61 protein-coding genes and 3 pseudogenes (1 of these 64 running past the window's edge) are annotated in these 56987 nt (G+C 36.6%); 35 read left to right on the forward strand and 29 right to left on the reverse strand.

The annotated features are described in order from the left end of the window. Positions 1-121 precede the first annotated feature (121 nt). Both AsFPU1_RS08615 and AsFPU1_RS08620 read left to right on the forward strand, forming a co-directional pair. Positions 122-589, forward strand: coding sequence for a DUF6174 domain-containing protein (locus AsFPU1_RS08615; protein WP_124971891.1), 468 nt, complete (start codon positions 122-124; stop codon positions 587-589). Positions 590-605: 16 nt separating this feature from the next. After that, complete coding sequence (locus tag AsFPU1_RS08620) at positions 606-2327, forward strand: diflavin flavoprotein (protein ID WP_124971745.1); 1722 nt, start codon at positions 606-608, stop codon at positions 2325-2327. A gap of 29 nt (positions 2328-2356) precedes the next feature. On the opposite strand, the gene AsFPU1_RS08625 is transcribed toward AsFPU1_RS08620, so the two are convergent. From AsFPU1_RS08625 to AsFPU1_RS08640, 5 genes are all read right to left on the reverse strand, one after another. Next, positions 2357-3931, reverse strand: coding sequence for a WD40 repeat domain-containing protein (locus tag AsFPU1_RS08625; protein WP_124971747.1), 1575 nt, complete (start codon positions 3929-3931; stop codon positions 2357-2359). 4 nt (positions 3932-3935) lie between these two features. Beyond that, positions 3936-5324, reverse strand: a complete 1389-nt coding sequence (mgtE, locus tag AsFPU1_RS08630; RefSeq protein WP_124971749.1) for a magnesium transporter — start codon at positions 5322-5324, stop codon at positions 3936-3938. A gap of 101 nt (positions 5325-5425) precedes the next feature. Further along, positions 5426-5584, reverse strand: a complete 159-nt coding sequence (locus AsFPU1_RS23640) for a hypothetical protein (RefSeq protein WP_497462948.1) — start codon at positions 5582-5584, stop codon at positions 5426-5428. Between the two features lie 128 nt (positions 5585-5712). Then, on the reverse strand, positions 5713-6639 hold the full coding sequence (rbsK, locus tag AsFPU1_RS08635; protein WP_124971751.1) for a ribokinase: 927 nt from the start codon (positions 6637-6639) through the stop codon (positions 5713-5715). Positions 6640-6911: 272 nt separating this feature from the next. Beyond that, positions 6912-8612, reverse strand: coding sequence for a mechanosensitive ion channel family protein (locus tag AsFPU1_RS08640; RefSeq protein ID WP_438357499.1), 1701 nt, complete (start codon positions 8610-8612; stop codon positions 6912-6914). Between the two features lie 421 nt (positions 8613-9033). Between AsFPU1_RS08640 and cbiM the strand changes: the two genes are divergently transcribed. The 3 genes from cbiM (at position 9034) to cbiQ (ending at position 11043) form a co-directional block, all read left to right on the forward strand. After that, a complete protein-coding gene (cbiM, locus tag AsFPU1_RS08645) occupies positions 9034-9756 on the forward strand; it encodes a cobalt transporter CbiM (protein ID WP_124971753.1) in 723 nt (240 codons plus the stop codon). Next, positions 9753-10109 (forward strand): PDGLE domain-containing protein, encoded by a 357-nt coding sequence (locus AsFPU1_RS08650; RefSeq protein WP_124971755.1) that lies wholly within the window; start codon positions 9753-9755, stop codon positions 10107-10109. The genes cbiM and AsFPU1_RS08650 overlap by 4 nt, the downstream gene beginning before the upstream one ends. 193 nt (positions 10110-10302) lie before the next feature. After that, the gene (cbiQ, locus tag AsFPU1_RS08655) at positions 10303-11043 is read left to right on the forward strand and encodes a cobalt ECF transporter T component CbiQ (protein ID WP_227873369.1); all 741 of its coding nucleotides are present in this window, start codon (positions 10303-10305) and stop codon (positions 11041-11043) included. A 124-nt stretch (positions 11044-11167) separates the two neighbouring features. Here cbiQ and AsFPU1_RS08660 read toward each other — a convergent pair whose 3' ends face one another. The 3 genes from AsFPU1_RS08660 to hisD all read right to left on the reverse strand — a co-directional run bounded on the left by AsFPU1_RS08660 (position 11168) and on the right by hisD (position 13149). Beyond that, positions 11168-11449 carry a type II toxin-antitoxin system RelE/ParE family toxin gene (locus AsFPU1_RS08660; protein WP_124971757.1) on the reverse strand — a complete coding sequence of 94 codons (282 nt, stop codon included), beginning with the start codon at positions 11447-11449 and terminating at the stop codon, positions 11168-11170. After that, positions 11430-11669 carry a hypothetical protein gene (locus AsFPU1_RS08665; RefSeq protein WP_124971759.1) on the reverse strand — a complete coding sequence of 80 codons (240 nt, stop codon included), beginning with the start codon at positions 11667-11669 and terminating at the stop codon, positions 11430-11432. Before AsFPU1_RS08665 ends, AsFPU1_RS08660 begins: the two co-directional genes overlap by 20 nt. A gap of 184 nt (positions 11670-11853) precedes the next feature. Further along, positions 11854-13149 (reverse strand): histidinol dehydrogenase, encoded by a 1296-nt coding sequence (gene hisD, locus AsFPU1_RS08670; protein WP_124971761.1) that lies wholly within the window; start codon positions 13147-13149, stop codon positions 11854-11856. Between the two features lie 166 nt (positions 13150-13315). Here hisD and AsFPU1_RS08675 point away from each other — a divergent pair, with 166 nt between their 5' ends. From AsFPU1_RS08675 to AsFPU1_RS08680, 3 genes and pseudogenes are all read left to right on the forward strand, one after another. Continuing rightward, positions 13316-14383, forward strand: coding sequence for a hypothetical protein (locus AsFPU1_RS08675; protein WP_124971763.1), 1068 nt, complete (start codon positions 13316-13318; stop codon positions 14381-14383). Positions 14384-14645: 262 nt separating this feature from the next. Beyond that, positions 14646-14891 (forward strand): hypothetical protein, encoded by a 246-nt coding sequence (locus AsFPU1_RS23520; protein ID WP_438357500.1) that lies wholly within the window; start codon positions 14646-14648, stop codon positions 14889-14891. Next, positions 14824-15186 (forward strand): annotated as a pseudogene (locus AsFPU1_RS08680) (zinc ribbon domain-containing protein); the annotation flags it as partial. The gene AsFPU1_RS23520 and the pseudogene AsFPU1_RS08680, both read left to right, overlap by 68 nt. Positions 15187-15307: 121 nt before the next feature. Here AsFPU1_RS08680 and AsFPU1_RS08685 read toward each other — a convergent pair. Further along, positions 15308-16225, reverse strand: a complete 918-nt coding sequence (locus AsFPU1_RS08685; protein ID WP_124971765.1) for an NAD(+) kinase — start codon at positions 16223-16225, stop codon at positions 15308-15310. 27 nt (positions 16226-16252) lie between these two features. Beyond that, complete coding sequence (locus AsFPU1_RS08690) at positions 16253-17224, reverse strand: SDR family oxidoreductase (protein ID WP_124971767.1); 972 nt, start codon at positions 17222-17224, stop codon at positions 16253-16255. 338 nt (positions 17225-17562) lie between these two features. Here AsFPU1_RS08690 and AsFPU1_RS08695 point away from each other — a divergent pair, with 338 nt between their 5' ends. Further along, the gene (locus AsFPU1_RS08695; RefSeq protein ID WP_124971769.1) at positions 17563-18189 is read left to right on the forward strand and encodes a hypothetical protein; all 627 of its coding nucleotides are present in this window, start codon (positions 17563-17565) and stop codon (positions 18187-18189) included. 62 nt (positions 18190-18251) lie between these two features. Here AsFPU1_RS08695 and AsFPU1_RS08700 read toward each other — a convergent pair whose 3' ends face one another. The 7 genes from AsFPU1_RS08700 to AsFPU1_RS08725 all read right to left on the reverse strand — a co-directional run bounded on the left by AsFPU1_RS08700 (position 18252) and on the right by AsFPU1_RS08725 (position 22741). Continuing rightward, positions 18252-18470, reverse strand: coding sequence for a DUF2283 domain-containing protein (locus AsFPU1_RS08700; protein ID WP_124971771.1), 219 nt, complete (start codon positions 18468-18470; stop codon positions 18252-18254). A 42-nt stretch (positions 18471-18512) separates the two neighbouring features. Continuing rightward, positions 18513-18677 carry a hypothetical protein gene (locus tag AsFPU1_RS22570; protein ID WP_172957437.1) on the reverse strand — a complete coding sequence of 55 codons (165 nt, stop codon included), beginning with the start codon at positions 18675-18677 and terminating at the stop codon, positions 18513-18515. A gap of 41 nt (positions 18678-18718) precedes the next feature. Beyond that, complete coding sequence (locus tag AsFPU1_RS08705; RefSeq protein WP_124971773.1) at positions 18719-19144, reverse strand: shikimate dehydrogenase; 426 nt, start codon at positions 19142-19144, stop codon at positions 18719-18721. 405 nt (positions 19145-19549) lie between these two features. Then, the gene (cax, locus tag AsFPU1_RS08710; RefSeq protein ID WP_124971775.1) at positions 19550-20656 is read right to left on the reverse strand and encodes a calcium/proton exchanger; all 1107 of its coding nucleotides are present in this window, start codon (positions 20654-20656) and stop codon (positions 19550-19552) included. A 159-nt stretch (positions 20657-20815) separates the two neighbouring features. Next, positions 20816-21274, reverse strand: a complete 459-nt coding sequence (locus tag AsFPU1_RS08715; protein ID WP_124971777.1) for a phosphate-starvation-inducible PsiE family protein — start codon at positions 21272-21274, stop codon at positions 20816-20818. A gap of 72 nt (positions 21275-21346) precedes the next feature. Continuing rightward, positions 21347-22192: a class I SAM-dependent methyltransferase gene (locus AsFPU1_RS08720; RefSeq protein ID WP_124971779.1), complete on the reverse strand. Its 846-nt coding sequence runs from the start codon at positions 22190-22192 to the stop codon at positions 21347-21349. A 174-nt stretch (positions 22193-22366) separates the two neighbouring features. Further along, the gene (locus tag AsFPU1_RS08725) at positions 22367-22741 is read right to left on the reverse strand and encodes a hypothetical protein (RefSeq protein ID WP_124971781.1); all 375 of its coding nucleotides are present in this window, start codon (positions 22739-22741) and stop codon (positions 22367-22369) included. A 483-nt stretch (positions 22742-23224) separates the two neighbouring features. Between AsFPU1_RS08725 and AsFPU1_RS08730 the strand changes: the two genes are divergently transcribed. Both AsFPU1_RS08730 and cobA read left to right on the forward strand, forming a co-directional pair. After that, positions 23225-23851 carry a M23 family metallopeptidase gene (locus AsFPU1_RS08730; RefSeq protein WP_124971783.1) on the forward strand — a complete coding sequence of 209 codons (627 nt, stop codon included), beginning with the start codon at positions 23225-23227 and terminating at the stop codon, positions 23849-23851. Positions 23852-23922: 71 nt separating this feature from the next. After that, on the forward strand, positions 23923-25443 hold the full coding sequence (gene cobA, locus AsFPU1_RS08735; protein WP_124971785.1) for a uroporphyrinogen-III C-methyltransferase: 1521 nt from the start codon (positions 23923-23925) through the stop codon (positions 25441-25443). A gap of 490 nt (positions 25444-25933) precedes the next feature. Here the strand turns inward: cobA and AsFPU1_RS08740 are convergent, their stop codons facing one another. The 3 genes from AsFPU1_RS08740 to AsFPU1_RS08750 all read right to left on the reverse strand — a co-directional run bounded on the left by AsFPU1_RS08740 (position 25934) and on the right by AsFPU1_RS08750 (position 30271). Continuing rightward, entirely contained in the window at positions 25934-26920 is a 987-nt protein-coding gene (locus tag AsFPU1_RS08740; RefSeq protein WP_124971787.1) for a permease, read from the reverse strand. A gap of 55 nt (positions 26921-26975) precedes the next feature. Next, the gene (locus AsFPU1_RS08745) at positions 26976-28376 is read right to left on the reverse strand and encodes a collagen-like protein (protein WP_125061083.1); all 1401 of its coding nucleotides are present in this window, start codon (positions 28374-28376) and stop codon (positions 26976-26978) included. 290 nt (positions 28377-28666) lie between these two features. Continuing rightward, positions 28667-30271 (reverse strand): pseudouridine synthase, encoded by a 1605-nt coding sequence (locus tag AsFPU1_RS08750; RefSeq protein WP_227873370.1) that lies wholly within the window; start codon positions 30269-30271, stop codon positions 28667-28669. 161 nt (positions 30272-30432) lie between these two features. Between AsFPU1_RS08750 and AsFPU1_RS08755 the strand changes: the two genes are divergently transcribed. Together AsFPU1_RS08755 and thmT are read left to right on the forward strand one after the other, a co-directional pair. Continuing rightward, positions 30433-30852 (forward strand): phosphomannose isomerase type II C-terminal cupin domain, encoded by a 420-nt coding sequence (locus AsFPU1_RS08755; protein ID WP_124971791.1) that lies wholly within the window; start codon positions 30433-30435, stop codon positions 30850-30852. Positions 30853-30936: 84 nt separating this feature from the next. Next, entirely contained in the window at positions 30937-31143 is a 207-nt protein-coding gene (thmT, locus tag AsFPU1_RS08760; RefSeq protein ID WP_124971793.1) for a 2-hydroxymuconate tautomerase, read from the forward strand. A gap of 111 nt (positions 31144-31254) precedes the next feature. On the opposite strand, the gene AsFPU1_RS08765 is transcribed toward thmT, so the two are convergent. Both AsFPU1_RS08765 and AsFPU1_RS08770 read right to left on the reverse strand, forming a co-directional pair. Beyond that, the gene (locus AsFPU1_RS08765; RefSeq protein ID WP_124971795.1) at positions 31255-31677 is read right to left on the reverse strand and encodes a type II toxin-antitoxin system VapC family toxin; all 423 of its coding nucleotides are present in this window, start codon (positions 31675-31677) and stop codon (positions 31255-31257) included. Positions 31678-31688: 11 nt separating this feature from the next. Further along, a complete protein-coding gene (locus AsFPU1_RS08770) occupies positions 31689-31997 on the reverse strand; it encodes a hypothetical protein (RefSeq protein ID WP_227873371.1) in 309 nt (102 codons plus the stop codon). 404 nt (positions 31998-32401) lie between these two features. Here AsFPU1_RS08770 and AsFPU1_RS08775 point away from each other — a divergent pair, with 404 nt between their 5' ends. The 10 genes from AsFPU1_RS08775 to rpsJ all read left to right on the forward strand — a co-directional run bounded on the left by AsFPU1_RS08775 (position 32402) and on the right by rpsJ (position 41447). After that, the gene (locus AsFPU1_RS08775; protein WP_124971799.1) at positions 32402-32710 is read left to right on the forward strand and encodes a GAF domain-containing protein; all 309 of its coding nucleotides are present in this window, start codon (positions 32402-32404) and stop codon (positions 32708-32710) included. A gap of 27 nt (positions 32711-32737) precedes the next feature. Further along, positions 32738-34165, forward strand: coding sequence for a hypothetical protein (locus AsFPU1_RS08780; RefSeq protein WP_124971801.1), 1428 nt, complete (start codon positions 32738-32740; stop codon positions 34163-34165). A gap of 70 nt (positions 34166-34235) precedes the next feature. Continuing rightward, a complete protein-coding gene (locus tag AsFPU1_RS08785; protein ID WP_124971803.1) occupies positions 34236-34937 on the forward strand; it encodes a hypothetical protein in 702 nt (233 codons plus the stop codon). Next, entirely contained in the window at positions 34930-35844 is a 915-nt protein-coding gene (locus tag AsFPU1_RS08790; RefSeq protein ID WP_124971805.1) for a pentapeptide repeat-containing protein, read from the forward strand. The genes AsFPU1_RS08785 and AsFPU1_RS08790 overlap by 8 nt, the downstream gene beginning before the upstream one ends. A 27-nt stretch (positions 35845-35871) precedes the next feature. Next, positions 35872-36201: a HesB/IscA family protein gene (locus AsFPU1_RS08795; protein ID WP_124971807.1), complete on the forward strand. Its 330-nt coding sequence runs from the start codon at positions 35872-35874 to the stop codon at positions 36199-36201. Between the two features lie 120 nt (positions 36202-36321). Continuing rightward, on the forward strand, positions 36322-36702 hold the full coding sequence (gene rpsL / locus AsFPU1_RS08800) for a 30S ribosomal protein S12 (protein ID WP_124971809.1): 381 nt from the start codon (positions 36322-36324) through the stop codon (positions 36700-36702). Positions 36703-36917: 215 nt separating this feature from the next. After that, positions 36918-37388 carry a 30S ribosomal protein S7 gene (gene rpsG, locus AsFPU1_RS08805; protein ID WP_124971811.1) on the forward strand — a complete coding sequence of 157 codons (471 nt, stop codon included), beginning with the start codon at positions 36918-36920 and terminating at the stop codon, positions 37386-37388. Between the two features lie 216 nt (positions 37389-37604). Beyond that, the gene (fusA, locus tag AsFPU1_RS08810) at positions 37605-39680 is read left to right on the forward strand and encodes an elongation factor G (protein WP_124971813.1); all 2076 of its coding nucleotides are present in this window, start codon (positions 37605-37607) and stop codon (positions 39678-39680) included. Positions 39681-39808: 128 nt separating this feature from the next. Next, a complete protein-coding gene (tuf, locus tag AsFPU1_RS08815) occupies positions 39809-41038 on the forward strand; it encodes an elongation factor Tu (RefSeq protein WP_124971815.1) in 1230 nt (409 codons plus the stop codon). A 91-nt stretch (positions 41039-41129) separates the two neighbouring features. Further along, a complete protein-coding gene (rpsJ, locus tag AsFPU1_RS08820; protein ID WP_124971817.1) occupies positions 41130-41447 on the forward strand; it encodes a 30S ribosomal protein S10 in 318 nt (105 codons plus the stop codon). Between the two features lie 157 nt (positions 41448-41604). Here rpsJ and AsFPU1_RS08825 read toward each other — a convergent pair. The 5 genes and pseudogenes from AsFPU1_RS08825 to AsFPU1_RS08845 form a co-directional block, all read right to left on the reverse strand. Then, a pseudogene (locus AsFPU1_RS08825) lies at positions 41605-41682 on the reverse strand (IS200/IS605 family transposase); the annotation flags it as partial. Between the two features lie 56 nt (positions 41683-41738). Continuing rightward, the gene (locus tag AsFPU1_RS08830; protein ID WP_124971819.1) at positions 41739-43016 is read right to left on the reverse strand and encodes a sulfotransferase family protein; all 1278 of its coding nucleotides are present in this window, start codon (positions 43014-43016) and stop codon (positions 41739-41741) included. Positions 43017-43269: 253 nt separating this feature from the next. Continuing rightward, complete coding sequence (locus tag AsFPU1_RS08835; RefSeq protein ID WP_124971821.1) at positions 43270-44220, reverse strand: TauD/TfdA dioxygenase family protein; 951 nt, start codon at positions 44218-44220, stop codon at positions 43270-43272. Between the two features lie 29 nt (positions 44221-44249). Continuing rightward, positions 44250-44876: a hypothetical protein gene (locus tag AsFPU1_RS08840; RefSeq protein WP_124971823.1), complete on the reverse strand. Its 627-nt coding sequence runs from the start codon at positions 44874-44876 to the stop codon at positions 44250-44252. A gap of 13 nt (positions 44877-44889) precedes the next feature. Then, complete coding sequence (locus tag AsFPU1_RS08845) at positions 44890-45651, reverse strand: TylF/MycF/NovP-related O-methyltransferase (protein ID WP_124971825.1); 762 nt, start codon at positions 45649-45651, stop codon at positions 44890-44892. Between the two features lie 401 nt (positions 45652-46052). On the opposite strand from AsFPU1_RS08845, the gene lptC reads away from it, so the two are divergent. From lptC to AsFPU1_RS08900, 12 genes and pseudogenes are all read left to right on the forward strand, one after another. Then, positions 46053-47207, forward strand: a complete 1155-nt coding sequence (gene lptC, locus AsFPU1_RS08850; RefSeq protein WP_124971827.1) for an LPS export ABC transporter periplasmic protein LptC — start codon at positions 46053-46055, stop codon at positions 47205-47207. Positions 47208-47222: 15 nt separating this feature from the next. Further along, positions 47223-47903, forward strand: a complete 681-nt coding sequence (nblR, locus tag AsFPU1_RS08855) for a response regulator transcription factor NblR (protein ID WP_124971829.1) — start codon at positions 47223-47225, stop codon at positions 47901-47903. Between the two features lie 249 nt (positions 47904-48152). Further along, entirely contained in the window at positions 48153-48662 is a 510-nt protein-coding gene (locus AsFPU1_RS08860) for a DUF192 domain-containing protein (protein ID WP_124971831.1), read from the forward strand. Between the two features lie 39 nt (positions 48663-48701). Beyond that, positions 48702-50246 carry an FAD-binding oxidoreductase gene (locus AsFPU1_RS08865; protein WP_124971833.1) on the forward strand — a complete coding sequence of 515 codons (1545 nt, stop codon included), beginning with the start codon at positions 48702-48704 and terminating at the stop codon, positions 50244-50246. 46 nt (positions 50247-50292) lie between these two features. Then, positions 50293-51090, forward strand: coding sequence for a SirB1 family protein (locus tag AsFPU1_RS08870; RefSeq protein WP_124971835.1), 798 nt, complete (start codon positions 50293-50295; stop codon positions 51088-51090). A gap of 44 nt (positions 51091-51134) precedes the next feature. Continuing rightward, positions 51135-52082, forward strand: a complete 948-nt coding sequence (locus AsFPU1_RS08875; RefSeq protein WP_124971837.1) for a glycosyltransferase family 2 protein — start codon at positions 51135-51137, stop codon at positions 52080-52082. 261 nt (positions 52083-52343) lie between these two features. Further along, complete coding sequence (locus AsFPU1_RS08880; protein ID WP_124971839.1) at positions 52344-52763, forward strand: BlaI/MecI/CopY family transcriptional regulator; 420 nt, start codon at positions 52344-52346, stop codon at positions 52761-52763. A 50-nt stretch (positions 52764-52813) separates the two neighbouring features. Further along, on the forward strand, positions 52814-53668 hold the full coding sequence (locus tag AsFPU1_RS08885; RefSeq protein ID WP_124971841.1) for a M56 family metallopeptidase: 855 nt from the start codon (positions 52814-52816) through the stop codon (positions 53666-53668). A gap of 2 nt (positions 53669-53670) precedes the next feature. Next, on the forward strand, positions 53671-54156 hold the full coding sequence (bcp, locus tag AsFPU1_RS08890) for a thioredoxin-dependent thiol peroxidase (protein ID WP_124971843.1): 486 nt from the start codon (positions 53671-53673) through the stop codon (positions 54154-54156). Between the two features lie 38 nt (positions 54157-54194). Further along, complete coding sequence (locus AsFPU1_RS08895) at positions 54195-54842, forward strand: Uma2 family endonuclease (protein ID WP_124971845.1); 648 nt, start codon at positions 54195-54197, stop codon at positions 54840-54842. Positions 54843-55281: 439 nt separating this feature from the next. Next, positions 55282-55416 carry a hypothetical protein gene (locus tag AsFPU1_RS23320; RefSeq protein WP_265415803.1) on the forward strand — a complete coding sequence of 45 codons (135 nt, stop codon included), beginning with the start codon at positions 55282-55284 and terminating at the stop codon, positions 55414-55416. A 12-nt stretch (positions 55417-55428) separates the two neighbouring features. Continuing rightward, positions 55429-56016: pseudogene (locus tag AsFPU1_RS08900) on the forward strand (class I SAM-dependent methyltransferase); the annotation flags it as partial. 215 nt (positions 56017-56231) lie between these two features. Here the strand turns inward: AsFPU1_RS08900 and AsFPU1_RS08905 are convergent. Then, positions 56232-56783: a Uma2 family endonuclease gene (locus AsFPU1_RS08905; protein WP_124971849.1), complete on the reverse strand. Its 552-nt coding sequence runs from the start codon at positions 56781-56783 to the stop codon at positions 56232-56234. A gap of 114 nt (positions 56784-56897) precedes the next feature. Beyond that, positions 56898-56987 carry the 3' portion of a C-phycocyanin alpha-cysteine-84 phycocyanobilin lyase subunit CpcF gene (gene cpcF, locus AsFPU1_RS08910; protein ID WP_124971851.1) on the reverse strand. It continues 552 nt past the right edge of the window, so 90 of the gene's 642 nt are visible here — the last part of the coding sequence; the start codon falls outside the window, past its right edge; the stop codon is at positions 56898-56900.

Below are 56987 nucleotides of genomic sequence, written 5' to 3' on the forward strand. Positions count from 1 at the left end.
CTAAAATAGGCTTAAGAACCATCAGTCCAATTATGGGCCAAAAAAACCAAGATTAGGGCGGGTTAAGCTAAAATAGGCTTAAGAACCATCAATTATGGCAAAAAACCCGCCCCTACTACTTATGAAACTAATTTCGGTGGTACTGACTCTGATAATATTAGGATGGTCGGTGAATGCCATCGCTATTCCGGTCAATTCTCCTGAATATTGGCAATTGTTAAAAGAATTAGCAAAAAATCGTCAATTATGGCGATTACAAAACATCAATAATTATCAGTTTACCTATCAGCAACAATGTTTTTGTGTGGCCCCAGGAAATATTCCGCTTAAAGTGGCAGTCAAGAATGATAAAATTACTCAAGTTGTCGATTTAAAAACTAATCAAACGATCCCTAATTTAGGATTTCCTAAAACCATTGATCAATTATTCCAAATTTTGGAAAAAGCCATCCAAAGTAAGGCCGATGAAATCTCAGTTACTTATGATTCAACATTAGGCTATCCTACTAAAATTGCCATTGATTATCAAAAAATATTAGCTGATGAAGAAACGAATTATCTAGCAAAAGATCTGATAAAAATCAAGTAACTTTACAAAAAAAACTATGCTAAAATCTAGAGATGTTCAAGTTTTTCTCTTAAATACTGATACTTTAGTCTTGCGATCGCGGACTTGGGATAGACTAAAATTTGAGATAGAATATGGATTAAAGCGAGGAACGACCTCTAATTCTTATCTAATTCAAGCTGATAAAATTGCCTTATTTGATCCCCCCGGAGAATCCTTTACAGACATTTTTTTAGAAGCATTAAAACAAAGAATTGATCCAAAAAAAATAGATTATGTAATTGTGGGTCATGTTAACCCCAATCGTAGCGAAACCCTCAAAAAAATATTAGAAATTGCTCCCCAAATAACCATTATTTGTTCCAATCTAGGGGCAATGTTATTACCTAATCTTTTATTCCCTCAATTTCCTCCTTACTTAAAAGTAGTGAAAGGAGAAGACACTTTAGACTTAGGAAAAGGACATCAATTAGAATTTATTCCCACTCCTAACCCTCGTTATCCTGATCAATTATGTACCTACGATCCCAAAACAGAAATTATCTATACAGATAAATTATTTGGTTCTCATGTTTGTGGGGATCAAGTATTTGATGAAGGTTGGAAAGTTTACGCCGAAGATCGTCGTTATTATTTTGATTGTCTTATTGCACCTTATGCCAAACAAGTCACAACTGCCTTAGAAAAATTAAGCCGCAAATCCGCTAAAATTTATGCCCCAAGTCATGGCCCTTTAGTGCGTTATGGCTTAAAAGAATTAACTTCCGCTTATCAAGAATTGCTCAAAAATCAGAAGTCTCAAGAGTTGAGTGTCGCCTTAATTTATGCCTCCGCTTATGGCAATACTGCAGTACTTGGACAAGCGATCGCCAGAGGAATTACAAAAGCTGGAGTAGGAGTAGAATCAATTAATGTAGAAGTAGCAGAACCCGACGAAATTAAAGAAGCGATCGCTAAATGTTCGGGGTTTATTTTTGGTTCCCCAACTTTAGGAGGACACGCCCCAACCCAGGTACAAACTGCATTAGGTATTACTTTAGCCAATGCGGATAAAACAAAATTAACGGGGGTTTTTGGTTCTTATGGTTGGAGTGGAGAAGCGATAGACCTATTAGAAAATAAGCTGAAAGATGGGGGGTATACTTTCGGTTTTGAGCCAATACGGGTGAAATTTACCCCCACAGAGGCTACTCTCAAAACCTGTGAGGAAGCAGGAATAGATTTTGCTCAGGCGGTGAAAAAAGCCCAAAAAGCCCGTAAACCGAAAGCCTCCGTCAATGAGTCCCAAACTGCCCGCACGGAACAAGCTTTAGGGCGTATTGTGGGGTCATTATGTGTGGTAACTTGTCGAGAAGGGGAGATCACCGGGGCCATGTTAGCTTCTTGGGTATCTCAAGCGACGTTTAATCCCCCCGGTTTTACGGTTGCAGTAGCTAAAGATCGGGCGATCGAGTCTTTGTTATATCAAGGTAGCTTTTTCGTACTGAATATTCTACCAGACGGGAAACATACGGGGTTAATGAAGCATTTTCTTAAGCCTTTTGCTCCTGGAGAAGATAGGTTTATGGGTGTGGATATAGAAACTGCCGAAAATGGTTCCCCTATTCTTAAGGATGCTTTGGCTTATTTAGAGTGTCAAGTAGGCGATCGCATGGAATGTGGGGATCATTGGGTTATTTATGGAATAGTGAAAAAAGGCAAGGTTTTACACGAAGGAGTGAGTGCCATTCATCATCGTAAATCAGGTAGTTATTATTAGAAGCTAAGCGATCGCCGATATGATAAACCTCAAAGTCTGCGCCAAATTTTAATCATCCCATCAGCACTCCCTGCTATCAATAACTGATGATCTTCACAAAAGGCTAAAGATAAAATACCAGGCTGACGAGGTTGATCCGTATTACCCATAATTAAACAAGCGATCGCCTCTCGACGACTGGGATGCCAAATTTTAAGATAACCATCGGCCCCACCACTAAACAAAATTTGCTCCTCTTGACTAAATAATAAGGCTTTAACTTGACCACTATGAGCATTTAACACCCGCACAGGTTGTAAGGGACGACCGGCCCCAAAACGAGTGGGATCAAGTTGCCAGACTTTAATACTGCCATCCACACAACCGGCCGCCAAGGTTTGACCGTCGGCACTAATAGCTAAGGATTCTACTGAGGACACGTTCCCTGCCAAAAATCCGATTTGTTCTCCTGTGTCCAACTGCCATAGAGTCACTCGACCATCTCCTCCTGCACTAGCAATTAAACCTTGAGGTGCATCAACCGCGATCGCATAGACAGCCCCCAACGGGTCATAAGAACTACAGTGCATCTCCCCATGGGGTAACAACCACTGTTTAACCGTCTGATCATAACTACCACTGATCAATAATAAAGGCTCTTTGGATAAAGCTAATCCATGAACCGATCCGATATGATGGGTTAAAGTCTGTCGTAAATTCAGGGTCATTTCTTCAGATTCATTGATTTCTCCCAACCACAGTTTAATGGTCTGATCAAAGCTTCCTGTGGCCAGTTGGTAATGGGATGTATGTTCTTGGGAGGGAAGAAAAACAACGGTTAATAATCCTTGAGAATGGGCAATAACATTAGTTTTATGGCTTCCTGTACTTAAATCCCAGATTCGTAAATTTTGATCCCAACTAGCACTAGCTAACCATTGTCCATCAGGACTAATAGCCAAAGATACAACTGCATCTGTATGGTCAGCTAAAGTATACAAGATATCCCATTCAGGAATAGAAGGGGAAGGAGAAAAGGCTGAAGTAGCAGAGACAATGGGCAGTTTCGTCGCGGTTGAGATAGAATTAATACTTAAGGAAGGGTCTGATGCTATGGGAGGGGTTTCAGGTTCAGATATGGGAGGTTGGTCTACTTCTTTAGTCAGTTCCCGTAAAGTTTGACTCAGTTGGGCAGAAGATTTTTCTAGTTGCTCAATACGTTCCGGTAGAACTTGAGTATTGAGATATTGAATCACACTATTAAGAGATTGTTCAATAATAAAGACTTTTTCTTTGAGTTGCCCCATTCCTCGACTATCGGTGTCTTGGGGAGGAGTAGGGGTTTGAACAGGAGTAGGAGAAGGGGACACAGGCTCAGGAGGGGTTATTTCTTGTATTTCTTGAGAAATTTGACGTTTTAACTGTTTGACTGCATTAGCCAATCGCTGACGACTAACATATTGCCCTCGGATACGGTTAAGGGCATTAAAAATTAAGGCTAAGGTGAGAAACCCTAAGGGAAGTATAATAATGTCAGTAGCAATGGCCACAAACAGACAAACCACTGCAATGCCCAGGGTTAAAAATTCAGCGACTTCAAGCCAGTGAAATTGTTTGAAGACCATAAGATCAAATGCCTAAAATAGTTCTAGCAATAGAAAAATAAATAAGAACACCCACAACATCAACTGCTGTAGTAATAAACGGGGCCGACATTAAGGCTGGATCTAGTCCTAAAGAACGAAAGAGAAAGGGTAAGGCAGATCCCGCAACAGAAGCTAAAATAGCGATCGCTACTAAACTAATGCCAACAGAGAGGGAAACCGACCAATTCCCCTGTAACCAATACGCCCAAATCGTGGCCAAAGTTCCCAACATTAACCCTAATAATACCCCAGCCAACATTTCCCGTATAACTACTTCTTTTGTAGTTAAATCCTTCATATCATCGGTGTTTAAGCCCCGAATAACCACCGTTGAAGATTGGGCCCCAACGTTTCCTCCTGTACCCGTTAAAAGGGGAATAAATGCGGTTAGAATGGCCATTTTTTCTAAGACATGGACTTGAGATTTAATAATTGTGCCTGTAACTGTATTTGTTAACAGTAACACCAACAACCAAACTACTCTTTTACGCGCGACGGTGACGATACTGGTTTGAAAGTAATTTTCTCCATCTGATTGCACACCCCCTAAAGCGTAGATATCTTCTGTGGCTTCGTCTTGTAAAATATCAATGACATCATCTACGGTGACAACTCCTACGAGTCTTTGTTCTTTATCTACCACGGGAACCGCTAAAAGATCGTAACGTTGAATTATTTTTGCTACTTCTTCTTGATCGTCGTTGGTGTTGACATAGACTACATCACGGGTCATAATCTCATCTAATGTGGTTTCTGGGGACGATAACACTAACTCTCGCAAGGAAACAATTCCGGCTAGATGTCGTGAAGCATCGGTAACATATAGATAGTAAACTACTTCTGATGTGATGGCTAGACGGCGAATTCTTTCTAATGTTAGGTTTACTGTAAAAGTTTCTTTGAGGGAGATATATTCAGGGGTCATAATTCGCCCTGCTGTATCTTCTTCATATCCTAATAATAAGGCGGTATTTTGTCTTTCTTCGGGACTTAATTGTTCTAGTAAGCGACGCACAATTTTGGCAGGTAATTCATCAAATAATTTAACCCGATCATCCGGGGACATCTGATCAACAATTTCTCTTACTTCTTGTTGTTTAAATTTTTCGATTAATGCTTGTTGAACTGTTGAGTCTAAGTGTTCATATACGGCGATCGCTTCTTCTTTCGATAATAAACGAAAGGCGATAACTTGCATTGATTCGGGTAAACTTTCGATTGCTTCGGCAATATCAACGGGTTGCACCGGAACTAATAGGGCTTTAGCTCCTTCTAAATTACTTTGCTCTAATAATAATTGTAGTTGGCTGCATACCAATTGGCGCAACTCACTACGAGAATTTGATTGAATTAATGTTCCATCTTCATTCAAGGTTCACTGGTTATCCTTTCTAAATTATGAATTATGAATTATGAATTATGAATTATGAATTATGAATTATGAATTATGAATTATGAATTATGAATTATGAATTATGAACTGAGTATAAAAGTTCTTTTATCCATTATCAATTGTTCATTGTCCATTATCAATTGTTCATTATCCATTATCAATTGTTCATTGTCCATTGTCCATTGTTCATTATCCATTATCAATTGTTCATTGTCCATTGTCCATTGTCCATTGTCCATTGTCCATTATAGCTTGTAAGAAAATAGATCACAGGCATCTTGCCTGTGCAATTTAGTATTTCAGTATCTCACAGGCATCTTGCCTGTGCCACATTATAATTTATAATTTATAATTTATAATTTATCAATTATCCATTATCAATTAACTTAAGATGTTGTTCTAAGGTTACTAAATCGGGTAACGCAGACTGAGAGCCTATTTTTGTCGTGGTTAATGCTCCCGCAATTACTCCCCATTTTAAGGCATTTTTTAGAGATAAACCTTGCTCTAAGGCAGCAGCGATCGCTCCATTAAATGCGTCTCCTGCGGCTACCGTATCAATGGCATTAACTGGATAGGGAGGAATCATAAAACTTTCTTCAATTGTAGCATAAAAAGCCCCTCTTTCTCCCAATTTAATAATAACACTTTTTACCCCGCGCTCTAAAAAAAACTGTGCCGCTTTTTGAGTGGTTTCTTGAGTATTAATGGCAAAACCCACTAATTTTTGAGCTTCAGTTTCATTAGGGGTAATAATATCAATTAATGGGTATAAATCATCAGGTAAATTATCAGGAGCAGGCGCAGGATCAAGTATAACAGTTATTCCTGCTTGTTTAGCGACTTTTGCTGCATTTTGTACAGTTAATAAAGGAATTTCTAATTGTAATAATAAGATCTTGGAATTCACTAATAAATAGTCAAGTTTTTTTACATCAGATTCATTGATATTATTATTTGCTCCCGGAATAACAATAATGGTGTTTTCTCCTCTATTATCAACCGTAATAATAGCAATACCTGAACTTATATTATCTTCAATATTAACTCCATCAATATTAACTCCTAATTCTTTTAAATTACCTAATAATTCCACTCCAAATTGATCTTTACCGACGCACCCTACTAAATAAGTATTTGCCCCTAATTTAGCGGCAGCAACCGCTTGATTTGCCCCTTTTCCTCCTGGTACAGTAAAAAAAATTTGTCCGATAATGGTTTCTCCTGCTTTGGGTAAATAAGCCGTTTGAGCCACTAAATCCATATTAATACTACCAACAACAATTATACTCATTTTTAACCAATTTAGTTTTTAATCGTAGGGACTGGTTTTAAAGAACAATGTATGATTCTTATCAAGATATTAAATAAACTTATCCTTACATTATATTAGATTTTAACAAAGATATTAAATAAACTTGTCTATATACCTAATTATTGATTAAGTACCGAAGCAAAATTAATTCCACAGTCAGGGCGGGTTTATCTAGTTTTTTGGGTGAGAATCATTAATTTATGTAAAAAACCCAGCCCTACTACAAATTTCGTGTAATTAATTTTGTCTACCTACTTATTTGGCTCATTTTTGACATTATTTTTATTTAATAAATCATCTAAAACATCAACTCTAAATCCTGGGGAAGTATAATCTTTAGGTAGATAATTTTCCGGCATAGTATTATGATTTCCATCCCTCAGCGCAGCATAAGCGGGGGAGAGAATTTCAATATCAGCCTCATTACATTTATCCTGAATATTTTGATGAAGACTTGAATAAATTTGTCCCATTTTTGTTGCTTCATGGGTATAAGCATTAATTTCATAACTGACATGAAAATCATTAAGAGCAGTTTGAAAAACAAACGGACGAGGCTGAGCTAAAATATAATCAGTTGCGTCGGCTGCCGCAATTAATGTTTGGTGAACTTTGCGCCAAGGTACATCATATCCCAGAGTAATTGTAGTATTAATAATTAAGGGATTTTCTAGATCTTCAGCTAAGGCACTAAAATTAACTACATTACTGCTAATAATAACAGAATTAGGAATAGTAATGATAACATTTTTTATTGTACGAATACGGGTAACAAGTAAGGTTTTTTCCAGAACATCTCCTACAGCATCACCAATTTTTACTCGATCAGATATTTGAAAAGCACGAGTATATATTAACACAAAACCTGATACAGTATTGGAGATAACTCCTGTTGATCCTAATGTAAATAATAGGGCAATAAAAGCTGATACACCTTGAAAAGCAGGAGAATTAAATCCTGGTAAATAAGGAAAAGCAAAAACAGCAGCTAAGGCAATAGTTAACCAAGTTAATAGTCTATAAGTAGGTTGAGCCCATTCAGGATAAAATCCTGTAAAGGTAAGATTACCTCGTTCAATTTCTGTAAAAACAATCTTAAAAAATCGTAGGGTATAATGGGTTAAAGTAATAATAATTGCTAATATAAAAATATTGGGTAAATAAGAGATTAAGGAATTACCAACAATATTAAGTGCTTTAATTAAATAATCCCAAAGTAATTGGCCAATTTTTCGAGTTTGAGGAAAGAAACTAAGAACCGTAGGCAAAAATAAATAAATAATCAATAAAGTTACAATAACTCTTATTACTTTAACGATCAGTTTACCAACTATTGCTAATCTACGAGATGATAATAGTTCTAAGTTTTGAATTCTAATAGAGGGAATAAATGTTTCATGATATTGATCAATTAATCGCTCAAAATAAGGAAATATAAAATTAAAAAATCTTAAAGTAAAGAGTAAAATAATAGTGGTAATAATGGTAGCAACAATACCAATAACCCAATAAAAAGGTTGACGTTCTCTACGATATTGTTTTAATTCTCTTTCAATAGCTTTGAGATGTTGTTCTGCTAATTCTTTATTAGGAAGATCAGCCGCTTTTGCATCTTCTGGGGTGACAGTTGCTATGGTTTTGTTATTAAAGAGAATCAAAATTCTCTCTCCTGTATCATCTAAATCAAATGATTCATTATTAATTTCAATTGAATCATCATTAACAATTTTTTCTAATCTTCTACTAATAATTGCTGCTCGTTCTTCAGGGGCAAAAGTTCCACTCCCTTGCTGTATATAAAAGAGGATTTCGTTATCAAATATAACTGGAGATCCTAGATTTTTTGATTGAGCAAAAATAGAACCACTAAACCAAAATAAACTACTAAATATAATTAAGGTTAATGTGGTTAAAAATACTAATAAAAATCTTTTCAGTTTATCGTTCATCATAAATTATATTTAATGTGTATAGGGAAAGTAGGTAAACAAAATTAATTACATACAATTCATAGTAGGGGCCGGTTTTTTACATAAATCAATGATTCTCACAAAAAAACTAGATAAACCTGCCCTGGCTGTGCAATTAATCTTACGCGCAGTACTTATAAGTTTTCTAACATTACAAGAATTAGAGAAAGTTTGTCTAAAGATTGACAAAAGGTTAAAACTTGGTCTAAGTTAATTTTGCCTACTTTATCGATAATTATGCTATTTCTTTACATTATTTTCAGAAAAAAAGAATCTTGAAAAAATCTTGATCTTAAAAAATTAAAAATGAATCTAAAGATGTTGTAAAAATATGCTACAAGAAGATGAAAAAAGCGTATAATAGGAGCAAGTAAAAAATAAGATAATTCAGAGATTTATATTAATGTCCTTATCTGCTTCATATTTTCTATTGCCATCTTATTTGGCCATGCATATTCCTGATGGCTTTTTAAGTCTTCCGGTAAGCTTATTTTGTTGGATCATTACCTTAGTATTTCTGCAAATATCCCTCAGAAAAGTACAAAAAGATTATGAAGAAAAAGCCGTTCCTTTGATGGGAGTTTGTGCTGCCTTTATTTTTGCGGCCCAGATGATTAATTTTCCCATTCCTGGGGGAACATCAGGACATTTATTAGGAGGAACATTAGCTGGTATTTTACTTGGCCCTTGGGCCGGAACTCTAGTTATTACAGTTGTTTTCATTGTCCAAGCAGTATTATTTCAAGATGGAGGTTTAACTGTTTTAGGGGCTAATGTTTTCAATATGGGAGTAATTGGTACTTTTGGCGGTTATTACCTTTATAAAACAATTCGAGTGACTTTAGGTCGTCGTCGTTGGATGAGTATGGCCACTGCAACAGTGGTTGCAGCTTGGGTGAGTGTCGTGACTGCTTCTATAATGACAGCCATTGAACTGAGTTTATCAGAAACTGTCCCATTAATGGTAGGGATGATAGCCATGGTTTCTTGGCATATTTTAATTGGTATTGGAGAAGCTATAATTACATTAATTGCTGTTAGTTTTATCTGGCGATCGCGGCCGGATCTTTTATATGATCCTCCTGTTCCTTATTCTGTAGAAATAAATGCAAATAAATTATCATGACTAATAATTTATCCAATAAATCTAATCGTCTATTAATTATGATAGGATTGGGTATAGCTTCAGGAATTGCTATCTTTTTATCTCCTTTTGCAAGTCCTAATCCTGATGGTTTAGATCGAGTCTCCCAAGACTTAAAATTTGATCACAAAGCTAAAGCCGATATACCTGCACGAAAACTCCCCTTTTACGCTATTTTTCAAGAATATGCCCTGCGAGGTGTTCCTGATGCTGTAGCGACTCCTTTAGCAGGTTTAGCGGGAACATTAGTCACCTTTGGGATTGCTTGGGGAATAGGAAAATTAGTAATTAAACCGGCAAAAAAAAATGATTCTTCTACAGATGAAGATGATTAGAGATTAAGAAAAAAAGCAAATTTTACTTAACTCGCTCAGAGTTAAGCTATACAAACAAAGGTTGCCTGCGCAACCTATAATGACTGTCCGCGCTCGTCGGACTTCGTTTCTATAGCATAAGGCTTTAGCCTTTTATTAATTATTAGTTTAGCATAGTTTGTCCAGTAGAATCGTCAATAATAAGCATATTAATGTGAAAAATTCATCCTCATACCCTCAAACTCCTTGGCATATTTTAGCCTCTCAAACCCGTTTATTATGTACTTTAATTAGTGTTTTTGCCATTGCTTTAACCCCTAATGGAAAATGGTTAAGTTGGATAATTTATGGTATTGGTCTATTAATTTTAATCTTAATTAGTCGTGTCTCTTTCAGACAATTATTATCTAAAGTCATGATCGAATTTGCCTTTGTGGGAGTAGTGTTATTAGGAACCTTATTTCGTCGTGAGGGTGAAGTTATTTTGTCATGGGGAATCATCCAAATTACTACTACTGGTGTTATGATTTTAGGAAGTGTTACCATTAAAGTTATTTTATCATTATTCGCCCTTAATATACTCATCATAACTACTTCTATTCCCCAGATTTTTCAAGGATTATTAATCTTAAAAATACCTCCTTTATTAGTAGCAATTATGGCTTCAATGTATCGTTATATTGGGGTTTTAATTGAAGAAGTAACGACTATGAAAAGGGCTGCAATGTCTCGTAATTTAATGATTAATAGAGGTACAATTCGTTATGTCATGGGTAATGGTATTGGCTCTTTATTTATCCGTACTTATGACCGAGGAGAAAGAATTCATCAAGCTATGTTAGCAAGAGGTTATCAAGGAATACCACCCGTCCAAGAATTTCCTGGTTATAAAGCTAAAGATAAAATGGCGTTGATATTGACAAGTATTATTATTATTTTAGGACAAATTAGTTAGGGTTTGCTGAAGAAGGGTAAAACCTTTATTTCAAAAATGCTACAGACATATTCAGAAAAAATATCAGCTTCATGGGCGAAAAATAGCTAAAATTGGATGGAGAGAAAAAATTGACAAATAAACATTAATAAACCTCATCATGGGAACCAATATCAACAAGGATAATTAAGGTTTCGTTTGACTCCATATCTTCACCAAAGGTAAAGATAATACGGTAATCATAATTAACAGAACATGACCAGTATTTGTCCAAATTACCGGTTAACTTATGAGACTTCAAAGAGGGTGTAAATGGACTATTTGCTAATAGTCTTAAGGCGATAATGATTTTTTCTTTTAATTGTGTTTTTTTCTTGGTAATTTTTCTAAAGGATCGCTTAAATTTATTACTCCAAACAATCCTCATCATCATCTCCTTCAAGCAAGTCAGCAATTAAATCATCAACAGTTCCAATTTTAGCCTTACCTAGTTCTAAAGCTTTTAAGATTTCTTCTCCATTTTTACCTATCTCCAAACGGCGGTTTTCAATTCTTCTTTTTCGGATTAAATCAAACAAATAATCCTGGTCTTCAATGGATAAACTCTCAATGGATTCTATAATCTCTTGAAATGATGAAACAGTCATCTATCTCTCCTATTAAGCTAAGACGCATTTAAACTGTATATTGGCAGATTAGGAAACAAACCGTCAAACCATTAGTCCATCACCCCATCACTCGAATAGGACGGGCTTTAGATGCGTGACAACTTATTTAGGGTTCAACAATGGATAATTCATAATTCATAATTCATAATTCATAATTCATAATTTATAATTTCTCATTATCTTCTAAACGAAGACGAATTGCTTCTGCACTAGCTGAAAAACCCTCAGCTAAAGATAATAACTCTAAAGTTGCTGACAATTTTTGTAAAGCTTGGGGAGAATATTCAATTAAACTTGACGGTTTCAGAAACGTTTCTACCCCGATAGCAGACGCATAACGAACCATCCCAGAAGGAGGTAGAATGACCCCAGAACTACCTAAATAATCCCCTACCGCTTTAGGAGTATTAGAACCAATAAAAATCGTTCCAGCATAACGAATTTGTTCTACAAAATCCCAAGGATTAGCTAAAGCAAGCATTAAATATTGAGGCGCAAATTGATTAGTGATCGCCACTGCTTGGCCCAAAGAATCAACCAGCACAATTAAGCTATAATGAGCGATAGCCTTTTCGGTAAGAATACCTTGAGAATGGTATTGTAACTGTTCTTCAACCCGTTGTTGTATTTTTTCGGCCAAAAACGGATCAGGAGTTAGTATAATAACCGCAGTTGTGGGGTCTTGTTCAACTTGGGCCAAGATATCTGCCGCAATTTGAGAAGGATTTGCCTTACGATCAGCAATAATGACTAAATCTGAAGTTTCAACAGGAGTATCAATAACTACCGTACCATAGACCATTTTTTTCGCCAAAGTGACATCTAATCCTCCAGTTCCGGTAATAACGTCCACTTTAGGAATAGTTGAAGTTCCATAGGTCAAAGCCGCGATCGCATATACCCCACCTAAGCGGTAAATTTCTTGAATACCGGCAACTTGGGCAGCAACCAAAATATCGGGATGAATTTTACCTGTAAGATCACAAGGAGTGACTAAAACAACTTGAGGAACTTGAGCCACTTTAGCAGGAATAGCCTGCATTAAGACGCGACTGAGACGGGAACATTGATCTCCTGCTACATAAAGTCCGGCCCGTTTGTGGGGATAATAACGTTTACCAACGACCACATCATCGGCCTCAAATTTCACCCAAGATTTAGGCAAACGTTGACGATGAAAGATTTCTAGTTGTTTACTGACATTTTGAATAGCATCGAGTAAATCCTTAGAAATTTGTTGATAAGCGACATCTAACTCTGAACCACTAACTCGAAGTTGTTTAAGGGGTATAGGTTGTTGAAATTCATCAAGAAGTGCTAAATCTCCTTGAAGTTTAACATTATCAAGAATTTCTCGCACAATAATCTCTTTACCACGAATCTCCTCGCCATAACTGCGATCTCTGATTCGTTGTAATTCCGTTTCTATCTCAACAGATTGAGTAATGATTCGCAGCATGGAGTCAGCATACCCCTCTGGGCGACTACTAGATATCAGTCTAGTAAATTACTTATTGTATCTAGCTTAGCTTGGATTTCCCTAAGCTTGTGGTTCGTGATGGGCTAATTATTATTTACAGATGAGTTAGGATATAATCAGAATAATACAGCTTCATGTTAGTCCTATGACTCCTCCCAAGCAATCCTCCTCTTCATTGCGTTACTTTTTGGCCAGACTTAAACCCTTAGCGCGTATTGAGTTATGGGGTTCTCTGGGTATTATTGGGGTGATAGTTTTGGGTATTTGGCAATATTCGACTCATCCCGAATGGTTGGGCCATATTTCGTCTCAAATTTCCGATTCAACACTCCCTAATACCAATATTAACCCAGATATTAATGGGGAAGTGGGTAATAATCTTGATATTGGAGTTAATTTTCAAGATTTAACTCAAAACCCTACTTCAGATATTCTCTCTCCGAGATTAAATAAGATTCAATCTCCTTCAACTAATCCTCTAGAAACCCTTAAGACTCGGAATTTACTAAATCCCTTGACTCCAGGGTCAACTCCTTCAGATTCTACAACAACGACTGACAATAAACCCCAAATTTTTCAGCCTTTATTACCTCATCTTAAAAATCCTAATTCTTTATTTCCTTCTTTGTCTTCTCCACCCCCTCCTAGTAAACCTATTACTCTATCTACCTTAAAACCTCTTGATTTGGCTGCAATGAAGGATAATCCTCTGAATAAAGCACTTGAATCTTTACTTTCTCAAGATTTAGCTAGGCCTCAAACCAATGCATCAGGAGAACAGTCTCGTCAAACATCAGGTAATTCTGGTGATTCTTCTGATAATAGACCTGTGCAACGTCCTTTTAACCCATCTACTCCCAGACCTTCGGTTAATCCTTCTTATCAACCTTCTTATCCTACTTCTGGTATTCCATCAAATCAACAACCCTACACTAATTCTTATCCTTATTCAGCTTCTCAGGGTCAACCTTATCAACAACCTCCTTATCAACAACCCTATCAACAAACTCCTTATCAACAACCTTATCCTAATCCTTATGTAGCCTCTCCTGTTCAACCTTATACTAATCCTTACGGTTCAGGAACTCCGGTTTATCAACAACCTTATCAACCTAATCCTTCTAATAACTATAATAACCAAAATCCTGTCAACCCAACTAATCAAAACCCAAATCAGATTAAATACGGTATACAAAGACCTCAAATTCCCTAACCTTAAATATCCCGTAAAGCCTCTAAATTACCTATATCTTGGCAGAATGCCCCCGTTACAGGTCAGGCGGACGCATCGAACCGTAGGTGAGTACCGCCGAACCCTTAACGGCGGGACGGCAGTCGCTCCTCGACGGAAACCGTCAAGACCGCGCTGCCTCATGAATGCCAAGCAATAAATAAACTGCGCAGCAACGATTTAATTCTACCATTTCTGGGTAAACTGTGTTAAATTCAATTTATCCAAGGTCGAAAATTGTTAAATGCTAGTCGTAGAAGCCAAGTTAAAAAACGGAACATCAGAACAATATGAGAAACTTAATGAAGCTATTAAGACCTCTCAGTTTGTGCGTAATTCTTGTGTTCGTCATTGGATGGATAATAAAGGGACGACCCGCAATGACCTCCAAAAACTTTGTGCTGTATTAGCTAATAATAAAGGAATGGTTGAATTATTTTGCCAAGATTTATCGCATAGTTTGTGTTGCTGTACCTCCCCATTTCACTAGCCAAGACTGTTCAGTTTGTGGCACAAGAGTTCAGAAGTCATTAAGTACCCGAACTCATCAATGCCCTAACTGCAAAACAGTCTTGGACAGGGATCACAACGCATCAATCAACATTCTTAAAAAAGGGTTGAAATACTTGGGAAATTATCTCAACGGTAGTGTAGGGCATACACAAACCGACCCAAACGCCTTGGGAGAGTCCGACCTCTGGGTTCTAAATGGAAGCATTGAGAATTTAAGTTGTCTCGTTGAGCAAGGAATTTCTAATAGTGATATGGAAAGAATCCCCCGCTAGATTGCTCTCTCGCAATTAGCGGTGGGAGTATGTCAATGTCATTATAGTCATTGTTAAAAATAACTAATGCTGCTCTGACTTTAGTACCTGATAACGAATTAGAGCAGAGTGACAGTAATTTTTAAGGCAATTCTACTGATGTCGGTTTAGCAATATGAGGTAATCCCCACCCTAATTTCTCCCGTAAAATTCGGAAAAATTCAGGAGATTGTAACCGAATAAATCGAGCTAAATAAGGAGATTTTTGTACATAAATTCGATCATCTGGTAACACATAACATCCCCCATTACCATCGACAACTAAAACCATGCGATTTGGAGTGGCAGGGAAAATATTCACAGGTTCCTTATCAGAAAATACTAAAGCACGAGACGCTAAAGAATGAGGACAAATAGGGGCTAATTGAAACACGGGAACATCAGGGGTTACAACAGGCCCCCCCGCACTCAGAGAATAAGCAGTAGAACCCGTTGGAGTAGACAAAATAATGCCATCGGCCGCAATATCAACAGGGGCGTGTCTACCGATTTTAATCTCAAAATGGCACATACTCGTCAAGGGTTCCCGATGAAGTACCATTTCATTAAGAGACAGGGCTTCCCAAAGCAAAGTATCCTGACGCAATAATTGTACCGATAACATGGTACGTTCTTCTATTTCATAGTTTCCCGTCAACACTTGTTCTATAGACTCGGATAGTTGATTCAGATATACTTCTGTGAGAAACCCCATGTGACCCGTATTAACTGTTAGTAAGGGAATGCCACAGGGGGCCAATTGTCGGAAAGCAGATAAAACGGTTCCATCTCCCCCTAAAACGATGGCAAAATCCATATCCTCATCAAAATGGGGGGGGACAAGATGCTCAATGCGAGTATGACAGACGGGGCGTTCTGGTTGAGAATAGCCAAGGAGTCCACCCCGGCCAGTCTCTAAAATCACTGTCCAGCCACAACTAGATAGCTTGTTTTCTAAGTCTGAAGCGACTTTACAAGCAACGGGTTTGATATCATTAAAAATGATGCCTACTTTTGGCACGACGGGCTATCCTTGGTCAAAATTAACTCAAACAGAAGATTTAAAGGGAGTCTTTTTCTTCTTCTTAGATTTACTCTTTTCGTAATCGAGTTCTTTTAGCTTTTTGAGAATACGACTAAAATATTCCTTTAGATAGGATTCTAAAGTAGTTGTCTCCTTGGAATCAAGGCCAAATATTTCATATACTTGTTCCATAGGGGCGGTTAGGGCTTTACCACTGGCTAAAACTTCGGCAAAAGCCAAACGCTCAGATATATTATAAGTCCATTGGAAAAAGTGAGTAAAGCCACGCAAAAACCTGAGCAGTCCCAAGGGAATACGAGATATTTTAGCAGTTTTATCGGATAATTTCTCACATAATTGGATAATTTCTTCGGCTGTCCAGGCTTTTGTTCCCACCACTGGATAAGTCTGATTTTTGGTTTCGGGGACTTCTAAGGCGCGAATAGCGAATTTAGCCATATCCTGAGTATCCATGTAGGCAATGGCACTACTTGCACCCGTTATCCACACTGCCTGATTATCTAGAATAGGAACGGCGTATTGACTAATTAACCCCTGCATAAAACCAGAGGGACGCAAAATTGTATAATTTAACCCTGATTCAGCTAAAAATAGTTCTGTACAGTGTTTAATCTCCATTAAAGGCACATCGGTGTGTTTTTCGGCGTTGAGGATGGAGAAAAATATATAACGGTTGACTCCGGTTTTTTGGGCTGCTTGAATTAAGTTAACTTTTCCTTCCCAGTCTACTTGTTTTATCGCGTCAGTTGCTCTAGCAGAAGCCGCATCAATAATGGCTTCCATCCCTTCTAAGGCCGGAAGTAAGGTTTCTGGTTTACAAAGATTCCCTATGACTAATTCTGCACCCCATTCTTTTAAAAAAGATGCTTTCCTGGCATTTCTGACTAAACAACGGACATTATAGCCTTTATCAAGGGCATGGCGCGCTATTTGTCGCCCTAGTGTGCCTGTTGCGCCAACGATCAATAATTTCATTTATATAGATTTGTAATGTTTCTTAACGTTTCTCTAAGATATTAACAGAAAGTTACACAGTTGTGGCGTTTTCGCTAAAATCAGGACTGAAGACCATGACAGCCTCTGTATGGGCTTAATAAGTACAGCCAGGGCGGGTTTATTTATTTGTGAGAATCATTGATTTATGTAAAAAACCCGCCCCTACTACAAATTTTATGTAATTAATTTTGTCTAGCTACTTACCATTAAGTCCTAGTATTTAATGGTTTTGGTGTGAGGGGATGATATTTTAGTAAAATGAGAGGTAGACAAATTGATAATTTTTAGATCAATATAATGCTAGATGAGTTAATAAAATGTCTTATAGTGATTTTACTTTACCCAGTGTCTTAAAAGCTTTTGATTTAAAATGTTCAGAAATACCGAATCTTTTTAGTGAAGTAGAACCATTAGAACCGAGTAAGTTTCTCAGAGATGCTTTAGAAGATAATCTTATTTTAGCATTAGGAAGTAATACCGAAAAATCTCGCTCTGAGTTAATTATAACACCAATTTTACTCGAATTGAGAAAACAGTTTAATAAAAAAATAAGTTTTTTTTCTGGGGTTAATTTTACTATTGATTCTGCCAGAGGATTAAATGGTAATTGTGATTTTTTGATTAGTGGTTCTGAAGAATTACTATTTATTAAATATCCTGTTATTGCGATAGTTGAAGCGAAAAAAGAGGATTTGATAGCAGGTTTAGGTCAATGTCTTGCAGAAATGATAGCTGCTCAAATTTTTAATGAAAGAGAAATACAACCGATATCTAGTATATTAGGAACCGTTACATCAGGGACTAATTGGCGATTTTTGAGGTTACAAAATGAGCAGGTTGACATTGATTTGACTGAATATTATTTAAGTGATTTAGATAAAATTTTAGGGATTTTAGCTAATGGGATTAGTTGTGGAATGGGCATCTTGCCCGTTACAGACTAGAAGCGACGTACCATAATTATTTATATTTCAAATGAAAACACTATATTAATACCCGATATTTACTAAACAACAGTAAAGGGAATATTTTCTAAAATGACATTAGGAATATTACCAGAACCTAAAACTTCTTTAGCATCGATAATTTCTATTCCCACTAATAATTCATTGACTCCAATATTTAAAGCCATTTCATCAGTCAGTTGAACTGTTTTGCATTCGTGTTTTCCTTCTACCAGCCTAATATAAAGGGCATCAATTTCAGCATCATAACTAATTTTCATAATTTTTTCCTTAATTTCTCTTTCATGTGCTTTAAAAGCTGACTAATTACTACCTGATTGAGCAAAACAAAATTGCTTAATGACTACTGCTTGATTAGCGGTAATTTGTCGTGCTTTCCAAGCAATACGCCCCCCTTCTCGGTTGCGCCCTAATTCTTCCGTAACTTCGTAGCCATAGTTTAACCAATCAGGAAAATTATTGCTCATAATAAAACATTAGTTAATGAATTACTTTTAGTAATAATAAGTTACTGAGAAAAGTTAGGAACAAGACGGAAAAGTAAAGTTAAAAAAGCAGTTACTACAGATACAATAAGAGGAGTAATTAAAGATTTTGCTCCTTTTAAGTCGGCTACATCATTAACCAGATTTCTTTGGATACTTTTCATTTCTGTCACATCTTCTTTGATAGTTTTAACTTCTTCTTCTAACCGAATTTGTCCCATTTTTATTTCAGTGATGTCTTTTTGAATGCTATCAAATTTAGCTTCAAATTTAGCTTCAGATTTTTCAAATTTGGCTTCAAATTTTTCAAATTTAGCTTCAGATTTTTCAAATTTGGCTTCAAATTTCTCATCCATCTTGTCTAACTTACTGTTGATCTCTTTCAAGACTTCCCCTAGAGAGTAAGTGACTGTTATCGGTGTCTGTATACTTGTGCCTTCGGGACTCATGACTTAAACTCCTATTAGATATACGTTAACGAATTCTATTCCCGTGGGGTGTGTTAGGCAAATGCTTATTATTCGATTATAAACTAATATTTTTATCCGGCAGTAATGCACCAAGATTAAAAGGTTTATGTATGTTAAGCTAAGACGCATTTAAAATGGTTATAGAGGATTTTAGTAAAAAGTTCAAACTCTTTCTCCGGCGCTCCCTTGCAGTCTCAACTACTAATTTAAATGCGTGACAGCTTACGCTAGGCTAACACGCCCTATTAGATTGACATAGCTAATGCGCGTGTATTAGGACTGGGGTTTGTTGGGTTTCGTATCTCAACCCAACCTACAATCTAATTGGGTGCGTTAGACTTATTTATGTCCGACTACTCTAGAAGATGCAAAATTAATTTTCAATTAACCTAATCCCTCAACAACTGGATGGAAATAAAAGGCAATTCCAATGACTAGATACGTCGCTAATAATAGCGTCCCTTCTAACCAATTAGAACGACCATCAGAACTAATAGAATTCGTAAGTAAAACAGCTACGGCTACTGCTACTAACTCAAAAGGATTAAAATTTAGATCCATTGGTTGTCCTAAAAGTAATCCTGAAATTACTAAAACAGGGGCAACAAATAAAGCAATTTGTAAACTTGAACCCACTGCTACTGACATTGATAAATCCATTTTATTTTTCATGGCAACGGTGACAGCAGTAATGTGTTCTGCTGCATTCCCAACAATGGGTAATAAAATGACTCCGGTAAATAATCCTGTTAATCCTAAAGACGCAGTAGCTTCTTCTAAAGAATTGACTAATAATTCTGATTCAAGAGCAACTCCAATAGTTACCATTAACAAGATAAAAATCCATTTTTTGATATTCACTTGTGTGGGATTTTCTTCTGTTAATTCTGCCTCATTATTTTCCATGTCAGCCATACTTACATCATAAAGATAAGTATGAGTTTTCATAGAAAAAAGTAAGGTCAAGCCATACACTAAAATTAAAACAATGGCAACTGCAACTGATAAATTTTGTAAGGTTTTTTCTTCAATTCCTGTTGAAGTATACTGTACAGCAGTCGGTAATAAAATCGCCACTACGGCTAAATTCATGGAGGAAGCATTTAAACGGGCCGCTACTGATTGAAATGTTTGCTCTTTATAACGTAATCCTCCTAATAACATTGAGAAGCCAACTACTAATAATAAATTACCAATAATTGACCCCGTAATAGTCGCTTTAACAACTCCAATTAATCCCTCTTTCAGAGCAACTAAGGCTAAGATTAATTCTGTCGCATTCCCAAATGTGGCATTTAATAAACCCCCTAAATTGGGCCCCACAACTATAGAGATTTCCTCGGTTGCTTTACCCATAAAACCTGCTAAGGGAACAATAGCTAACCCTGCAGTTAAAAATATAACTGTTGCACCCCATTCAAGATAATATGCAGCAAAAGAGACGGGTATAAACAACAAGAAAACAGATAAAATCTTATCTTTATTTGACATAAATTGAGATGGTTACTCCTAGCCTGGGATACTTCTTATTTTAGAACATTAGGAGTTATTCACAAGTAATAAGTTTTCAGGGTGGGTTCTTAACTAAAATTTAATGTTTTCATAAATTAAATAAACCAGTCCGTACATAAGATCTCCAAAAAAAATAATTCAATCATGTCTATCATTGTTTTGATTAGACTTCATATTCATTTGTCGAATTAGCCAATAACTAGCAGAAAGTCCTAAAGCAGCTAAAGCTAAGGCAATAATATCGTTTTTCTCATATTTAGCTGGATCAAAAATAATGATTTTTCTGGCTACAGCAATTAAAGCTGTGACCACAACTAATTCGACTTGAACAATATGTTTTCTCAGATAAGCAGTGATATTTTCTAATAATTCTAAGGCAATTAATATGTTAAGAAATAGTCCAAAAATTTCTAGCATTGTTTTATTAAAAAATCCCACAGGTTCAGTGGTCAATAAATCTTTACCAAGAATAATGACTAAATCAAAAATAGAAACACAAATAACAATAACTAAGGCAATAGATAAAACTTTAGAAACAACATTTTCAACGAGATGAATCAATCTCATAAAGTTGTCATCTTTAAATATTTTTTTCATAGGTCACAGCGTAAGTAAAGTTCAAGTCATTAATTTATCTTACCAAAGTATTCAATTTTTATAAATTAATTATCAATTTTTTTTTTCATAAGCAATTACCTTATATAATACTCGTTCAGAACTTTGACTATATTTCAGTATTTCTGTCGTCCAACAAGGAATAAAACGTCCTTTATCCAAACGCTTGAATACATCCAACAAAATATCATAAGTTGGTAAAATTTCAGCCGTAATATCTTGGTGTACAATCTCTTTAAGACCCGTCTTTAATGCCAAATTTTTATAATCTTCCATAGTACAACATTTGGCATCTCCATAAAAACTACTAATTAGCATTTTGCCAAGATAATATAACAAGAAATCTATAAAAAATTGTTTGTTTGGCAAAACAAAATCAGATAAAGCTAATTTTCCTTCTGGACGTAATACCCTAGATGTTTCTTTTAAAAAGGCAAATCTTTCAGGAAAATGAAAAATACATTCCACTGCTAAAACGACATCAAATGTTTCTGCTTCTAAAGGTAAATTACAAGCATTTCCTTGAATAAATTCAATTTTATTATTACCCAATGGCTTCACTTTTTCTCTTGCTCTTTCTAATTGACGATTATCAATATTAATTCCCACAATTTCCAGAGAAGAAAAATTATCATTTAAACTGGCAATAGTTCCTCCAAAACCACAACCAACATCTAAAACTCTCATTCCTTCCTGAATATTGGCTGCTTTATAAATCAGTTTTGATAAATTTTCTGTGGCTATTTCAAAATCGACTATATTGATTTTTGCTAATTCAGGATTGGGCCAATATCCCCAATGAACATGACGACCTAATGCTTGTTCAGCATCAGTATTCTTTTTGTCGAATTCTTGCAAAAGTAAGTCAAAATAAGGCAGTTGAATCGATACTTCTTTCATGGATAAAGACCTAGTTAATAAATTAATTTGAGAGAATCATAGCTACTTCAGGAACAGTCAATCTTCGCCAATTAATCAGAATTTTTCTGATTTTCAGATAGTTTCCCTTTAATTCTATATGATTAATAGTAGAAATCTAACTATTCTCAAGAATATTTTTATGTTAAGGAAAATTTAGGTACTTCTTCGTCCTAATTCATAAATTCCACAGGCCATACAAGTTAATATACCTATGCTAACTGCCCAACTTTTTCCTAATCCTAATTCTACTACCCAATTACAAATTCCACCTATGGCTAAGAAAGGAATAATACTAAATATAGACGCATAAAACGCATTTTGAGATTCTCTGGCTTTGCGGGTTCTTTCAAATTCTTTGACTGAGATATAAAGCGATCGCTCAGCAAAATTAAACCAACGATTTAGCCCTTCGATTATACATTCTCGCAGAGAAGAAAATCCTAAATAAAAGGCTAAGGCCCATAAACAAGCACCAGCAATCATAACTTTATCAAGGGAAATTTGAAAGGGGAGAAACTCACTTAACATCGGTTTGGGTAAGAAGTTACTAATTTTTTGAACAATTCATCTATTTTAACGTAAGTTGCCAGTTTAGAAGATCCCTCCTAATCCCCCTTAAGAAGGGGGCAAATTATCAATAAACACCTTAATTTGCTCTTAATTAGTCTTTTTCTTATTAGTAGGTTGGGTTGAACGATAGTGAAACCCAACAAAATCCCTTTGCTGTATTGGGTTTCGTTCCTGAAAACAACCGAAGAAAATTGCTTATCTAAGTAGTGTTATCAAAATAATCGGGTCTAAAACCTTGCTTTTTCATGCGAAACGTTTTTGGTTCGGAGTTTAAATCCCCGTTACAAAAACAACTTCCGATGCACTCGCGCTCCCCTGAACTTCTGACTTCATTAAGTTGGGTTTCGTTCCTCAACCCAAGCTACAAAAATTGCTGATGAGTGCTATATAATACTAGAAACAGTTAGCATTTAGCTCGATTATTTCGGTGTGAGAAGTGTCATGAATCAGTTAATATATTTCTTAAGAAAAAAGCTTAGGATTGTCCTTTCCCAACGCTTTTGGTTAATTTTATTAGCCTTAACTGCTTTATCTCTAAGTCTAGGTACAAAAGTCCCTTTAAACGCCCAATATGTTCCGGCCGCTATCGCCACCAATACCTGGCGATATGCGTCCTTTCCCGTCGAAAACCCTCAAGCTTATACCTCTGGGTTTGGGTATCGGATATCTCCCGTCACCGGCCAATCTCAATTTCATTATGGCTTAGATATTGCCGCATCGTTAGGCAGTTATGTGCGAAATTGGTGGGAAGGCCAAATCGTGGAATTATCAGACCATACTGCTTGTGGTACAATGATTAGGATTCGCTCAGGACAATGGACTCATATTTACTGTCATTTGATGGGATCAGTAGGAAACACTCCTCAAGGACAATATTTAATGGATCAAGATGGGGGAATTATTGTCTGGTTAGGGCAAAATATCCCTCTTGGGGCTAGAATTGGTCGAGTAGGTATGACGGGACGAACTACAGGGCCTCATCTTCATTGGGGGTTAATGTATGGCAGAGAATATGTTGATCCTGCTTTAATATTACAAGAAATGTTTCGTTATCAAGCTGCTTCCTAATTTTTATATAATCTTTAAGTTTAGTTTAATGCCAATAAAATACTACATTTTTTTGTATTTAAAGGTAATTTATGACAGGTCAAGTCTATTTAGTAGGAGCAGGATTAGAAAATATTGCTTATCTAACTTTGAGAGCTTATCATTTATTATCTCACGCTGAAGTTTTAATTTATGATGCCCTTATTGATAGTCAATTACTTAATTTAGTTCCTTATAATTGTCTAAAAATTAATGTGGGTAAACGGGGAGGTTTGCCGAGTACAAAACAAGAAACTATTAATAAATATTTAGTTGATTACTGTTTAGAAGGAAAACAAGTTGTTAGATTAAAAAGCGGTGATCCTTTGATTTTTGGTCGCGTTAATCCTGAAATAAATGCCTTAATTAAAGCTAATTGTAATTATGAATTAGTACCTGGTATTTCTTCTGCTTTGGCCGCTCCTTTATTAGCCGGTATTCCCCTAACAGATAAAGTCTTAAGTCGTTGTTTTACTGTTCTCACTGGTCATCAACCAGATTTACTCGATTGGGAGGCATTAGCTAAAATAGATACATTGGTTATTTTAATGGGTGGACGTACCCTTTCTATTATCATTCAATGCTTACAAGACAAGGGACTAGCTATTACTACTCCAATTGCAATTATTCGTCATAGTGGTAATCATAAACAACAGGTTTGGCTAGGAACTTTAGGTGATATACTAGATAAAGTTTATGGGGTTTCTTTGTCTCCTGCTGTTATTATCATTGGTGAAGTTGTCACTCTAAAATTTATGGATTTTTCCTCTTTTCTTCCTTTAACTAACAAAACAATTTTAGTCACTCGTGCTGCGGAACAATCTAGTCAATTTACCCTTCTTTTACAACAACAAGGGGCGACAGTTATTGAAATGCCCGCTTTAGAAATTGTTCCCCCTTCTAGTTGGGAAGGGTTAGATAGTGCAATTAAAGATTTATCGACGTTTAATTGGTTGATTTTAACCTCTGCTAATGCTGTTGAATTCTTTTTTAAACGCTTAGATTATTATGGTAAAGATGCACGAGCTTTATCGGAAGTTAAAATAGCTGTAGTTGGCAAAAAAACAGCCTCTGTTCTACAAAATTATGGACTCAAACCTGATTTTATTCCCCCTAATTTTGTGGCAGATTCTTTAGTAGAAAATTTTCCAGAATCTTTAAGTCATCAAAATATTTTATTTCCTCGTGTGGAAACCGGAGGACGAGAAATATTAGTCAAAGAATTAACAAAATTTGGGGCCAATGTAGTTGAAGTGGCCGCTTATCAGTCAGGATGTCCCTCAACTATTGACACTGATGCTTGGGATAGGTTACAATCAGGGAAGATAGATATTATTACTTTTGCTAGTTCTAAAACTGTTGAAAACTTTTATCAGTTAGTTCAACAGGCTTTAGAAAAAGAATCTTCACTGAGAATATCAGCGATATTAGAGAAAATCTGCATTGCTTCTATTGGTCCCCAAACCTCTAAGACTTGTTACGAACGCTTAGGAAGGGTAGATATAGAAGCTGTCGAATATACATTAGAAGGGTTAGTAGAAGCGTTAATTAAATCCTATTGTATCGTATTGTAGGGGCGGGTTTAGCTAAAACCTTTGTCACCCAACTATAACAATCATCTCAAAACCCGCCCTGCTTAATTACTCCGACAAACAATAACAGCAACCACTTTGCTAGTCTCTTAGGGACTTCCCCTCTTTGTTGATATTCTCTAGAGTTGCCCTGAATAATAATTCAGATGCCTTGCTCCCTGGAACCTACTTGAGGAAATATAAGTATCTAGATGGGTTGCTGTTATTGCGAGTTAACGAGACAGATAGGAACTTAAACAGGTTATTCTCCTTTGAACGTGTTTTTTGGGCTTGAACTTGCAAGTTTTTCTGCCAGGGAAGCTTTATTTATTTGCTTCATATTATTAATCTAGCATCTTTGTCAGCAAAACGTCAGATTCTTAATGAAAGTTTACAGTTAAGGGATCAAGGGAATCAAAGGGATTGTCTAAGTATATATGTGTATTTTGTTAATTATAGAGATTTATGTGGCAGTGAATACTAAATAGCACAATTAGCTAAAATAGAAGTTAAGAGCTAAACACAATAATCCCATTAATTGTGCCGTAAAAATCAAAAGATACACAGCAATTTTAGGGCGTAAAATAATAAATAATAACCCAATATTTTTAATATCAATTAGAGAACTCAATAGTAAAAAAGTCAGGTTAGAACCATAGAGAAAAGTAGACATCAAGGGATTAATAACATAAGGGGCCCATAGAGAACCCACAGAGGCAACCATGCTAAACAACACCATGACCAGCATTTGATTAACTGGGGTTTGGGCCCAGTCCAACAGTTGACCTTGAGGGAGAAAAACTTGAATAGCAGTAACGATCGCACAGCCTAAAATTAATATACTTCCGAGTTCGAGAAATTCCTGAATCAGACTTTCTCCAAACAAGAGACAGCGTTTTGGCCAAGTTAGAGGTATCTCAGTAGTTGCCGTATATTCATAGATTAAATTACCGGCCCGATGGAGAGGTTGAGAAGTTTGGGAAGGCAGAAGATAATTACCTGAAGATAACAAGGTAGAGCGCATTTCTAGCCCAGAATTTCTTGGAATAGACTCATAGGTTTTATCCCCATAGGTACTAAAAATTAACCCCATAATAATGCCAATTAACCAAGCACTAAAAATGCGTAAAAATAACAATCTCGGATGAGTTCCTAAAACTTGCCAACTGATCCAGATGACAAAAGGATTAATAACAGGAGAAGCAATTAAGAAACTAATTGAAAGGGGGATAGAGACACCTTGAAGCAATAACCGTCTAGTTACCGGAATATTACCATATTGTCCCACCGGAAGCACCATACCTAAACTACTGCCCACAATAGCCCCCAAAATACGATTACGGGGCAATTTGGCTAGGAAATCATGTTCATTAACAAAAACTAACAACCCACTAGATACCATAATTCCGAATAATAGGAATGGTAAAGAAGCAATAACATTGCTCAAAAAAAGAGTATAAGCGTAACTGAGTTGAGGCATAATTATATTTTCAAGTGGTGTAGGGGTCAACGGCCGTTGACCCCTACATTTGCGCTTATCTAAAAGGGCCAATTACATCTTTAACGACTATTCTTTGGTCGGCTGAATAACCAGCAAAAGAACGAGTTGCTTCTAGATTAATTTCTACTCCTAACCCTGCTTTTAGATGGTCAGGACTAATGGGTAATTTTCCAATATTAATAGTAAATTTATTATTGTCAATTGTCACTAAATCTTCAGAAATTGCTCCTTCATACTTAGTAATATAATCAGAAACCGGACGGAAACGAGGATCAGATCTAGTAATACTATAAGTTAACTTAAACTTAGTCGCAATTAAATTTGATTGACGAGCTTTATCGACTAATGTTAGCTTAAGTTCTGTTCCTCTGCCTGATAATCCTTGACTTTCCAATTGAGTCGCATCTCGTTGTCTAATAGCATTATAAACGATTAATTGAGTAATATTATTTTTGGGTTGAGTTGTTGCTTCAATCCATAAGTTTTTAGGTAATTCTACATTAATATTTTTATCATTTTGTAATCTAAGAGTTACTTGTTCTTGAGCAAAACTATTAAAAGATTGAGGCGCATTCCAAATGAGAATAAAAGAGCGTTCAAATCGCTCGACTAATGCTACATACTCATCATCAATAAATGATCCTGGAGCAAATAAAGATTTTGCCCCATTGCGAGTTTCCCAAACATTTTTAGACAAAAGATAGCCTTTCTCCTTTAAATTTGCCATTGTTACTGCGGCCGCTGGTTTATCAGGTTCTAAAGGTTTATCAAAATTAATTAAGGTTAATTTTCCGGGTAAACCATCTCGTCCCCCTACACCTATCACTCCATTCGTCCCATTTTTGCCATCTTGACAACGAAATTCTAGAGTAGTACAAATATAGCCAGGATCACCAGGGTTTCCTGTACAGGTTTCGATGTTCCAGTAAGGATCAGTACAATTGCAACCGTCACCCCCAAAACCTCCCCTGCCAGGTTCTCCTCCTTTGCCTCCTGCCGCGTTAACATAGATTTGTTTTAGACTCGTTAAATCTGTACCATAAAGGGTTAAAGAACCTCCATTCCCCCCATCTCCTCCATTTCCTCCATTTCCTCCCCTACCCCCACTCGGAGCTTGCACATTATAATTAACCCCAACGGGTTGATTGTCACATCGGGCATCTTTTCCTCTTTCTCCCTCTTTACCTTTTTCCCCATTAGCACCGACTAAATTGAGGGTAACGGGAGAACCATCGGCAAAAATCGTTAAATTGTCACTATCCTGACCATTTTTGCCTGAGATGCCATTCTGAGCATCGGAACCATTTTGACCAAAGGGTTTGATATCCGCACCCCAAGCGACTCCAGCACAAATCTGAGATGAGGAAGGGATGGGAATCATCAAGGAACTGATAAAAAAGGGGATAAATAGAGGTAATTTACTGAAGACTCGCATTGATTTGTTATTCTATTAACAATAACTGAATTCTGTGACTTCATTGAGTTAACTTTTGTTTCCTATCCTATGATCTTAAAAGTTATCAATAATAGAATGGTACGTTAGAAAAATAGGTTCTACTGGACAAATTATGCTAAATTAATAATTATTAATAAAAGGCTAAAGCCTTATACTATAAAAACGATCGTCCGCCTGCGCGGACTAAATTATAGGTTGCGTAGGCAACCTTTGTTTATATAGCTTAACTCTGAGCAAGTTAAAGTTTATTATTTGTATAGACAGATAAATTAAAATTCTTCTTCGACTCTTAAATTAATACTTTTTCCTAACTGTGGGTGATAAAAATAAAGTTCTTTTGCTTGTAAATATAAACGATTTGTATCTGTTAAATTACCATATAAACGATCTCCTAAAATTGGGATACCTAACCCTTTTTTATCAGAACAATGAACTCTTAATTGATGAGTTCGTCCCGTTAAAGGAATTAATTCAATACGAGTATAATTTCCTTCTCGACTAATGACTCGAAATTGCGTTATACTGGGCTTACCTTGAGCAAAATTAACCTTTTGATAAGGGCGATCGCTAGGATCTCCCCACAAAGGTAATTCAATAATTCCCTGATCAATTAATAATAAATCTTCTAAAATAGCCTCATAAACTTTCTTAACTTGTCGTTGCTCAAATTGTTGACTTAACTGACGATATATATCTAAATTACGTGCTAATAAAATGATACCAGAAGTATCTTGATCTAAGCGATGTATTGCTCTTAAATTAATCCCATCTGGTAATAAATTTTGTAAACGACTTAAGACACTATCTTGGCGATCGCGGTAACGTCCAGGAACAGATAATAACCCTGTAGGTTTATTAACTGCTATCAAATATTGATCTTCATAAATAATAGAAAGATCTTGTAATTTACTATTATTAACTAAGGGAATAGAAGATAAACCAGATAATAAAAAACCCATTAAAGGTTGACATCTTGACTCACAGGCCCCATAAAATTCTCCGGGTACTTTATCCCCTTTTACTGGCCCCCACCAAAATTCCGCCATAGCTAAAGGTTTAAGTTGATTTATTGCCGCATAATGGAGTAATTTAGGGGCGCAACAATCTCCGGTTCCTGTAGGTAAACCTTTAGTTTTTAACTGTTGTAAAGAAGTAGAATTTCCGGCAAAATTAGTTAAAGTATAAACAGCATTCATTTGACTTTGTAATTTACGAGATAATTCTTGACGTTGCTGTTTTAATTGAGTTATTTCTTGTTGTGCTAACTCAATCACTTCTTTGAGAGGTTTTAATATCTGATCTCGTTGCTGTTTCAATTGTTTTTTTTCTCGTTTATCGTGACGACTTGCTACATTAAGTTGTTCAATAGCAATAGCTAAACTATCCCCTGTTAAAGTTTTACATAATATCTCTCGTTGCTGTTGTCTTTGTTGTTTACGCTGAAGATGAACAACCGCTAAATGAGCAAAATTTGTTTGCCATTCTTGTGTTAATTTGTCATAACTTTGCCAAACTTCTAAAGATTGTAAATAAATAATTTTTTGCTTGATATTTTCTAATTGAGTTAGAGTATAAATTTCCGGTAAAATAACTTGATCTCTCCCAGGAATAGGAGGAACCCATCCCTTAACCTGAGAATTACCATTTAATAACCCAGAAAATGCTTTAATTACCCCTAATTTTTTAGCTAAAGTTTCTATTAGTAATACCCCATACATTTTACCTTCAGATGAATAACGAGGATCTCTACTAAGATCTGTCATCAAACCATTAGCAATAGCCTCAACCATCGCAGTACGGGGCAATCTTAACATAATACTCTGTTGAGGACAACGCCCCTCATACCAATAACTAGGGGGGGAATCTGGGATCATTTGATCCTCTTTCATAAACTCAGAAATTGACTGAAAAAATACCATATATTTTAATAATTTGTATAGAGATCACTGCCATCTGGGATAATTTATGTTATGTTGGTCAAGAATTTGATGTTATTCTTGTCCTCTCACATTGAAAAATTTTAAGGAAAAACCATATGGTTCAATTAACAGAAGTCACTAAAAATACCGATCTCGTCTCTATTCCTTTCTCAGTTTCTCATACTGGAGTATTAGCGACAGAAACCCGTCCTTGGGGATCATTTACTACCCTAGAAGAAGGGCCAGGATACAAAATTAAACGCATTGAAGTTAATCCCGGCCACCGTCTCAGCTTACAAATGCACCATCATCGCAGTGAACACTGGATTGTTGTATCAGGAACCGCTAAAGTTACTTGTGGTGATCATGAAGAAATTTTAGCAGCTAATGAATCAACCTATGTTCCTCAATGTACATCTCATCGTCTGGAAAATCCAGGGGTAATTAAATTAATTCTCATTGAAGTACAGAACGGGGAATATTTAGGAGAAGATGATATTATTCGTTTTCAAGATGATTATTCTCGTCATAAATAATAGGTAAACTCAGCTAATAATCATCTCAATTTATTAGTAGGGGCGAATGGATATTCGCCCTTATAAACTTTGTAGGAATATATAATGCCATACGTCAATATTCAAATTATAAAAGGTGCAACAAGAGAGCAAAAATCTCAGTTAGTTAAGGATGTGACTGACTCCCTTGTGCGCGTACTGAATAAAAAACCCGAACATATTCATATTGTAATTCAAGAAATTAATGAGGAAAACTGGGGTTTTTCAGGACTATTAACAGACGAATGGAAGCAACAGCAAGACCATGTATAGTGTTTACAAATGGTTAATTTGAGGTATCACCAATAAAAATCACAAAAATTCATAAGATAAGGGGGAATTTTGGATGATTAAGGTGATCGCACTACAAGATCACGAATCTGCTTACAGTGTCCAATTTGCGATCGCTAGTCTGGGTACTAGACTAAAATCTCGTTGATTGCGGGTAACGATTGTGGCATTAAGAGATAATGCGATCGCAGCTATTCGCACATCTTTTTGTAGGCGATTTTTCCGTAGGGGAGGATTTTCTTTAAGCAGGTTTTTGAGACAGTTATCTGCCTCTGATGTGAAGTCTAGAATCTCAATTGTTTGGAGATATTTAACAGTTGTCCAAAGTTTTGAGTAGAGTGAGGGGAGATTATGCACTGCTGACGGATCGTTAATTCTACCAATCCAGCCGTTGAAAAGTTCTTGAACTGTAATCACAGTAACAGCAATTTGATGTAGGGAAGCATTGGCAATAACTTGGGGATGATTACAAAGAATTAGTGAAACATGATCCGTATCGAGAATATATTGAGACATTCAAGCCACCCCTATAAGTAATAGGAGGAGTCAACTTCCGTATCATCATCTGAGGTTTTTTCTGCTCGAATTTTATCCATAATGTCTTTAAAATCTGGATCGTCTTGAAAGATACCAGCAAATTGTATCCAGGTAGGTGGTGAGGCAGAAAGTGGCACATTCCAGGAAATAGCTTCGATGTGGCTGAGTCTTTCTAAAACAGTAGCTTTAATTTGGGCGATCGCTTCTTCCCGTGTTGGTGATTCGACTCGAAAGTTAGGAAATTCCAAGATAGATGCGGCAAATTGACCATTTTTGAGAGTTTCTACCAGGAGTGTCATCTTCAGGTTAGCCAATGGCTGGGATTGCGATACATTAAGATTGATAACCATGTTTGATATTGTTAGTTTTGAACTAAAATCAGAATACGCCTAGATTAAAACAACTATAGTAGTCCCAAATCATTTGTGAGAAGTCGCACGCCGCATCTTGCCTGTGAGGTGCTAAAAGCGAAACCCAACAAACCTGAATGCTAATACACCAAATTAGTCCTGTCAACCCAGTAGGGTGTGTTAGACGGCTAGAATCTTTGATTTAACTAGGATTTAACAATCCGTCGTAACGCACCAATTTAGATATTTTAATCCAGTAGGGTGTGTTAGACGGCTAAAATCTTTGATTTGACTAGGATTTAACAATCCGTCCTAACGCACGGATTTAGATATTTTAATCCACGATACCAATTATGCCATTAGATGAAGCCAATAAATTAGATTTACAGAAGCAACTTCATACCCTTAATGAAGTTAATAAATCTCTGATCGGTTGTGAAACTATTGAGGAGGTTATTACAAAAGCATTACAACAAGTTCGTTACCACTTAAATGTTCAAGTTGCCTCTATATTTTTGTTTAATAAAGATGGCTATATCCAAGGAATGGGTATTAATGGAATAGATAAAGATCGTCAAGAAATTGATGGTAAGAAATTTCTCCGTTGTCTAAATATTTTTACGACAGATAACTATGACTCTGATTATAATAATATCATGTGAATATAAAATTGAACGAGAATATCACAAATGTTTAAATATGGTACTTTACAACATCGATCAATTCTTAGTCCACAAGCATTTCTAGAAATTGCTAATCTTACTAACCCTGAGAACAAAGTTATAGTTCCAGCAGTAGTTGATAGTGGTGCTACGATAACTTGTATTCCTGAATCAATTATAGCAAAGCTAGGATGTCGGGCAGTGGCAGTTCAGATAATTAGAACAACGGGTTTTAGTAGCTCAATGTCTGAAAGAATGTTATATGTAATTCGTGCAAAAATTACTGATACAACAATAGATTCATCTCTAGCTTTTGGTTATCATGAAATTCGAGTTTTTGCTATACAACAGCTAAAATACGCATTGATTGGTCGAGATATTTTGAATCAATTTAAAGTCGTTTTAAATGCGCCACAACATAATTGGAGTTTACACAATATAGAGCATTCTGTAGAAAATTCTGTAGAGGAACCCGTATTTAAAAGCTTTTTACATAAATATAAAAATGAACTGATTGAATTTTCCGAAGATTTGCGTAAATTATCTCAAGAAAGTAATAAAAATATTACCGAAAAAGAACAGATTATAAAACAAAGACTAGACTGGATTCAAAACAGAGTAAAAGAAATTAGAGAAGTCTTTCAAGCGGATAATACTGTATTAACGGTTGTCAATATTAATGATTTAGTCAAAGAGAATATACTATCATTTTCATCAATACAGGAAAATATAGATATTACAGAGGATTATGATAATAGTATTCCTTCGATTCAAATCAATTCTCAAGAAATCAAAGATGTTATCTATAACTTAGTTAATAATGCAGTAGAAGCAATTAAAAAAAGCAACAAAAAAAATAAGCAAATTAAGATCAAGACCCATATTACGACATTAGATTATATAAATTATATTCAAGTTATCATTGAAGATAATGGAATTGGTATCATTATAACTGGTCATCCAGATCCCAACAATAGGAGGTTAGCTGAAAGACTTAAGGCTAATTTATATAAGGAAAAATCTCCAGTTAATTATCGTCAAGATATTAAAGAAATTGTTTTAGAAATACTGAAGTATAAGAAACAAATTGTTAATAGTATTATCGATGAGCAAATTGCAAAATTAAGCCCAAATCCTAAAGATATTGATATTTATGAGGAACTCAGAAAGCTTGATATAACTTCTCAACAAGATCCTAATATTATTGCTTACGAAAAAGTGAAACAAGATCCACAATGGTTAGAAAAATATCAAGGTAAATATGTCGCTTTTGTAGAAGAAAAATTAGTTGATTATGATGTAGAAGAAAATAAAGATAAAATCCGTAAGCGCATAGAAAAGAAATATCCTAATCCAACAATGTCAAGATTCTTGATAAAAGTTGAGCCAATGGAAGATGAAATTATTGATTTGCCAAGTTCTTTATGGTTTGATGATCTTGGTTTAGACTTTTAAGATTAAAAATTGTCAGTTTAAACTATGGTATAATTCACCCGATTACTTAAATATTGGTAACAATAGTAAAATGTCGCCATTAACGTTTGAAAATAAGTTTCCTGACTGTCTCTTTATGAAATTACATGGGGAACTTATAAGTAATGATAATCAACAGTTTAATGCTACTAATAAAAGTGTTGAATTAAAATTAACCATTCGTTTTGGTGAACAATTAATAGAACAAAACAATCAATCCATTAAATTTGGCTTGAAAAAAGGCTGTTTAGAACTAAAGTTTAATGATAATTCAAAAATTCTACTAGAAACAATAGGTTTAAATCCTAAATTTGAATCTATAATAGAACTAGAGATACAGGAAGAAGAAAGTAAAGATAGAGAAGGAACTACCTCAGTTGCATTAAATTTCCAATATAACCATAAAACTAGAGAAACAACGAAGATAGTGAATAAATTTAAAGACCAGTTTGTTCAGGTTTATAATAAAGGGACAGAAGAAAATCCTCTCTGGATATTCCAAATTAAACCTCATGGCTTAATATTAACAGGGATTTTACAAAATGAAAAACTAGGCATTGTTCAAAGTAATTCTGATAAACTTTCTATTACAGCTATCTTTAAAGTTAACAAAGAAGATATATTGATTACTGAAATTAATGGAGAGGTGATTGAAAATATTAAGGAACAAAAAAAAGAAATACTAATTCAGAAATTTAGTCTGCTACTTCAGCAAAATCCTTATCTAAGTAAAATGGAGTTAATTTATGAATAACAATCAATCTTTTACAGAAATAGTTTCTCGTATGAAAAATGTTATTGATGCTCCCACAGATGACTGGTTTGAATTAGCTAAAATTGCAGATTTAGACCATTTAACGTGCTTTGCGGGAAAAGATCTTAGCAATTTTAGTCCAATAGATAGAAAGCTAAGCGGTGCAAATTTTAGTAAGACAAATTTTAGTAACAGCGACTTAAGTAAAACAGATTTAAGTAACGCTAATCTCAGTTATGCTAACTTGAGTAATACTAATCTAAAAAACGCTAACTTAAGTAATGCTAACCTAACTCACGCTAATTTGAGTAATGCTGATTTAACTAATGCTGACCTAAGTGGTGCTGATTTAACTAATACTATCTTGCATAATGCTAAAATAGAAAATGCTATCTTTAAAAATAATATAGGCTTATGGGTTGGTGTTCCGTTCTCTGTTTCTCCTCAAATTGAAGAATTAAACAATACAGAAATTCGTTTACCTCCTGGAATGTCTATCGAATATTGGATAGCTGAATTTTTAATCACACAAAATCAAATGACAAGTCATGATAATCAACAACCTCAAAAAATGGATTCTCCCAAAAGTTACATAGAAATTTATAATCCATCTAATGAGTCTAATCTTTTTAAATTTGAAGCAATTTTTAATTCTGAAGCACCAATTAATTGTATTCCTGAATCTATTATTTCTTCCCTTGGAGCTTTGACTTATAGTAATATTAAATTACGAGACAATTTAGGGAAAATTTTGTCATTGAAGACTTATTATGTCAATATTAAAATTAATGGTACTGACATCGAAAATGTTGAAGTAGTAGCCATTCCTAAAGAATATGCTGTTATTAACCAACACATTCTCAATCAATACCAGCGTAACTCCTGTAGCAAAAATAAAGCTAGTTAATAACCATAATTTGAATCCTAATAACCTATGATTGAACTAACTCCCGCAGCCATTAAAGAGATTAAAAGAATACAAACCAGTCGTCAACAACCCGACACTTACTTCCGTTTAGGAGTCACAGAAGGAGGCTGTTCTGGCTTATGCTATGTCTTAGAACTGTGTAAAACCCAACAAGAAAGCGATCGCGTCTATCCTCTAGACCAAATAACCTTAGTTATCGACTCAGACAGTCTACCCTATCTCCAAGAATTACGAGTAGATTACGCTGAAGACCTTATGGGAGGCGGATTTCGCTTCACTAATCCTAACACACAAAGCTCCTGTAGCTGTGGAGCATCCTTTGCCCACAAACCCTAAACTTTAAGTTAAACTTATAAAGAGTTGACAGACGACAGCTTTTATAGGTAGTATGGTAATTTGTCAACGATTTTATTAAAACTAGGCAGTGTCCTAAACTTCACTACCTAAAACCGACTTATGCCCACTATTCAACAACTAATTCGGAGCGAACGCTCAAAACTTCACAAGAAAACCAAATCCCCCGCGCTAAAACAGTGTCCCCAGCGTCGAGGAGTCTGCACCCGCGTTTACACCACAACCCCTAAAAAACCCAACTCAGCCTTAAGAAAAGTGGCTAGGGTTCGTTTAACATCAGGATTTGAAGTAACCGCCTATATCCCAGGTATCGGCCATAACCTACAAGAACACTCCGTAGTACTGATTCGGGGCGGTCGGGTTAAAGACTTACCTGGTGTACGTTATCATATCATTCGCGGGACCTTAGACGCACAAGGAGTCAAAGACCGCAAACAAGGAAGGTCTAAATACGGCACTAAACGACCCAAAGCTAAAGAATAAGAGTCTAAGTACGAAAAATTAAGTCAGGAAAACTTAACCCATCGTTTTTAACCTGTCTCCCTAATAGCTTTAATAATCAATAACTTGCCTTTAAACTGGGAAAAAAGACCATCAAAGGCAATATTAAGCCGTGTCAGGACAGTTTTTGAAGACCTTATCTTGAATAAGACCCTAAATTACTCAAAACCAGATTACCCCAAAGGAAACAAGCAACCATGTCTCGTCGAGGAAACATCAAAAGACGTCCCGTTCCCCCTGATGCAGTTTATAATAGCTGCTTAATCAGTATGACCATCCGTCGAGTGATGAAAAGTGGCAAAAAATCCGTAGCTTCGGGCATTGTTTATGATGCTTTAACCACCATTGGAGAACGGACAGGTAGTGATCCCTTAGAAGTGTTTGAAAAAGCGATCAAAAACCTAACCCCTTTAGTAGAAGTTAAAGCGCGTCGGGTGGGTGGTGCAACCTATCAAGTGCCGATGGAAGTCCGTTCATCACGGGGAACAACCCTGGCTTTACGGTGGTTAATACACTACTCCCGTATTAGAGGAGGACGTACCATGGCCTCCAAATTAGCCAATGAAATTATGGATGCTGCCAACGAAACAGGGGCCGCCATGAAGAAACGGGACGAAACCCACCGGATGGCAGATGCGAATAAAGCTTTTGCTCATTATCGCTATTAAAACTCTCATTGTTCGGTCTAAGTTCCTCACTAGGGAATTTTACCGTCGAAAACTATAAAATTTTCGACAAGGAATAATTACCAGTCCCTATAATTTGTGAGGATTGATATATGGCCAAATTTTTACTCTTTTCTCAGAGAAAAGGGAGTCTTTAAACCTTAATTGTCAATTATCCCTTATCAATTGTCAATTGCTCGGTAAGAGCAGGAGGTAGCTATGGCACGTACTATTCCCCTGGAGAGGGTGCGAAATATTGGAATTGCCGCTCACATAGATGCGGGTAAAACCACAACAACAGAACGAATCCTCTTTTATACAGGAGTCGCCCACAAACTTGGGGAAGTTCACGAAGGAACTGCCACAATGGATTGGATGGCTCAAGAACAAGAACGGGGGATCACCATTACGGCGGCTGCCATTACTACCAATTGGCTCGATCACCGAATTAATATTATTGATACCCCAGGTCACGTCGATTTTACCATTGAAGTTGAACGTTCCATGAGGGTCTTAGATGGTGTGGTAGCAGTATTCTGTTCAGTCGGAGGGGTTCAACCTCAGTCGGAAACCGTATGGCGACAAGCAGACCGTTATGAAGTGCCTCGTATTGCTTTTGTCAATAAGATGGATCGTACGGGTGCTAATTTCTTTAAGGTTTACGAACAAATTAAAGACCGTCTCAGAACTAATGCTATTCCCATTCAGATTCCCATCGGCTGCGAAAATGACTTTCATGGTATTGTAGATTTAGTGCGGATGCGGGCTAAGATCTATCAGGATGACCTGGGACAAAACATTGAAGATACAGAAATTCCTGAAGAACTATTAGAGCAAGTTCAAGAATACCGTGCTTTACTTATAGAAGCCGTCGCCGAAACTGATGAAGAGTTGCTAGGAAAATATTTGGAAGGGGAAGAATTAACGGAGGAGGAAATTAAACGGGGACTGCGTCAAGGAACCCTAACCCGGACTATTATGCCTCTTTTATGTGGTTCTGCCTTTAAAAATAAAGGGGTGCAACTGTTATTAGATGCGGTGGTGGATTATTTGCCCTCTCCGGTAGAAGTTCCCCCTATTAAGGGAATTTTAGCCAATGGTAAAGAAGATACGCGAAAAGCATCGGATGAAGAACCTTTTGCCGCTTTGGCCTTTAAAATTGCCTCTGATCCCTATGGTCGCCTTACCTTCATGCGGGTGTACTCTGGGGTATTAGCTAAAGGAAGTTATGTGTATAATTCCAGCAAAGATGGCAAAGAGCGGGTTTCTCGTCTAATTATTCTCAAATCTAACGATAGAATTGAAGTAGATGAACTAAGGGCGGGAGACTTAGGGGCTGCCATTGGCTTAAAAAATACGACGACTGGGGATACTCTGTGTGATGAGCAGAAGGCCATTATTTTGGAATCTCTGTTTGTCCCAGAACCAGTGATTTCCGTCGCCGTAGAGCCAAAAACCAAGCAAGACATGGAAAAACTTTCCAAAGCCTTGCAAGCCCTATCAGATGAAGATCCCACCTTCCGAGTGAGTGTTGACCCCGAAACTAACCAAACCGTCATTGCTGGAATGGGAGAACTCCACCTAGAAATCTTGGTGGATCGAATGTTACGGGAGTACAAAGTAGAAGCGACAGTGGGACAACCACAAGTTGCCTATAGGGAAACTATTCGGAAGTCATGTAATGCCGAAGGCAAATACATTCGTCAGAGTGGGGGTAAAGGTCAATATGGTCATGTGGTGATCGAGGTGCAACCAGGGGAACCAGGAAGCGGGGTTGAATTCGTTTCTAAGATTGTAGGGGGAGTGATTCCTAAAGAATACATTTCTCCTGCTGAACAAGGAATGAAGGAAGCTTGTGCATCAGGGATTGTCGCAGGATACCCAGTGATCGATCTTAAAGTAACATTAATTGATGGGTCTTACCATGATGTTGACTCCTCAGAGATGGCTTTTAAGATTGCCGGGTCCATGGCTGTTCGTGAGGCCGTAACTAAAGCGAACCCTGTTGTCCTAGAACCCATAATGAAAATTGAGGTAGAAGTGCCTGAAGATTTCTTAGGCGATATCATGGGAGATCTCAACTCTCGCCGTGGGAACATCGAAGGGATGAACTCCGATGACGGACTTGCCAAAGTTGCTGCTAATGTTCCTCTAGCAGAAATGTTTGGCTATGCGACCGATATCCGGTCAAAAACCCAAGGTCGGGGGATCTTCTCCATGGAGTTTAGTCACTATGCAGAAGTCCCTCGTCATGTGGCTGAAGCGATCATCGCTAAAAACAAAGGGAACATATAAAACAGTGAACTGTGACAGTTATCAGTGCATAGTAAGTCATTCATAGTGGATAATTAACTATACAGTAGCGGGTAACTGACACAGACTGCTGTGTAGAAAAAGACGACAAAAAAAGGAACGATTGATTCATGGCACGCGCAAAATTTGAACGGAATAAACCTCACGTCAACATCGGCACTATCGGTCACGTTGACCACGGTAAGACCACTCTCACGGCAGCGATTACAATGACTCTGGCTGCTACTGGACAAGCCAAAGCTCGTAACTACGAGGATATTGATGCGGCTCCCGAAGAAAAAGCACGGGGTATTACTATTAATACTGCTCACGTTGAATACGAAACAAATAGCCGTCACTATGCTCACGTGGATTGTCCCGGTCACGCTGACTATGTGAAAAATATGATCACTGGAGCGGCTCAAATGGACGGTGGGATTTTAGTGGTATCGGCGGCTGATGGCCCTATGCCTCAAACTCGTGAACACATCCTGTTAGCTAAACAGGTGGGGGTTCCTAGTCTTGTGGTTTTCTTGAACAAAGAAGATATGGTCGATGATGCAGAACTGTTAGAACTCGTAGAACTCGAAGTTCGGGAACTGCTCAGTGAATACGGTTTTCCTGGAGATGATATTCCCATTGTGACTGGTTCTGCTATGAAAGCAGTAGAAACCCTCAAGGATGATCCCAAACTGGCCAAAGGGGGCAATGACTGGACGAAGAAAATCTTGGCTCTGATGGCGGCCGTTGATGAAAGTATTCCCACTCCTGAACGGGAAATTGATAAACCTTTCTTGATGGCGGTAGAAGATGTGTTCTCTATCTCTGGTCGGGGAACTGTTGCTACCGGACGTATTGAACGGGGTAAAGTCAAAGTAGGTGAAACTGTTGAGATTGTGGGCATCAGAAAGACCACCAGCACCACTGTAACTGGGGTGGAAATGTTCCAAAAATCTCTTGAGGAAGGGATGGCAGGGGACAACGTTGGTTTACTGTTACGGGGTGTTAAAAAAGAAGATATTGAACGGGGTATGGTTATTGCTAAACCTGGTTCAATCACTCCTCACACTATCTTTGAAGGGGAAGTTTATGTATTGACCAAGGAAGAAGGTGGTCGTCATACTCCTTTCTTTAAGAACTATCGTCCCCAGTTCTATGTACGGACAACTGATGTTACCGGAGTCATTCAAGATTACACCTCTGATGAAGGGGAAGCTGTAGAAATGGTTATGCCCGGTGACCGGATTAAAATGACGGTAGAACTAATTAACGCTATTGCTATTGAGCAAGGGATGCGTTTCGCTATTCGTGAAGGCGGCCGTACCATTGGTGCGGGTGTTGTCTCGAAAATTCTTAAGTAGGACAACAAACATAGTGACCAGTGAATCGTTAACTCTTGATAGCTGGTCACTCATTTTTTCTTTAATCACTGAACCTTGACAACTTAAAACTATGGCTACTTTGGCACAACAAAAAATTCGTATTCGTCTGAAAGCTTTTGATCGTCGTTTGCTTGATACTTCTTGTGAGAAAATTGTGGATACGGCTAACAGGACGGATGCTACGGCTATTGGCCCGATTCCTCTACCGACTAAACGTAAGATTTATTGTGTTTTGCGATCGCCTCACGTTGATAAGGATTCACGGGAACATTTTGAAACCCGTACTCATCGCCGCATTATTGATATCTATCAACCGTCTTCTAAAACCATTGATGCTTTAATGAAACTAGATTTACCCGCCGGGGTTGAGATTGAAGTTAAACTTTAATTTCTTGCGCTTCATCGGTGGGTATGTCACCTACAGAAGCTAAGGTGTAGGGGCAATTCATGAACGAATGCGCTTTCCTTCCCCACCCTCAGCTTTCTTCGGGGTGGGGAAGGAAAGCGCGGCGATTTTCGGGGTTCGATACCCCGAAAATCGCCAACTAACTTTTGGGAGCATCTTGATTTTTAATATATTCTTTCAGTTTTTCAATAGGTGCGCCACCAGATGAGGCAACATATGCCACAGCTGCCAAACCTGCTCCATTCGACGTAGATACATAGCAGTTCGTCGCTCCTATATAGTTTCCAGTAGCTCAGCGATCGCCTGATGATCTGGGTTCAGTTGAAGTGCTTGCTGGAGTGCCAACTTGGCAGCATCTAGGTGACTTCTCTGATTTCCAGCATCCAATTGAATTGCCTTTTGATAAGCAGAAACGGCCTGATCGAGCTTACCTAAACGCAAAAATCCTTTCCCCATTAGATAATGAGCTTCAGGTACTGAAGGAGCCACTTGCAAAGCTATCTGTAGATATTTGAGTGCCTGTTCAAAACGATCTTGCTCTAACAAAACTCTGCCAAGATTTAAGTAAGTGTCAAAAAGTTGCGCCGTTGAGCCAACAACGCCCAAGAAAGGCTGTAATGATTTCTCTAAAAACATACTTGCTGAAGAGAAAAACTCTTGCAGTGCAGGTGGGAGCATTACCTCGCTTTCTGGTTTTAGCCTCTCAAGCATCCCTTTTAGTTCTGTGTAGGAATAACCTAAACCAGTAAGCAAATCTTGTCCCAAAAATTCTAAATAATTGTTGGCAGATTGCCAAGTGATTGGATTGTGCAAATCCTGTTGCCAGCGATCTAAATTATCAGAGCTAGGTTTTGTTTGGCACTGAATCAGAGATTGGTCTCCAAACTGCCATTTCTCAGAATCATAATTGCCATAGCTAACTATTTCTGGCTCAAAAGAAAGATTGAGAAAGCAGCAAACCTTTTCAATTTCTGCTGACGGGTTACTTAGTAAGCTTTCATATCTCAAAACTAGAATATTGCCCTGGAAGTTAAGCAACCCTTGGGCAATCAGATCAGGGGCTTTTAGTAAATCATCCTGATAATACTGAATTTTCCACCAATGTTCTTGAACAAAAGTGTTAAAGATAGAAACTAAAATGGCTAGGGGATTCCTAATTAAGAAAATATATTTAGCATCAGGGAAGGTTCTATATAGCTCAGGCAGAATATAATAATATCTTGGGGTTTTATCTAAAAAAAATTTTTTGTCCGATTGCCGAAGCAACCCTTCATATAAATTTAAAGACATTTGTCGTACGGCTTGAAAATAAGCATCTTCACCTTCAGGGTGTAATTCCAAGAAGCTATCGAGTGCTTTCTTACTATTCTGTACACTGTATTCAGCTTGATATCCATTCTCGCGCAGTGCATAGAGAGGATGTAGCATAATCCAAGGTTCAGACACCGTATAAATTTCTCGATGGCTGCCTAAAATACGTTGAGTCAAGGTTGAACCGGCACGAGGTTGAGAAATTAGAAATATTAAATTCTTCTGGCAAAAGGCAGCCATTGAACAAACCCCGACCGTGAGAAAATGACTTGGTTAGATTACTATATCTGACTTTTCACGGGATCTCAAGAGGCAAATAGAGCTTAACAAAAATTAAATGCGATTGCCCTGGCTTGAACCCCCACTTTTTTGGTCAATTGTGATATTAACTTGTCAAGATAATATTTACGAGCTATTAAAATTGCTGCTCGCGTTCATCCCCATGTCTGAAACCAGGGGCTTCCCGCTCGTTTTTCGGTGAAAATTCAGATGCCTAGTTCATTCTGTTATAGGCAGAGGCATCTCCTTTAAATGATTTGCTTTCTATCCCCTCAACACTAATAGGTAGGTTTCCGACAATTGTTACCCGTTGAACGCGACGAGGCTGAGAACCAAAATCATTGATGCCATAGTGTTGGGTTACTCGGTTATCCCAGAAAGCAATGTCCCCCTGTTGCCAATGCCAACGTACAGTATTTTCAGGACGTATGATGTAGGACTGTAATAGCTTCAGGATCTGAATTGATTCATCTACGGAAAGCTCTCGAAACTGACGCACAAAAGCACCAATAAACAGCCCTCGTTCACCAGACTCTCGAATAACGCGAACCACTGGATGTAATGTCTGGTATTCCGTTGAGGTAAAAATTTTGCCTAATTCCCGTCGCTTCTTGGATATGTTCACAGTTGCTGCCTCATAGTCATTATAGGTATTGCTGTGTACAGCAAAAAGCTGGTCAGCCAAGCTACGTAGTGGTGCAGGCAGATCTTGATAGGCTGTGACAGTGTTTGCCCACAATGTATCTCCCCCCACGGCAGGAATTTCCACTGCACGCAAAACTGAAGCAAAGGGAGGACGATCAATAAATGTTAGATCTGTATGCCATTGGTTAGTACGATTATCCATGCGTCCATAGTCGAAGTCAAATATCTCTGGATGACCAGGTAAAGATGGAAGTAAGGGATGTGCTTCGGTAAGCACCCCAAATCGTCGGGCGAAGGCTACCTGACTAATTTCCGTCAGTTGCTGTCGTCGAAAGAAAATCACCTTATACTTGATTAAGGCTCGACGAATATCAGCAACTGTCTCATCGCTGAGATTCTGGGCAAGCTCAAGTCCCACTATTTCTGCCCCAATTCGTCCAGCAAGCGGACAAATATCAAAGTTCTCATACTCGTCTGTTTTTAGCCCTGTGGTTATCTGAGCTTGAGTTGTTCTATTCATCAATAATTACTCTCATTTAAATTTCAATTTTAATGCCAATAAAGCTCTTCACAATATTGGATATACTCGTTTCTTTGAATATTGCCAAATGAAAACCAAGCTATATAGCGTCGTAACTCTTCGCAAGGCAGGGTTGTAATATCTTTAACATATAAAATTTCTTGAGATTCCCAATTTACAATATTGGTTGAAAGCAGACCGTAAAATGCTTCTTCCCATGAATTAGCCGTTACATCAGATTTGTGGTGAGTTATCTTCGTATTCATTGATGAACTACCAGGTCTAGCGTTTGCTAAAGCATGAATAATGTCCATGGTGTGAGTTTGATATAGGTCATTGGCCTTCTCTGGATTTGGGTTGTTCTTGTTGCGTAAGCACCACTCCTTGATAATTAAGGTGGAGAGTCGATCTGACAACATCCCAATCGAATTTAGACCTACTCCTACCTCTGTCTGTGCTTCACTCCAGTCGTACTGGGGACGATTTAGGTGTTTATAGTTGTTGATCATACTTGTCTTCAAACTAGCAAGCTGATTTGATAAATCGGGTAACAATTCTTGTAGAGGAATAACATCAGAGGACAACTTTAAAAAATCTATAAGTTTGTAGCTTTGAGATGTTAACTCCTGAAAATATTGCACTAGTTGCTGTTTCATCTGCTAATTTTATTTATCCATTAGTTTTGACGGTGGCAGGTTTAATGACGTAAGCTGTTGGGCAAGGATAGTGCAGAGCTTGAATTTGAATATTCTTCTGTTCAAAGAATTGATCCGCTCCTTGTGCTTCAGACCATTGATGATAGGCATATTCGTCAAATACTACCATTCCTCCTACAGATACTCTATCCCAAAACGCATTCAAGGCGTGATAGGTGGGATATTGTAAGTCTAAATCCAGATATAAACAGGATATTTTGAACCCAGGTCTTTGGTCAACAAACTCTTGAGCAACTTGTGAAATATCACCTTTGACGATTTCATAGCTGCTTTGAATAAACCCCGCATTAGCAATTAAATCATGAACAAATCTTTCTGCCCCTTCTTCATGCTGATAGCCTCTCACCTCAAATAGACTTTTCATCGAAACCTTGTCTTGCCCAGACAAAGAATTAAGTAAAGATTCTGTGTCAAAGTAGTCAAACCCTATAACTTTTTTTAGAGCGTTAGGTGCTAGGATTCTTTTAAGCTTTAGCCAAGTTAACATACCACTTCCCCTGTAGACTCCAGCTTCCACAATGTCCCCTGGCACATTAATAATTTTTTCAAAAATTAGGGTTCTCGCAACTAGCTTAGCTAGTATCTTAGTATCGTCGCTGAAAATAAATTGCTCAAAGGCATCATATATTTCACGTTGCTTTTGTGTTCTTGTTTCTAAAGTAACTGAGTCATTTAGTTGGGCTTGGTACTCAATTTTAGGTGGAGAATCATTCATAAAGGCTTATTCCTCATTTGAAAAATAGGAGTTTTCTCACTCCCGTATTTACTTATAACAGATAAGCTGTTTACATCGAGCTTGCGAGATGATGAGGAATCGCCAAATATGATATAATCGGGAAACAAGGCATAACGTAAAGTACCCGCTTTGCTGTAGAGACGACTAACCGTAGCATAGAAGCACCTGGGCAACTAGACGGCAATAGTCCACCCTCAATAGATACATTTAACGGCAGTATCCTGATACCAGAATCAGCGTCTAATAGTAGGTTTTGTCCCCTTAGATATTTCTGGCTAAAAACCAATATATTTAGCCACAACCCAACCTACAAAAATGATGATATGCTGGCTGCTTAAATATGTCAGGATGGTGGCATTAGATCCAGTTATTAATGCAAGATGAATCCACACAATTTTCTGAAGGCTAACTCTCCTTGGGCCAATGTTGTCAAGGGGGGTTTACTGTTTTTCCTCTGTAGTTTAGTCGCTTGTGGTGGAGGGAAAAAACCCGAAGCAAATAAGCCAGAAGAAACCCGACAAGAGAGCCGTTTATTCCTAAATAATGCTACTTTAGAGCAATCTAACCCTAAAGGGCAGCTAGTTTGGAAAATTCAGGTAGATGAGGCTGCTTATACCCCTGATCGTCATAAAGCGCAGTTGACTGGGGTAAAAGGTAATCTGTTCCAAGACGGAAAGATTGTTTTACAAATTAAATCTGATGAAGGGGAGATTTACCGCGATGGGGTCGAAATTTTTCTCCGCAAAAATATTGTAGCCCTAGATCCGCGCAATAAGACCGTGATTCGTAGCAATGAGGTAGAATGGCGGCCCCAAGACTCTGTGTTGATAGTTCGCAAAAATTTACGGGGATCTCATCCTGATCTAGAGGCCTCTGCTAAAGAAGGAAAATACTATACTCGCAAAGAACAATTAGAATTAACGGGTAATATTGTTGCTACTGCCAAAAATCCGCGACTACAACTCAAAACCGAGTATTTACAATGGGATGTTTCTCAAGACAAACTCAAAGGCGATCGCTTATTTAACCTAGTGCGTTTCCAAGATAAAACCGTCACTGATCGTTTAGTCGGTAAAAAGCTTGAAGTTCGTTTCAAGACCAAAGAAGTCATCATTGAGGATAATATTGATTTCAAGTCCATTAAACCCCCCATACAAGTGGCAACTAAACAAGTCATTTGGCAGTATAAAAACCGTCAAGTGCGTTCAGACAAACCCATTCAACTGATTAACTATGTGGACGGTGTTAGTATCACTGCTAACCAAGCGCAAGTGGATTTTAGTCAACAAATAGCTTATCTTAAAGGAGGAGTTCAGGGGACAAATGCCTCTAATCAGGGGAAATTGTATGCCAATGATATCACCTGGAATATGGGAACTCGCATCGTGGAAGCGTTAGGCAATGTTATTTATGAACAAGCTAATCCTAAGTTTAATCTCACGGGAGAAAAAGCAGTAGGAACCCTTCACGATAATAAAATTATGGTAAGTGGCAATAATCAAGAAAGAGTCGTGACCGAAATTTTCCCCGATTAATATATAACTGCTTTTATGCTTTTAAATCCTTCTATTTTCTTAGTCCAAATGGATGAACTCTTTAGCCAAAGAGCCTCGATTGATTTAACAGAAGCAGGTTATAATCCTGTCATTATTCCTCATAGTAAACAAGCTTTAATAGAAGTAGAAAAACAACAACCTGCGATGATTCTCATTGATCGTCAACGGGCTGGTAATTTTGGATTTACCTTATGTCAAGAAATCAGACAACAGGGAAATCAAGTATTAATAATTATGGTAGTGGATAGAGAAACTCTTGAAGAAAGAGTTGCTTGTTTAGAGATGGGGGCTGATGATTATTTATTGCAACCCTATCGTTCAGAAACCTTGCTTAAGTTAGTTAGGTTTTATCTAACTCCTCCAGAAACTAATCAAGAACAATTACAATTTGGAGAGGTCATTCTTGATTTAACCACTCGTCAACTATTACTTAATCACAAAGCGATCAATCTGACTATGAAAGAATTTGAATTGCTTAAATATTTTATGTCTTATCCTAGAGAAGTGCTAAGCAGAGATAAGATTTTAGAACAGGTTTGGGGATATGATTTTCAGGGAGAATCTAATGTGATTGAGGTTTATATTCGTTACTTACGTTTGAAGCTAGAAAGTGAGGGTCACAAACGACTTATTCACACAGTTAGAGGCGTAGGATATGTATTACGAGAAGGGTGATGAGGTGATGAGGTGATGGGGTGATGAGGTAACTTTTTTGCGATTATCATGAAGTAAGTAAGGGGGATTTATTGAACTTATTTGTGAGTATCATAAATACGGGAAAAAACCAGCAAGGTTGAAAAAATTATAACTCCGAAGGAGGGCGGGTTTATTGAACTTATTTGTGAGTATCATAAATACATGAAAAAACCCGCCCCTACTAAAACGGCTGATTTCTGAAAGCAACAAATATTTAATTGAGGAACTATGAAACAACCAATTTATTTATTAATAATGATTAGCTTTTTAGTATTAGGATGTTCTCCTAACCCTAATGTGAATACAACGGGAGAAAAAACACTTTCAACACTTGTAGAGTCTCAAGGACAAATATTACCAATTGAAGCGCAAGTAAAAATAGGCTCAGAAGTTATTGAATTAGAAGTAGCGAAAACTCCTGAACAACAAAGTATGGGGTTAATGTATCGAGATTCTTTACCTAAAAATAGAGGCATGATTTTTCTATTTGATCAACCACGATTTCTGAAATTTTGGATGAAAAATGTTACTATCCCCCTAGATATGGTCTTTTTACATAAGGGTGAAGTTAAAGCTATTTTAGCTAATGTTCCTCCTTGTTCTAGTGATACTTGTCCTACTTATGGACCAGAAGCTAGTATGGATCAAGTTATTGAATTAGGAGGAGGTAGGGCAGCAGAAATTGGAATTAAAAAAGGTGATCGTCTTGATATTAAATTCCAGAAAAATCCTCAATAACAAAGCATTTTAAACTATATAGTAATTCTCTTTAATATTATGAATTCTTTGCTGTCTTATTTACCAGAAAACACCCGTAAAAGATTAAATCTTGCTGATAATATTTGGAAAAACTTACGCAAAAATAAATCTTCATTAGTCCCTGAAATTATAACAGAATCAACTGAAAATATTGGAGAAATTGATGCCGATGTGGTTATTGCTGGGGGAACATTAGGTGTTTTAATTGCAGCTACTTTACAACAACAAGGATGGAAAGTAATATTAATTGAAAGAGGAATTTTACGAGGTAGAGAACAAGAATGGAATATTTCTCGTCAGGAATTAGAAGTATTTTTAGAGTTAAATTTACTTTCAGAATCTGAATTAAATCAAGCGATCGCCACTCAATATAATCCTGCTAGAGTAAGTTTTCATAAGGGTTATGAACTTTCGGTTAAGGATGTTCTTAATATTGGGGTTGATCCTGTATTTTTGTTAGAGAAGATAAAAAATAAATTTATTGCAGCAGGAGGAATTTTATTAGAAAAAACAGTTTTTACTTCAGCGATAATTCATCCTAATGGTATTTTAGTTAAAGCTGGAGATAAACTCATTAAAACTCGGTTATTAATGGATGGAATGGGACACTTTTCTCCTATTGTTCAACAAGCAAGACAAGGAGAAAAACCTGATAGTATTTGTTTGGTAGTAGGGAGTTGTGCGACAGGATATGCTAATAATGAGAGTGGGGATTTAATAGCATCTTTTACACCTATTTTAAATCAATGTCAATACTTTTGGGAAGCATTTCCTGCTAGAGAAGGAAGGACAACTTATTTATTTACTTATTTAGATAATCATCCTGATAGATTCAGTTTAGAATTTTTCATGGAGGAGTATTTAAGACTGTTACCAACGTATCAAAAAATTGACTTAGAACAACTAAAATTTATTAGATTTTTATTCGGATTTTTTCCAGCTTATCGTCAAAGTCCCTTAAAAATGCCTTGGTCTAGAATTTTACCTATTGGAGATAGTGCGGGAGGACAATCTCCTGTTAGTTTTGGTGGTTTTGGGGCCATGATTAGACATTTAAAACGTTTAACATTTGGTATAGATGAAGCATTAAAAGTTGATAGTTTAGATAAAAATGCGTTAGCCTTATTACAACCCTATCAACCTAATATTTCTGTCACTTGGTTATTCCAACAAACCATGAGTGTTGGAGTTAATCAAAAAGTTTCACCTAATCAAATTAATGAGTTAATGAGTGGAGTATTTAAAGTTATGGATAAATTAGGAGATGATGTCTTAAAACCTTTCTTACAGGATGTGATTCAGTTTCCAGCTTTAATGAAAACCTTACTGTTAGTTAATCCTAAATTAGTGTTACCTATTTTGCCTCAAGTGGGAATAACTCCTTTATTAGATTGGACGGTTCATTACTTTAATTTAGCCTTATATACAGGGTTATATCCTGTGGGAAAATTAGCCAAACCGATGATAGGAAATTTATCTCCTATTCAACAATATTACTATCATCGTTGGTTAGATTCTTGGCAATATGGTTCAGGAGGAGATTATCATAAACATCAGCCTTAAATAAATGTTTTAATTCATAAATATTGAAGCAAAGTATAGTATGATTATGCAGCAATTTTCTTTAGAAATTAATCAACCTGATCACAAAATCAATGTAGCAAAAGCTGCTTTATTATATGCTAAAGATGAATATGGTTATTTAGACATTGAAGATTATCTTAATAGATTAGAGACAATGGCAAGTCAAATAAAAAAACGTTTACCAGGAACTTCCTATCCTTTAAAAGTAATTAAAGTTATTAATCAATATCTTTTTGAACAGTTAGGATTTCAAGGAAATCAAAATGATTATTATGACCCTCGTAATAGTTATTTAAACCAAGTAATTGACCGAGGTATGGGAATTCCTATTACTTTATCAGTCGTTTATTTAGAAATAGCTAAAAGAATTAATTTTCCCATGGTAGGAATTGGAATACCAGGACATTTTATGATTCGTCCTGATTTTAAAGATGTGGGAATTTTTGTTGATGTATTTAATCAAGGAGAAATATTATTTAAAGAAGATTGTGAAGCAAAACTAAAAGAAATTTATCAACAAAATATCGAGTTAGAACCTCATTTTATAGAACCCGTTAGCAACCAACAACTATTAGGCAGAATGCTAACAAATTTAAAATATATCTACCTAAATCGTCAAGAATATGTTAAGATGCTGAGAATAATTGAATTAATTTTGCTTATTTTTCCTAATCATCCTATTGAAATACGCGATCGCGGACTTCTTTACTATCAAATAGAAGAATGGCAAAAAGCGATCCATGATCTACAATTATATTTAAAGATTTTACCGACTGCTCAAGATGGGGATGCTATCCGCCAACTTTTACAAAAAATAGAGTAAAATAAGTAATAATTATCTGTAGTCAATATTCCTTAATTAAACTCGTGTTTATTAGCGTCATTATTCCCACTTATAACCGTAAACCTATTCTAGAAAAATGTTTACGCGCGTTAGAAAATCAGCAATTGATTGATAATAAAATCAGTCAATATGAAGTCGTTTTAGTAGATGATGGTTCCACCGATGGAACATTAGAATGGTTAGACAAAAATAAGGCCGACTTTCCCCATGTTTATCCCTTTTCTCAAAACCATCTTGGCCCAGCAGCAGCCAGAAATTTAGGGGTAGAAAAAGCAAATGGTGATATAATAATATTTATAGATAGCGATTTAGTTGTCACAGAAAAATTCCTACAATCTCACGCCAATAGTTTAACCGAAGGACAAGAAAAATTAGGTGATGATCGCCTTTTTACCTACGGTTGGGTAATTAATACTTGTAACTTTGATAATCCTACCTCAGAACCTTACAAAATAACAGATTTTTCTGCTGCTTATTTTGCTACTGGGAATGTAGCGATCGCACGTAAATGGTTAGAAAAAGTTGGGTTATTTGACACAGGTTTTCAACTCTATGGATGGGAAGATTTAGAATTAGGTGTACGCTTGAAAAAACTAGGATTAAAATTAATTAAATGTCCAGAAGCAGTTGGTTATCATTGGCATCCTCCCTTTAATTTAGCTCAAATTCCTAACTTAATTGATAGAGAAATTCAACGAGGACGGATGGGAGTATTATTCTATGAAAAACATCCCACATTAGAAGTAAAATTAATGATCCAAATGACCTGGTTACATCGTATTTTATGGGGAATATTATCATTAGGTGGCACATTAAATGAACGTACAATGTCCCCATTTTTACAATGGTTAATAGATCAAGGAAAACCACAATTAGCTTTAGAAATTGCTCGAATTTTTCTTAATTGGTATAACGTTAAAGGAGTTTATGCTGCTTATAGGGAATCTCAGATACTTCAGCCTAAAGGCTAAAGCTATAAAAACGAAGCCTGCCTACACAGACTTTTTAGCTAATATGGAAGGTGATTGTATTTAAGAAACTGTTAAACATTTCTTAACATCCGTCTGAGGAGACTCACTTGCTCTGAGTCGAAAGATTCCCCACCTTTCCATGCTGTTGGTTTAGATAGTGTAGGAAACAAAGGAACTTTTGACCTTTTATTTTGATACAATATAAAGGTTTAAGGAAAAAGTTAACCTTAAATTGACCAATTAACAATAATTCTCAAAACTATGTCTCATTTGCCTGATTATCGACCACAAAAACTATCTCTAGGTTCTCTCGAAACAGAAATTTTAGAGATTATTTGGGAATTAGAAATCGCTACGGTTAAACAAATTCATGATCGTATTTTATCAGATCCTGAACGAGAATTAGCCTATGCTTCTGTGACGACTGTATTAAACCGTCTGACTCAAAAAGGATGGCTTAAATGTATTAAACAAGCACGGGCTTTTTCTTGGCAACCTTTAATTTCTCGTGAACAAGCAACTGCTATTCAAGCTTATGAGCAACTTCAGCAATTTTTGGCTATTAGTAACCCCGATGTAGTAGCCTCTTTTGCTGATAGTTTAGATACATCTAGTTTAGAACAATTAGAAGCGATCGCTTCTCGTTTACAATCTATTCGTCGTCAACGACAACAACAATAAAAGTTAATTTATATCTTTTATTTTTTCCGACAATACTAATTTGAGGAATTATGCACTTACTCATGATTTCAATTGCCTTATTTTTAGCGTTGATCATACGTTTATTGGTTCCTGTTTCTATCATTTCTAGTCAAAATCGTTGGCGGCGATCGCTGTTATATTTTGTGGTTCCTCCTCTGTTATTACTAATGACTGTCGTAGCGGTTATTTCTATGGGCTATCATGGACAAATGTTAGGTTGGCAAGCCAGTTGGTCTAGTTATTTATTAACGTTGGGTTTTCTAAGTTTTGCTATTATTAAAGGCATACAATTATCTTATCAAGGTTGGTGTTCTATTCAAAATATTCGTCATTATCCTCAAGGAATTATTGAAGGGAAAAAGGCTAGAATTTTAGATTTTTCCTTCCCTTACAGCGCACAAATTGGGTTTTGGAAACCAGAATTAGTCATCAGTCAAGGACTTCTAAATACTTTAGATAAAGATCATGTTAATGCGGTTATTGCTCATGAAGAAGCCCATGCTAATTATAAAGATACTTTCTGGTTTTTTTGGTTAGGTTGGCTTCGTTCTATTACTTCTTGGTTGCCTAAAACTGAAAGTTTATGGGAAGATTTATTATTATTAAGAGAAATTCGCGCAGATCGTCAAGCAACTCAACAAGTTGATCCTTTGATTTTAGCAGAATCTTTATTAATAGTTTCTCAAAAAATACATCAAATTTCAGCTTTAAATACTCCTGATTTTTTTGCGGCTGCGTTTCATGATAAGATTGATTCAGACCGATTAAAAGAAAGAATTGATGCCTTATTTGATGAATCAGAAACTCTCAGTTATAATCAATTTGATTGGAGTATGATTTTATTGACTTTATTACCCTTAGTCTCTATTCCTTTTCATTGTTAATAATGACTAATTTGCTTGAAATTGGCCAAAGTGCGCCTAATTTTAGTCTAGAAAATAAACCTGATAATTTAATCAGTTTAGTAGACTTTTCGGGTCAATGGTTAGTGCTTTATTTTTACCCTAAAGATAATACTCCTGGTTGTACAACCGAAGCCAAAGATTTTACTAACTATGCTTCAGAATTTGACGCTTTAGGGGCTAAAATTATTGGTATTAGTCCCGACTCTACTACATCTCATAGTAAGTTTATTGAAAAACATGAATTATCTGTTACACTTTTAAGTGATCTTGGCCATAAAATTGCTGAAGCTTATGGAGTTTGGGGCTTAAAAAAATATATGGGCAAAGAATATATAGGCATTATTCGTTCAACTTTTTTAATTGATCCAGAGAGTAAAATTGTTTATATTTGGTCTAAAGTTAAAGTCAAAAATCATGCAGAAACGGTCTTAAATAAATTACAAGAGATTCAGTCAAGAAATACTTAAGGATATCAACCAATAGATTTACAAGGAGAGAATGAAGAATGTTATTAGAACTCAAGCGATTGACCATTCCCCCAGGACAGAAAGTATTATTACAGGATGTCAGTTGGCAAGAATTTGAGAAAATCCTCGAAGACTTAGGAGAACATCGTGCTGCTAGAATTGCTTACGATCGAGGACTGCTAGAAATTATGACCCCTTTACCTGAACATGAAGTTAGCAAAGTTATTGTTAGTAATTTAATTGAAGCACTCCTTGAAGAACTAGAGATTGAATTTTGGTGCTTAGGTTCAACCACTTTTAAAAATGAATTAATGAAACAAGGTATCGAACCGGATAACTGTTTCTATATTGAGAACGAAAGAGCGATCAGAGGGAAAAATCGCCTTGATTTGACCTTCGATCCTCCTCCAGATTTAGCCTTAGAAATCGACCTAACTTCCCGTACTCATCCTCATATTTATGCAGCATTAGGTGTACCAGAATTATGGAGATTTGTCTCTGGAAATTTACAGATTAATCGCTTAGAAGAAGGTCAATATATCGAAGTTGAATATAGTCCCATTTTTCCTAACTTACCTCTTAAAGAAATCATCCCTCATTATCTCAATCAATGTAATATAGAAGGGCGCAATAAAACCATGAAAGCCTTTAGAGAGTGGGTTAGAGAAGAAAAAATTAAAGCCTGACTCCTGACGGGGTGACAAGTAGAATTTCATTGAAGAGGGGGTTAGGTTTTAGGGGCGTTTGGGTTGGGGATAAATTGAAGATGATGTTGAGGTTTGATAACGGGAAAACCGACTTTGTTTGTAATCCTATGGTCATCAAATTAAATTTCGGTGGAAATTTTCCCTATCCCCCAACCCCTGTCTAAACTAGAATCTTGTTGTCACCCCGTGAGACCTGACTCTCATAGCAAGTTTGCAGAAACGGTCTTAAATAAATTACAAGAAATTCAATCAACAAATACTTATTACTGATTATTTTGATTTTCTCACGAAACATCTAATTGTCTAAAATTGTCTAATTCTGTCTAGGTTTATTGAGTTTGACAAAGCAGAGGAATATGATATATATATTAATATCCGGATCAACTTTACAAACCATACATTTCTAAGGATCAATTAAATGTCTCAAAAATTTTTATTTGATTACGCCTCTTTACCCTATGGCACCAATGGAAACGACTCCGATTGGAATCGAATGAACTGGCGATGTGAACTTCTATTAACTCGCAATAAAGAGTTGATTAAGGGTAGTTGAGTTTTAGATCTAGCCTGTAACAACGGAAGATTATCTTATCCTTGTTTAGCATTAGGAGCTAAAGAAGTCGTTGGGGTTGAGGGTAGACAAGAATTAATTGATTTGGGACAACAGTATCTTAAAGACACTGAATATTCCGAAAAAATGCAGTTTATAAAGATGGATCTTTTTGATTATTTAGCGTCAGTTCCAACAGGATCTTTTGATGTGATTAACTGTTTTGGATTTCTTTATCATACCACTAGACAAGTTGATTTTTTCAGAGAAATTGCCAGAATTAAACCTAAACACGTCATCATTGATACCAATGTTGGTAAAAATTACTTTTGGTTTGGTCAATCAGGATTATCAAAACAACCCTGTTTATTATTAGTAACCGAAGATCCTAAAGAAACAAGAAATACTATAGATCAAGATGGTGTCGCCTTTTGGCCAACTAAATCTTTTTTAGAGAAAATGTTTCAACTGATTAATTACGATCATCATCAAATTAACTACCGTAACCAAGAAATTAAAAACTGGACAGCAATGAGAGATTATAAAAAAGGATATCGCATTTCTTATCTAGCTCATTTGAACAACCGTAACGTAAGTTCCTAAACTCTTCATAGTTTATTGATCCTTACTTGCCTTTTGGCTATTGCTTAATAAGGGAATTTTCGATACTATAGCAATCAGTAATGATATGTGAGAAACAAAAATATACTAGGACATAATAGTATTATATCCCTACAAATACACCCTTGTAGGGATTTAACACTGTTAAATCCTCCTCTTAATTTTCTCACAATGCCAAACGGCGATTGCCATACTTATCATTCAAATTCAGGGGCCCAGACTTCTACAACAGGTAATTCCCATCCCGCAAGAATTTCTGGTACTTCAAGTACATCCCCATCTTTCAGGACAATTTTATCTGCATTGAGACGATAAACTTCCATAGTACGAGTTCTGGGATCAACTAATACTCCAACTGTAGTACCTAATTCCAAAAATTGCTGTATCTTCTCACGTAATTTAGTCAAACTATCAGTTTTAGATTTAACTTCAAACATCAAATCAGGAACTAATTCTGCATAATCTTCTGTAGTGTGAGGTAAACGTTGAGCTATAATAAAAGAAACATCAGGAGCGCGGACATCTCCATCTTCGTTAGGTAAGCGAAAACCACCACTAGAACCTGACACTCTACCTAGACGACGAGGACGCACCCAATTACGAAGTTGGGCGGCAATTTCGATCCCTATTTCCTCCGATTCTAAACCTGAAGGACTCATAAAAATAACATCTCCCTCGACTAATTCCATCCGATAATCAGGATGTTCTGCTTGTAGTTTCTCTAAATCTTTAACCGTTAAATTTGGCATTTTTAATGTCTTCCATTCCTATCAGACGCAAAACTATGTAAGGGCGAGTTTTTGTAGAAGCGGGTTTTTGTAGAGGCGGGTTTTTTACAGGAGTTATTATTCTCAGCAAAAAAGTTAAATAAACCCGCCCTCTTGTAACGCCAATTGAATCCGCACTCTTACCCCTAATTCTGGCTCACTTTCAAGCATAACGTGGAATCGTTC

The organism is Aphanothece sacrum FPU1 (assembly GCF_003864295.1).
Taxonomy (GTDB): Bacteria; Cyanobacteriota; Cyanobacteriia; order Cyanobacteriales; family Microcystaceae; genus Aphanothece_B; species Aphanothece_B sacrum.

Excerpts from the sequence above, each read along its gene's own strand:
- AsFPU1_RS08795 (WP_124971807.1), top strand. The coding sequence starts at position 35,872 with ATGATTGAACTAACTCCCGCAGCCATTAAAGAGATTAAAAGAATACAA.
- AsFPU1_RS08715 (WP_124971777.1), bottom strand. The coding sequence starts at position 21,274 with ATGAAAAAAATATTTAAAGATGACAACTTTATGAGATTGATTCATCTC.
- AsFPU1_RS08845 (WP_124971825.1), bottom strand. The coding sequence starts at position 45,651 with ATGAATGATTCTCCACCTAAAATTGAGTACCAAGCCCAACTAAATGAC.
- rpsL (WP_124971809.1), top strand. The coding sequence starts at position 36,322 with ATGCCCACTATTCAACAACTAATTCGGAGCGAACGCTCAAAACTTCAC.
- AsFPU1_RS08880 (WP_124971839.1), top strand. The coding sequence starts at position 52,344 with ATGTCTCATTTGCCTGATTATCGACCACAAAAACTATCTCTAGGTTCT.
- AsFPU1_RS08765 (WP_124971795.1), bottom strand. The coding sequence starts at position 31,677 with ATGTCTCAATATATTCTCGATACGGATCATGTTTCACTAATTCTTTGT.
- AsFPU1_RS23520 (WP_438357500.1), top strand. The coding sequence starts at position 14,646 with ATGCTAGTCGTAGAAGCCAAGTTAAAAAACGGAACATCAGAACAATAT.
- AsFPU1_RS08700 (WP_124971771.1), bottom strand. The coding sequence starts at position 18,470 with ATGAAAATTAGTTATGATGCTGAAATTGATGCCCTTTATATTAGGCTG.
- cobA (WP_124971785.1), top strand. The coding sequence starts at position 23,923 with ATGACAGGTCAAGTCTATTTAGTAGGAGCAGGATTAGAAAATATTGCT.
- AsFPU1_RS08690 (WP_124971767.1), bottom strand. The coding sequence starts at position 17,224 with ATGAAATTATTGATCGTTGGCGCAACAGGCACACTAGGGCGACAAATA.
- AsFPU1_RS08840 (WP_124971823.1), bottom strand. The coding sequence starts at position 44,876 with ATGAAACAGCAACTAGTGCAATATTTTCAGGAGTTAACATCTCAAAGC.
- AsFPU1_RS08625 (WP_124971747.1), bottom strand. The coding sequence starts at position 3,931 with ATGGTCTTCAAACAATTTCACTGGCTTGAAGTCGCTGAATTTTTAACC.
- AsFPU1_RS08695 (WP_124971769.1), top strand. The coding sequence starts at position 17,563 with ATGTCTTATAGTGATTTTACTTTACCCAGTGTCTTAAAAGCTTTTGAT.
- hisD (WP_124971761.1), bottom strand. The coding sequence starts at position 13,149 with ATGCTGCGAATCATTACTCAATCTGTTGAGATAGAAACGGAATTACAA.
- AsFPU1_RS08865 (WP_124971833.1), top strand. The coding sequence starts at position 48,702 with ATGAATTCTTTGCTGTCTTATTTACCAGAAAACACCCGTAAAAGATTA.
- AsFPU1_RS23320 (WP_265415803.1), top strand. The coding sequence starts at position 55,282 with ATGTCTCAAAAATTTTTATTTGATTACGCCTCTTTACCCTATGGCACC.
- AsFPU1_RS08650 (WP_124971755.1), top strand. The coding sequence starts at position 9,753 with ATGACTAATAATTTATCCAATAAATCTAATCGTCTATTAATTATGATA.
- AsFPU1_RS22570 (WP_172957437.1), bottom strand. The coding sequence starts at position 18,677 with ATGAGCAATAATTTTCCTGATTGGTTAAACTATGGCTACGAAGTTACG.
- AsFPU1_RS08870 (WP_124971835.1), top strand. The coding sequence starts at position 50,293 with ATGCAGCAATTTTCTTTAGAAATTAATCAACCTGATCACAAAATCAAT.
- AsFPU1_RS08730 (WP_124971783.1), top strand. The coding sequence starts at position 23,225 with ATGAATCAGTTAATATATTTCTTAAGAAAAAAGCTTAGGATTGTCCTT.
- rpsG (WP_124971811.1), top strand. The coding sequence starts at position 36,918 with ATGTCTCGTCGAGGAAACATCAAAAGACGTCCCGTTCCCCCTGATGCA.
- AsFPU1_RS08775 (WP_124971799.1), top strand. The coding sequence starts at position 32,402 with ATGCCATTAGATGAAGCCAATAAATTAGATTTACAGAAGCAACTTCAT.
- AsFPU1_RS08665 (WP_124971759.1), bottom strand. The coding sequence starts at position 11,669 with ATGACTGTTTCATCATTTCAAGAGATTATAGAATCCATTGAGAGTTTA.
- AsFPU1_RS08785 (WP_124971803.1), top strand. The coding sequence starts at position 34,236 with ATGTCGCCATTAACGTTTGAAAATAAGTTTCCTGACTGTCTCTTTATG.
- AsFPU1_RS08640 (WP_438357499.1), bottom strand. The coding sequence starts at position 8,612 with ATGATGAACGATAAACTGAAAAGATTTTTATTAGTATTTTTAACCACA.
- AsFPU1_RS08720 (WP_124971779.1), bottom strand. The coding sequence starts at position 22,192 with ATGAAAGAAGTATCGATTCAACTGCCTTATTTTGACTTACTTTTGCAA.
- AsFPU1_RS08725 (WP_124971781.1), bottom strand. The coding sequence starts at position 22,741 with ATGTTAAGTGAGTTTCTCCCCTTTCAAATTTCCCTTGATAAAGTTATG.
- AsFPU1_RS08615 (WP_124971891.1), top strand. The coding sequence starts at position 122 with ATGAAACTAATTTCGGTGGTACTGACTCTGATAATATTAGGATGGTCG.
- AsFPU1_RS08770 (WP_227873371.1), bottom strand. The coding sequence starts at position 31,997 with ATGACACTCCTGGTAGAAACTCTCAAAAATGGTCAATTTGCCGCATCT.
- AsFPU1_RS08750 (WP_227873370.1), bottom strand. The coding sequence starts at position 30,271 with ATGATCCCAGATTCCCCCCCTAGTTATTGGTATGAGGGGCGTTGTCCT.
- AsFPU1_RS08860 (WP_124971831.1), top strand. The coding sequence starts at position 48,153 with ATGAAACAACCAATTTATTTATTAATAATGATTAGCTTTTTAGTATTA.
- AsFPU1_RS08675 (WP_124971763.1), top strand. The coding sequence starts at position 13,316 with ATGACTCCTCCCAAGCAATCCTCCTCTTCATTGCGTTACTTTTTGGCC.
- AsFPU1_RS08660 (WP_124971757.1), bottom strand. The coding sequence starts at position 11,449 with ATGAGGATTGTTTGGAGTAATAAATTTAAGCGATCCTTTAGAAAAATT.
- AsFPU1_RS08740 (WP_124971787.1), bottom strand. The coding sequence starts at position 26,920 with ATGCCTCAACTCAGTTACGCTTATACTCTTTTTTTGAGCAATGTTATT.
- bcp (WP_124971843.1), top strand. The coding sequence starts at position 53,671 with ATGACTAATTTGCTTGAAATTGGCCAAAGTGCGCCTAATTTTAGTCTA.
- AsFPU1_RS08620 (WP_124971745.1), top strand. The coding sequence starts at position 606 with ATGCTAAAATCTAGAGATGTTCAAGTTTTTCTCTTAAATACTGATACT.
- cax (WP_124971775.1), bottom strand. The coding sequence starts at position 20,656 with ATGTCAAATAAAGATAAGATTTTATCTGTTTTCTTGTTGTTTATACCC.
- AsFPU1_RS08895 (WP_124971845.1), top strand. The coding sequence starts at position 54,195 with ATGTTATTAGAACTCAAGCGATTGACCATTCCCCCAGGACAGAAAGTA.
- AsFPU1_RS08905 (WP_124971849.1), bottom strand. The coding sequence starts at position 56,783 with ATGCCAAATTTAACGGTTAAAGATTTAGAGAAACTACAAGCAGAACAT.
- rbsK (WP_124971751.1), bottom strand. The coding sequence starts at position 6,639 with ATGAGTATAATTGTTGTTGGTAGTATTAATATGGATTTAGTGGCTCAA.
- AsFPU1_RS08780 (WP_124971801.1), top strand. The coding sequence starts at position 32,738 with ATGTTTAAATATGGTACTTTACAACATCGATCAATTCTTAGTCCACAA.
- rpsJ (WP_124971817.1), top strand. The coding sequence starts at position 41,130 with ATGGCTACTTTGGCACAACAAAAAATTCGTATTCGTCTGAAAGCTTTT.
- tuf (WP_124971815.1), top strand. The coding sequence starts at position 39,809 with ATGGCACGCGCAAAATTTGAACGGAATAAACCTCACGTCAACATCGGC.
- AsFPU1_RS08885 (WP_124971841.1), top strand. The coding sequence starts at position 52,814 with ATGCACTTACTCATGATTTCAATTGCCTTATTTTTAGCGTTGATCATA.
- fusA (WP_124971813.1), top strand. The coding sequence starts at position 37,605 with ATGGCACGTACTATTCCCCTGGAGAGGGTGCGAAATATTGGAATTGCC.
- thmT (WP_124971793.1), top strand. The coding sequence starts at position 30,937 with ATGCCATACGTCAATATTCAAATTATAAAAGGTGCAACAAGAGAGCAA.
- AsFPU1_RS08745 (WP_125061083.1), bottom strand. The coding sequence starts at position 28,376 with ATGCGAGTCTTCAGTAAATTACCTCTATTTATCCCCTTTTTTATCAGT.
- nblR (WP_124971829.1), top strand. The coding sequence starts at position 47,223 with ATGCTTTTAAATCCTTCTATTTTCTTAGTCCAAATGGATGAACTCTTT.
- AsFPU1_RS23640 (WP_497462948.1), bottom strand. The coding sequence starts at position 5,584 with ATGGACAATGGACAATGGACAATGGACAATGAACAATTGATAATGGAT.
- AsFPU1_RS08830 (WP_124971819.1), bottom strand. The coding sequence starts at position 43,016 with ATGGCTGCCTTTTGCCAGAAGAATTTAATATTTCTAATTTCTCAACCT.
- AsFPU1_RS08755 (WP_124971791.1), top strand. The coding sequence starts at position 30,433 with ATGGTTCAATTAACAGAAGTCACTAAAAATACCGATCTCGTCTCTATT.
- AsFPU1_RS08835 (WP_124971821.1), bottom strand. The coding sequence starts at position 44,220 with ATGAATAGAACAACTCAAGCTCAGATAACCACAGGGCTAAAAACAGAC.
- cbiM (WP_124971753.1), top strand. The coding sequence starts at position 9,034 with ATGTCCTTATCTGCTTCATATTTTCTATTGCCATCTTATTTGGCCATG.
- AsFPU1_RS08790 (WP_124971805.1), top strand. The coding sequence starts at position 34,930 with ATGAATAACAATCAATCTTTTACAGAAATAGTTTCTCGTATGAAAAAT.
- AsFPU1_RS08705 (WP_124971773.1), bottom strand. The coding sequence starts at position 19,144 with ATGAGTCCCGAAGGCACAAGTATACAGACACCGATAACAGTCACTTAC.
- lptC (WP_124971827.1), top strand. The coding sequence starts at position 46,053 with ATGAATCCACACAATTTTCTGAAGGCTAACTCTCCTTGGGCCAATGTT.